The 41,084-nt window shown below is 70.2% G+C and carries 45 protein-coding genes and 1 pseudogene; 21 read left to right on the top strand and 25 right to left on the bottom strand.

Features of this window, described 5'->3' with window-relative positions:
• Positions 1 to 135 precede the first annotated feature (135 nt).
• Positions 136 to 576: a DUF1489 domain-containing protein gene (locus OXS49_RS18100; protein ID WP_267425967.1), complete on the bottom strand. Its 441-nt coding sequence runs from the start codon at positions 574 to 576 to the stop codon at positions 136 to 138.
• A 125-nt stretch (positions 577 to 701) separates the two neighbouring features.
• Complete coding sequence (locus OXS49_RS18095) at positions 702 to 1,721, bottom strand: hypothetical protein (protein ID WP_267425965.1); 1,020 nt, start codon at positions 1,719 to 1,721, stop codon at positions 702 to 704.
• Positions 1,722 to 1,854: 133 nt separating this feature from the next.
• Between OXS49_RS18095 and OXS49_RS18090 the strand changes: the two genes are divergently transcribed.
• The 5 genes from OXS49_RS18090 (at position 1,855) to OXS49_RS18070 (ending at position 6,940) form a co-directional block, all read left to right on the top strand.
• A complete protein-coding gene (locus OXS49_RS18090; protein WP_267425969.1) occupies positions 1,855 to 3,030 on the top strand; it encodes an MFS transporter in 1,176 nt (391 codons plus the stop codon).
• A gap of 96 nt (positions 3,031 to 3,126) precedes the next feature.
• Complete coding sequence (locus OXS49_RS18085) at positions 3,127 to 4,233, top strand: MlaE family lipid ABC transporter permease subunit (RefSeq protein WP_267425968.1); 1,107 nt, start codon at positions 3,127 to 3,129, stop codon at positions 4,231 to 4,233.
• A gap of 25 nt (positions 4,234 to 4,258) precedes the next feature.
• Positions 4,259 to 5,059: an ABC transporter ATP-binding protein gene (locus OXS49_RS18080; RefSeq protein ID WP_267425964.1), complete on the top strand. Its 801-nt coding sequence runs from the start codon at positions 4,259 to 4,261 to the stop codon at positions 5,057 to 5,059.
• A gap of 95 nt (positions 5,060 to 5,154) precedes the next feature.
• The gene (locus OXS49_RS18075; RefSeq protein WP_244008365.1) at positions 5,155 to 6,237 is read left to right on the top strand and encodes an MlaD family protein; all 1,083 of its coding nucleotides are present in this window, start codon (positions 5,155 to 5,157) and stop codon (positions 6,235 to 6,237) included.
• A gap of 121 nt (positions 6,238 to 6,358) precedes the next feature.
• On the top strand, positions 6,359 to 6,940 hold the full coding sequence (locus OXS49_RS18070) for an ABC-type transport auxiliary lipoprotein family protein (protein WP_267425963.1): 582 nt from the start codon (positions 6,359 to 6,361) through the stop codon (positions 6,938 to 6,940).
• 7 nt (positions 6,941 to 6,947) lie between these two features.
• Here the strand turns inward: OXS49_RS18070 and OXS49_RS18065 are convergent, their stop codons facing one another.
• The 3 genes from OXS49_RS18065 to thiE form a co-directional block, all read right to left on the bottom strand.
• Positions 6,948 to 7,574: an XRE family transcriptional regulator gene (locus OXS49_RS18065; RefSeq protein WP_244008402.1), complete on the bottom strand. Its 627-nt coding sequence runs from the start codon at positions 7,572 to 7,574 to the stop codon at positions 6,948 to 6,950.
• 107 nt (positions 7,575 to 7,681) lie between these two features.
• Positions 7,682 to 8,497 (bottom strand): bifunctional hydroxymethylpyrimidine kinase/phosphomethylpyrimidine kinase, encoded by an 816-nt coding sequence (gene thiD / locus OXS49_RS18060; protein ID WP_267425961.1) that lies wholly within the window; start codon positions 8,495 to 8,497, stop codon positions 7,682 to 7,684.
• Positions 8,494 to 9,201 carry a thiamine phosphate synthase gene (gene thiE / locus OXS49_RS18055; RefSeq protein WP_244008368.1) on the bottom strand — a complete coding sequence of 236 codons (708 nt, stop codon included), beginning with the start codon at positions 9,199 to 9,201 and terminating at the stop codon, positions 8,494 to 8,496. Before thiE ends, thiD begins: the two co-directional genes overlap by 4 nt.
• 285 nt (positions 9,202 to 9,486) lie before the next feature.
• On the opposite strand from thiE, the gene OXS49_RS18050 reads away from it, so the two are divergent.
• On the top strand, positions 9,487 to 10,482 hold the full coding sequence (locus OXS49_RS18050; RefSeq protein WP_244008369.1) for a hypothetical protein: 996 nt from the start codon (positions 9,487 to 9,489) through the stop codon (positions 10,480 to 10,482).
• Positions 10,483 to 10,535: 53 nt separating this feature from the next.
• Here OXS49_RS18050 and OXS49_RS18045 read toward each other — a convergent pair whose 3' ends face one another.
• Entirely contained in the window at positions 10,536 to 10,814 is a 279-nt protein-coding gene (locus OXS49_RS18045) for a helix-turn-helix domain-containing protein (protein ID WP_244008370.1), read from the bottom strand.
• A 15-nt stretch (positions 10,815 to 10,829) separates the two neighbouring features.
• Entirely contained in the window at positions 10,830 to 11,057 is a 228-nt protein-coding gene (locus OXS49_RS18040; protein WP_267425960.1) for a BrnT family toxin, read from the bottom strand.
• A 158-nt stretch (positions 11,058 to 11,215) separates the two neighbouring features.
• On the opposite strand from OXS49_RS18040, the gene OXS49_RS18035 reads away from it, so the two are divergent.
• Entirely contained in the window at positions 11,216 to 11,776 is a 561-nt protein-coding gene (locus OXS49_RS18035) for a sugar O-acetyltransferase (RefSeq protein ID WP_267425959.1), read from the top strand.
• Between the two features lie 8 nt (positions 11,777 to 11,784).
• Here the strand turns inward: OXS49_RS18035 and panB are convergent, their stop codons facing one another.
• From panB to OXS49_RS18015, 4 genes are all read right to left on the bottom strand, one after another.
• The gene (panB, locus tag OXS49_RS18030) at positions 11,785 to 12,603 is read right to left on the bottom strand and encodes a 3-methyl-2-oxobutanoate hydroxymethyltransferase (RefSeq protein WP_244008372.1); all 819 of its coding nucleotides are present in this window, start codon (positions 12,601 to 12,603) and stop codon (positions 11,785 to 11,787) included.
• Between the two features lie 108 nt (positions 12,604 to 12,711).
• Positions 12,712 to 13,299, bottom strand: coding sequence for a rhodanese-like domain-containing protein (locus OXS49_RS18025; RefSeq protein ID WP_267425957.1), 588 nt, complete (start codon positions 13,297 to 13,299; stop codon positions 12,712 to 12,714).
• Between the two features lie 12 nt (positions 13,300 to 13,311).
• Positions 13,312 to 14,139 (bottom strand): quinoprotein dehydrogenase-associated SoxYZ-like carrier, encoded by an 828-nt coding sequence (locus OXS49_RS18020; RefSeq protein WP_244008374.1) that lies wholly within the window; start codon positions 14,137 to 14,139, stop codon positions 13,312 to 13,314.
• Positions 14,140 to 14,181: 42 nt separating this feature from the next.
• Positions 14,182 to 15,150 carry a quinoprotein relay system zinc metallohydrolase 2 gene (locus OXS49_RS18015; RefSeq protein WP_244008375.1) on the bottom strand — a complete coding sequence of 323 codons (969 nt, stop codon included), beginning with the start codon at positions 15,148 to 15,150 and terminating at the stop codon, positions 14,182 to 14,184.
• 127 nt (positions 15,151 to 15,277) lie between these two features.
• Between OXS49_RS18015 and OXS49_RS18010 the strand changes: the two genes are divergently transcribed.
• Positions 15,278 to 15,841, top strand: coding sequence for a TetR/AcrR family transcriptional regulator (locus tag OXS49_RS18010; RefSeq protein WP_244008376.1), 564 nt, complete (start codon positions 15,278 to 15,280; stop codon positions 15,839 to 15,841).
• A gap of 158 nt (positions 15,842 to 15,999) precedes the next feature.
• Here OXS49_RS18010 and OXS49_RS18005 read toward each other — a convergent pair whose 3' ends face one another.
• The 5 genes and pseudogenes from OXS49_RS18005 to OXS49_RS17985 form a co-directional block, all read right to left on the bottom strand.
• The gene (locus OXS49_RS18005) at positions 16,000 to 16,998 is read right to left on the bottom strand and encodes a helix-turn-helix domain-containing protein (RefSeq protein WP_267425956.1); all 999 of its coding nucleotides are present in this window, start codon (positions 16,996 to 16,998) and stop codon (positions 16,000 to 16,002) included.
• 396 nt (positions 16,999 to 17,394) lie between these two features.
• The gene (gene queC, locus OXS49_RS18000; RefSeq protein ID WP_244008378.1) at positions 17,395 to 18,114 is read right to left on the bottom strand and encodes a 7-cyano-7-deazaguanine synthase QueC; all 720 of its coding nucleotides are present in this window, start codon (positions 18,112 to 18,114) and stop codon (positions 17,395 to 17,397) included.
• Positions 18,104 to 18,460, bottom strand: coding sequence for a 6-carboxytetrahydropterin synthase QueD (gene queD / locus OXS49_RS17995; RefSeq protein ID WP_244008379.1), 357 nt, complete (start codon positions 18,458 to 18,460; stop codon positions 18,104 to 18,106). Before queD ends, queC begins: the two co-directional genes overlap by 11 nt.
• Before the next feature lie 134 nt (positions 18,461 to 18,594).
• Positions 18,595 to 18,717 (bottom strand): annotated as a pseudogene (locus tag OXS49_RS17990) (dihydrodipicolinate synthase family protein); the annotation flags it as partial.
• A gap of 72 nt (positions 18,718 to 18,789) precedes the next feature.
• Positions 18,790 to 19,479, bottom strand: coding sequence for a GntR family transcriptional regulator (locus OXS49_RS17985; protein WP_267425954.1), 690 nt, complete (start codon positions 19,477 to 19,479; stop codon positions 18,790 to 18,792).
• Positions 19,480 to 19,595: 116 nt separating this feature from the next.
• Here OXS49_RS17985 and OXS49_RS17980 point away from each other — a divergent pair, with 116 nt between their 5' ends.
• Positions 19,596 to 21,188, top strand: a complete 1,593-nt coding sequence (locus OXS49_RS17980) for an ABC transporter substrate-binding protein (RefSeq protein ID WP_267425952.1) — start codon at positions 19,596 to 19,598, stop codon at positions 21,186 to 21,188.
• Positions 21,189 to 21,366: 178 nt separating this feature from the next.
• On the opposite strand, the gene cobT is transcribed toward OXS49_RS17980, so the two are convergent.
• Complete coding sequence (gene cobT, locus OXS49_RS17975; RefSeq protein WP_267425951.1) at positions 21,367 to 22,398, bottom strand: nicotinate-nucleotide--dimethylbenzimidazole phosphoribosyltransferase; 1,032 nt, start codon at positions 22,396 to 22,398, stop codon at positions 21,367 to 21,369.
• A gap of 117 nt (positions 22,399 to 22,515) precedes the next feature.
• On the opposite strand from cobT, the gene cobS reads away from it, so the two are divergent.
• The 3 genes from cobS to OXS49_RS17960 are packed head-to-tail and all read left to right on the top strand — an operon-like array spanning position 22,516 to position 24,295.
• The gene (cobS, locus tag OXS49_RS17970; RefSeq protein ID WP_267425950.1) at positions 22,516 to 23,340 is read left to right on the top strand and encodes an adenosylcobinamide-GDP ribazoletransferase; all 825 of its coding nucleotides are present in this window, start codon (positions 22,516 to 22,518) and stop codon (positions 23,338 to 23,340) included.
• A gap of 53 nt (positions 23,341 to 23,393) precedes the next feature.
• Positions 23,394 to 23,606 carry a DUF1289 domain-containing protein gene (locus OXS49_RS17965; RefSeq protein ID WP_244008384.1) on the top strand — a complete coding sequence of 71 codons (213 nt, stop codon included), beginning with the start codon at positions 23,394 to 23,396 and terminating at the stop codon, positions 23,604 to 23,606.
• Positions 23,603 to 24,295 (top strand): TIGR02281 family clan AA aspartic protease, encoded by a 693-nt coding sequence (locus tag OXS49_RS17960; protein WP_267425949.1) that lies wholly within the window; start codon positions 23,603 to 23,605, stop codon positions 24,293 to 24,295. Before OXS49_RS17965 ends, OXS49_RS17960 begins: the two co-directional genes overlap by 4 nt.
• Before the next feature lie 10 nt (positions 24,296 to 24,305).
• On the opposite strand, the gene dusA is transcribed toward OXS49_RS17960, so the two are convergent.
• A complete protein-coding gene (gene dusA, locus OXS49_RS17955) occupies positions 24,306 to 25,325 on the bottom strand; it encodes a tRNA dihydrouridine(20/20a) synthase DusA (RefSeq protein WP_267425948.1) in 1,020 nt (339 codons plus the stop codon).
• Positions 25,326 to 25,448: 123 nt separating this feature from the next.
• Here dusA and OXS49_RS17950 point away from each other — a divergent pair, with 123 nt between their 5' ends.
• The gene (locus tag OXS49_RS17950; RefSeq protein ID WP_267425947.1) at positions 25,449 to 25,769 is read left to right on the top strand and encodes a hypothetical protein; all 321 of its coding nucleotides are present in this window, start codon (positions 25,449 to 25,451) and stop codon (positions 25,767 to 25,769) included.
• 140 nt (positions 25,770 to 25,909) lie between these two features.
• Here the strand turns inward: OXS49_RS17950 and OXS49_RS17945 are convergent, their stop codons facing one another.
• A complete protein-coding gene (locus tag OXS49_RS17945) occupies positions 25,910 to 26,785 on the bottom strand; it encodes an SDR family oxidoreductase (RefSeq protein WP_244008388.1) in 876 nt (291 codons plus the stop codon).
• 477 nt (positions 26,786 to 27,262) lie between these two features.
• Between OXS49_RS17945 and OXS49_RS17940 the strand changes: the two genes are divergently transcribed.
• A complete protein-coding gene (locus OXS49_RS17940) occupies positions 27,263 to 27,475 on the top strand; it encodes a hypothetical protein (protein ID WP_244008404.1) in 213 nt (70 codons plus the stop codon).
• Between the two features lie 153 nt (positions 27,476 to 27,628).
• Here the strand turns inward: OXS49_RS17940 and OXS49_RS17935 are convergent, their stop codons facing one another.
• Both OXS49_RS17935 and OXS49_RS17930 read right to left on the bottom strand, forming a co-directional pair.
• Positions 27,629 to 28,432 (bottom strand): porin family protein, encoded by an 804-nt coding sequence (locus OXS49_RS17935; protein ID WP_267425944.1) that lies wholly within the window; start codon positions 28,430 to 28,432, stop codon positions 27,629 to 27,631.
• A gap of 364 nt (positions 28,433 to 28,796) precedes the next feature.
• The gene (locus OXS49_RS17930) at positions 28,797 to 29,429 is read right to left on the bottom strand and encodes an urease accessory protein UreE (protein WP_267425943.1); all 633 of its coding nucleotides are present in this window, start codon (positions 29,427 to 29,429) and stop codon (positions 28,797 to 28,799) included.
• Positions 29,430 to 29,651: 222 nt separating this feature from the next.
• Here OXS49_RS17930 and OXS49_RS17925 point away from each other — a divergent pair, with 222 nt between their 5' ends.
• From OXS49_RS17925 to OXS49_RS17915, 3 genes are all read left to right on the top strand, one after another.
• Positions 29,652 to 29,921 (top strand): hypothetical protein, encoded by a 270-nt coding sequence (locus OXS49_RS17925; RefSeq protein WP_007560631.1) that lies wholly within the window; start codon positions 29,652 to 29,654, stop codon positions 29,919 to 29,921.
• 149 nt (positions 29,922 to 30,070) lie between these two features.
• Entirely contained in the window at positions 30,071 to 30,811 is a 741-nt protein-coding gene (locus OXS49_RS17920; RefSeq protein ID WP_267425942.1) for a TerB family tellurite resistance protein, read from the top strand.
• Between the two features lie 537 nt (positions 30,812 to 31,348).
• Positions 31,349 to 32,107 carry an N-acetylmuramoyl-L-alanine amidase gene (locus OXS49_RS17915; RefSeq protein WP_267425941.1) on the top strand — a complete coding sequence of 253 codons (759 nt, stop codon included), beginning with the start codon at positions 31,349 to 31,351 and terminating at the stop codon, positions 32,105 to 32,107.
• Between the two features lie 67 nt (positions 32,108 to 32,174).
• On the opposite strand, the gene OXS49_RS17910 is transcribed toward OXS49_RS17915, so the two are convergent.
• Together OXS49_RS17910 and OXS49_RS17905 are read right to left on the bottom strand one after the other, a co-directional pair.
• A complete protein-coding gene (locus tag OXS49_RS17910; RefSeq protein ID WP_267425939.1) occupies positions 32,175 to 33,203 on the bottom strand; it encodes a TerC family protein in 1,029 nt (342 codons plus the stop codon).
• 137 nt (positions 33,204 to 33,340) lie between these two features.
• Positions 33,341 to 34,300, bottom strand: coding sequence for a GlxA family transcriptional regulator (locus OXS49_RS17905; protein ID WP_267425938.1), 960 nt, complete (start codon positions 34,298 to 34,300; stop codon positions 33,341 to 33,343).
• 117 nt (positions 34,301 to 34,417) lie between these two features.
• On the opposite strand from OXS49_RS17905, the gene OXS49_RS17900 reads away from it, so the two are divergent.
• Complete coding sequence (locus tag OXS49_RS17900) at positions 34,418 to 35,095, top strand: HD domain-containing protein (RefSeq protein WP_244008395.1); 678 nt, start codon at positions 34,418 to 34,420, stop codon at positions 35,093 to 35,095.
• A gap of 20 nt (positions 35,096 to 35,115) precedes the next feature.
• Here OXS49_RS17900 and OXS49_RS17895 read toward each other — a convergent pair whose 3' ends face one another.
• Entirely contained in the window at positions 35,116 to 36,630 is a 1,515-nt protein-coding gene (locus OXS49_RS17895; protein WP_267425937.1) for an MDR family MFS transporter, read from the bottom strand.
• Between the two features lie 206 nt (positions 36,631 to 36,836).
• Between OXS49_RS17895 and OXS49_RS17890 the strand changes: the two genes are divergently transcribed.
• The gene (locus OXS49_RS17890) at positions 36,837 to 38,054 is read left to right on the top strand and encodes a TIGR03862 family flavoprotein (protein WP_267425935.1); all 1,218 of its coding nucleotides are present in this window, start codon (positions 36,837 to 36,839) and stop codon (positions 38,052 to 38,054) included.
• 10 nt (positions 38,055 to 38,064) lie between these two features.
• Here the strand turns inward: OXS49_RS17890 and OXS49_RS17885 are convergent, their stop codons facing one another.
• A complete protein-coding gene (locus OXS49_RS17885) occupies positions 38,065 to 38,865 on the bottom strand; it encodes a collagen-like protein (RefSeq protein WP_244008397.1) in 801 nt (266 codons plus the stop codon).
• A 232-nt stretch (positions 38,866 to 39,097) separates the two neighbouring features.
• Between OXS49_RS17885 and OXS49_RS17880 the strand changes: the two genes are divergently transcribed.
• A complete protein-coding gene (locus tag OXS49_RS17880; protein ID WP_267425934.1) occupies positions 39,098 to 39,877 on the top strand; it encodes an ImuA protein in 780 nt (259 codons plus the stop codon).
• The coding region (locus OXS49_RS17875; protein ID WP_267425933.1) for a DNA polymerase Y family protein at positions 39,804 to 41,084 on the top strand (1,281 nt) is incomplete at its 3' end. The genes OXS49_RS17880 and OXS49_RS17875, both read left to right, overlap by 74 nt.

Raw genomic sequence — 41,084 nt, 5'->3', positions numbered from 1 at the left:
ACTTGGCCGACACCTGGGTCCCCGCGGCGTCCCGCGTCCCTCGTGTTGTCTTTCTTGGGCTATGCCCCCGGCGCCAATGGCGGGTGGGGACGATGAGGCGTGTCAGGCACCCACACAGAACCCCGCCCCGCCCCGTCACAGCAGCCCGAGGCCGACCAGTTCCCGCCGCAGGGCCTCGGGCATTTCGGCGAGGTCGCCCGAGGCCGCCGCGCCGAGATCGGCCGGCGCGTCGCCGGCCGCGAGATAGCGCCAGCCCTGGAACGGGCGGTACGGCCGCGGGGCGACCGGAACGAGGCGCGGGTCGAACACCAGCCGGCAGCGCGGAATGCCGTCCTCGCCCGTGAGTGGTTCGATGGCGGTGATCGCCTGCCGGCAGGACAGGGTCCCGCGGATCACCCAGTAGATCGAGCCCTGGCCGGTGATCTCGCGGTGGCGCTTCGGCAGGGTCCGGGTGACGTGGACCGGCGCGGCAGGCCGCCCGTCCCGCTGCGCCTCGGCCCGGTAGCGCGCCTGCCGCGCCTCGAGGTCGGCGATCGAGGCGGGGCCGACGCAGAGCTTGATCAGGTGCAGGGCCACGGGCGGGCGGTCTCGGAGGTCTCGGCGGGGCGCCCCTGATAGGGCATGCGGCGCGGAAGGGGGATGCGGCTTCGCAGATTCGTGATCCGCCGACGGATGTCCGGGGCGATCCCGGGGCTGGTCGCTCAGGCGAACAGCGCCAGCCGCTCCTCCGGCGGCAGCGCATCGATCTCGGCGAGGCTCAGGACCGTTTCCGGTTCGCCCTGCTGGGCCTGACCCCCGTCCGGATCGGGGGGGGCGTCCGCGGCGAACCCGGACCAGTCGAACGCGTTCGCGTCGCCGGCCGGCTCGTCGTCCGAGGCGCTCTCGGCCACGGCGCTTTCGTCTTCCGGGCTCTCGGAGACCGCGTCCTCGGAGACAAACTCCTCGGGCTCGGGCTCGCCGGCGACCGGCAGGAACACCAGATCCTCGTGCAGCGGCAGGCTTCCCGGACGGGCCACCAGGGCGGCGGCCGTGACGGCCGGGACATCCATGCCGATATAGCGGTCGATGTCGCTCTGGCAGAGATCGGACGCGCCGATCTCCGGGGGGCCGGCTTCGGTCAGCGGCGGGACCGGCTCGGCCTCCTCGCCCCAGATCGCGATCATCGCCGACAGGCGATCTTCGAGGTAGCGCAAGGTGTAGACGATCCGGGCGGTGCGCTGCGCGGTGAGGTCCTGGAACGAGCAGGCGGTGTAGATCGCGGTCGCGTGATGGTCGAGGGCGTCGCAGGCCGCCGCGTCGGAGCCCGCCTCGCGCAGGGTCCAGGCCGCCTCCTGGATCGCCTCGGCGGAACCGAGAATGTCGGAGGTCGCCCGCTCGGTCTCGCGCACGATGCCGTCCAGCGCCAGCGACGCCTGGACCAAGTGCGTCTGCTCGTGGTTGGCGGCGCTGATCGCGGCGATCTCGGCCTTGGTCCGGCTGATCGTGTCGGCCATGTCGACGAGGTTGCCGCGCAGGTGTCCGAACGCCTCGTGGCCGCGATCCGCGGTGACGGTCCGCTCCAGGCGGGCGATCGCCCCAAGCAGCATCTCGGTCTCGGCGCCGCGGTTGCGGCGGGTGTGTTCGGCCAGGAACCAGCGCCCGCGCTCGGTGTCCGAGATGGTCGCTTCGATGGCCTCGTACTCGGCCAGCGCGTTCGGGCTCGGTGTTGCGGGACCGGACATGGGTTTCCCTGAACGCGGGCTCGGCGCACGCGGCAATGCGGAATTTGACAGGATCCGTTTAACGGGCGCTTACGGGGCGCCCGCCGCGGGCTTCGTCCGCACGCGCCCCGAAGCCCCCGCCCCGAGCCTCACCTTGCCCCGCCCGTCCGGCCCGGCGCGCCTGTCGCTGCTCTACGCCGTGGTCTTCACCGAGATCGGCATCGCGATGCCGTTCATGCCGCTCTGGCTCGACGCCCTGGGGCTCAATGCCGCGGTGATCGGGGTGCTGCTCGCTCTGCCGATCGCCACCCGGATCGCCGCGACCGCGCCGCTGATGAGCCTGCTCGACCGGGGGCTCGGGCCACGCCGGATGATCCTCGCCGGCAGCCTCGTGCTCAGCCTCACCTATGCGCTGATGCCGGGGGCCGCCGGGATCGGCTGGCCGCTGCTCGCCGTATTGATCGTGCTGAACGCGGTGGCGGGCTCACCCCTGGTGCCATGCATCGACTACCTGACCCTGGCGGCCGTGCGCCGGGACAGCCGCCTCGCCTATTCCCGGATCCGGATGGCGGGCTCCATCGCCTTCCTGCTCGCCAATCTCGCGGGCGGGTTCCTTCTCTCGGCGCTCGGCGGAAAGCTCGCGGTGCCGCTGCTGCTGACCGGCCTCGCGCTGGGGGCCGCTATGGTGGCTTGGCGCAGCCGCTCGGTGACGGGGTTGCCGCACTCCGAAGCCGGGGCCGGCCGGCCGAAGCTGCCTGCGAGCCTCTGGCTCTGCATCGGCGCGGCCGCGGCGATCCAGGCGAGCCACGGGGCGATCTACGGGTTCGGCAGCATCTACTGGACCAGCGCGGGCATCCCGGCCGCCTGGGTCGGGTCGCTCTGGGCGGTCGGCGTGCTCTCGGAGATCGTGCTGTTCGCCGCCATGCCCACCCTGTCGGCCGCGTGGCGCAGCCCGGTGCGGCTCCTGAGCCTCGGCGCTGCCGCCGCGATCCTGCGGGCGGTCGGCATGTTCCTGATCGGCGACCGTCTCGCCGCCCTCGTGCCGCTGCAATGCCTGCACGGGTTGACCTTCGGGGCGACGCAGCTCGGCGCCATGGCGGCGGTCTCGGCCTATGCCCCGGACGGGGCGCGGGGCCGGGCGCAGGGCACGCTCAGCGCGGTCAATGCCAGCATCGCCGTGGTCGCCACCCTGGTAAGCGGCTTCGCCTACCGGGCCGGCGGCCCCCTCGCCTTCCTGCTGATGGCGCCGCTCGCCGCTGCCGGCCTCGGGCTCGCCCTCGCGTCCCGCCATCCGGCAGGGGTGAGGACCGACACGAATCGTCAACCGTAATGTCGACATAACCGCCCGGCAGGGTGGCGCTGCGATCGAGGAGAGAGGGTCTTGCTGAGTCAGGGCACTGTTCCCGCCACCCCGGCGGGTGCATCGGTGCGGGGCCGGCCGGAGGACGGCCGGCTGCAGCTCGACGGCCGCTGGACCGCCGACCAGGCACCCGCCGTCGAGGCCGCGGCCGCGCGCATCGCGGCCTCCGGCCGGGCGGGCCCCGTAGCGCTCGACCTGTCCGGGATCGAGCGCCTCGACACGCTCGGCGCCTGGGTGCTGGAGCGCACCCGCGCGGAGATCGAGCAGGCGGGCGGCACCTTCGCCTATCTCGCTGTCCGGCCGGAGCACCGCACCCTGCTCGGCGAGGTCCGCCTGCGCGAGCCCGAGCCGCCGGCGCCGCGGCGGCATGGCCCGATCGTCGGCGCCCTTGACGCCACCGGCCGCCAGACCGTGCGCGGCGGGCAGGAATTCGTCACCGCCCTTGCCTTCCTGGGCGAGCTGATCGCCGCCTGCGGCCGCGTTGCCCTGCGGCCCGGGACCTTCCGGGGCAACGCCCTGATCAACCAGATCCAGCAGGTGGCGCTGAACGGCACGCCGATCATCGTGCTGATTTCGTTCCTGGTCGGCGGCATCGTCGCCCAGCAGGGGATCTTCCAGCTCCAGCGCTTCGGCGCCCAGACCTTCGTGGTCAACCTGATCGGCCTGCTGATCCTGCGCGAGATGGGCGTGCTGCTCACCTCGATCATGGTGGCCGGCCGCTCCGGCTCGGCGATCACCGCCGAGATCGGCTCCATGCGCATGCGCGAGGAGGTCGATGCTTTGCGCGTCATGGGCCTCGACCCCGTCGAGATCCTGATCGTGCCCCGGGTGCTCGCCCTGATGATCGGCCTGCCGATGCTGACGCTGATCGGCGACATCGCGGCGCTCGCCGGCGGCGGCATCACCGCTATGCTGTATGGCGGGCTGACCCTCGATCAGTTCCTCGCCCGGCTCCAGGCGGCGGTGGGCGTCCACCACGTGATGGTCGGCCTGATCAAGGCGCCGTTCATGGCGCTGATCATCGGGGTGCTCGCTACGATCGAGGGGTTCGCCGTGGAGGGCTCGGCGGAATCCCTCGGCCGCCACGTCACCGCATCGGTGGTGAAGTCCATCTTCATGGTCATCCTCTTGGATGGCCTGTTCGCGGTCTTCTTCGCCGCGATCGATTTTTGAGCCCCGCCCGGTGATCGCCCCAGCCATGAACGTGCACGCCGAAGCGGATCCCGCCCCGATCATCCGCGTGCGCGACGTCGTGGTCGGCTTCCGCGACCGCAACATCCTCAAAGGCCTGAGCCTCGACATCCGGGCCGGTGAGATCCTGGGATTCGTCGGGCCATCGGGCCAGGGCAAGTCGGTGCTGACCCGGACGATCCTCGGTCTCAATCCGAAGCGGGCGGGCACGATCGAGGTGTTCGGCCGTGACGTCGATGAATTGAGCTACGCCGAGCGGCGGCGCATGGAGCAGCGCTGGGGCGTGCTGTTCCAGCAGGGCGCGCTGTTCTCGGCCCTTACCGTCAAGCAGAACATCCAGGTGCCGATGCGCGAGCACCTGAACCTGTCCGAGCGCCTGCTCGACGAGTTCGCCCGGCTCAAGATCGAGATGGTCGGCCTGCAACCCGACGCCGCCGACAAGCTGCCCTCGGAACTGTCTGGCGGCATGATCAAGCGCGCGGCGCTCGCCCGCTCCCTGGCGCTCGATCCCGAGATCCTGTTCCTCGACGAGCCGACCTCGGGCCTCGACCCGATCGGCGCGGGCGAGTTCGACGACCTCGTCTCGACCTTGAAGGAGACGCTGGGGCTGACCGTCTTCATGGTCACCCACGACCTCGACAGCCTCTACACCGCCTGCGACCGCATCGCGGCGCTCGGTGACGGCCAGATCATCGCGGCCGGCACGATCGAGGAGATGCTGGCGAGCGACCATCCCTGGCTGCGCTCGTACTTCCACGGCAAGCGCGCCCGGACCATCGCGACGGGTGGCGCTGCGGCCCATGCCTAAGCGTCGTCCCGACCCAATCCCGCCCCGCTCCCGCCCGGGAGCCGGGGCCAGACGCCCGGCAGGATCCCCGCCGGGCAGACACACAGGCTGAGCGCATGGAAACCCGCGCGAACTACGCCCTGATCGGGGCCTTCACCATCGCCGTCATCCTGGCGGGGTTCGGCACCGTGCTGTGGCTCTCCGGCGGCTCGTCCCGGCAGGTCAGCCAGACGGTGCGGATCGTCTTCTCCGGCTCGGTCGGAGGCCTTTCGCGCGGATCGAGCGTGAACTTCAACGGCATCAAGGTCGGCGAGGTCACCGACATCCGCCTCGCCCCGCAGGATCCGCGCCGGGTGCTGGCCCAGATCAAGGTCGACCCCTCGACCCCGCTTCGGGCCGATACCCGCGCCCGGCTTGATTCGGCGATGCTGACGGGCGTCTCGGTGATCTCGCTCTCCGGCGGCAACGCCGACGCGCCGGTGCTGACCCCGATGGCCAATGGCGAGCCGCCGACTATCTTCGCCGATTCCTCAGACATGCAGGACATGATGGCGCTCGCCCGCCAGGTGGCGCAGCGGGCTGACGACATGCTGGCCCGCCTCGACCGGGTCGTCTCGGCCAACGAGGGAGCGATCAGCCGGTCGCTCGCCAACGTCGATACCTTCTCGAAGACGCTGGCCGATGCCGGTCCGAACATCTCGGCGCTGGTCAAGGCGGTGGACGGAGCGAAGCTCGGCCACGTGATCGACAATGCCGACCGCTTCTCCGCGGCCCTGTCCAAATCGAGCCCCGACATCGAGGGCGCCGTGCACGATGCCCGCTCGCTCGCCGCCAAGCTCAACGCCTCGGCCGACAAGATCGACGCGGTCCTCAACGGCGCCCAGGGCTTCCTCGGCTCGGCTTCCGGCCAGGAGGGCTCCAGCACCTTCGCCGAGATCCGCGCGGCGGCGATCTCGGTGCGCGACGCCGGCAAGGCCTTCCGGGTCATGTCGGAGAATCTCGACAAGCGCACGGCCAGCATCACGACCAATTTTGGCCGCCTGAGCGGCACCGGCCGCCGGGAGGTCGAGGCCCTGTCGGGGGACGGCCAGCGCACGCTCAGCACCCTCAACCGCACCGTGCGCAGCCTGGAGCGCGACCCGAGCCAGGTGATCTTCGGCGGCAAACCATCGTTGCCGGAATACAACGGCGGCCGGTGAAAACGCCGCCCGCCGGGTCGATGTGTCCCGGCGCACGGCACAGATACCAGCGCCGGGTAGTTTTAACGGCATAGCTTATACAACTCCGCCGTTCGTCGGCGGGGTTCCTCAGGTCATGTGTATGGTCCGCTCGTCCCATATCGCCGCTACTGCGCTGCTTGCCGCCCTGCTGTGTGGCTGCGGCGGCGGCGCGGCGCCGCTGACCTTCGATCTCGCGGCCCTGCCTGCGGCCGGGCGGCCGGTGGCGGCCGGCCGTTCGATCGCGGTGTCGGAGCCGGTGGGCATCCAGCCCTTTGAGGCGGACCGGATCATCGTGCGCGAGAGCGGTGGGTCACTCGCCTTCCTGGGCGGTGGGCAATGGGCCGATCGACTGCCGCGGCTGATCCAGTCTCGGATCATCCAGAGCCTCGAGAATTCCGGGCGGCTGCGCTCGGTGAGCCGGCCCGGCGACAAGATCGTGGCCGATTACCAGCTGGTCAGCGAGATCCGCGCCTTCGACGTCCAGTCGGTGACCGGTGAGGCGGTGGTCGACCTAGCGCTCAAGCTGGTGGCTGACGGCACCGGGAAGGTGACCGCCGCGCGGATCTTCGTGGCCCGGGTGCCGGTGGCCAAGATCGACGCCGGCAACGGCGCGCGCGCCCTGGATCAGGCGCTCACCACCGTGCTGGCCGACGTGGTGCGGTGGGTGAATACGGGGCGCTGAGCGCACCTCACTCCATCACGGCGGCCTTCAGGATCACCACCATTGTGGCCCGGGCCGGACCCTCGGTGCAGCGCACGAGGTGGGGGCGATCGCAGCGGTAGCGCAGGGTCTCGCCGGCCCGGGCCCGTTGCACGATGCCGCCGATCTCGACCTCGAACGCCCCTTCGCCGACCGACAGCGATTCTACCGAGCCGCGCTGGTGCGGGTCCGAGTCGAGGACGCCACCGGAATCGGCTGAGACCTCGTACCATTGCAGCCACTCGATCGTCTTCAGCCAGCCGATGATCGCCAGCCGCACCTTCCCATCCTCGGAGACCAGGATCGGCGTATCCGCCCGGGAGGTCTTCTCGATGAACGGCTCCTCGTCGCCCGTCGCCAGGACGCGCTCGATCGACACGTCGAGCGCCTGGGAGAGCCGCCAGATGGTCGCCAGCGTCGGGTTGGTCTCGTTGCGCTCGATCTGGCTGATGATCGACTTGGCCACACCCGACTGCTCGGCGAGTTCCGACAGCGAGAGGTTGTAAGCCTTGCGCAGCCGCTGGATGGTCTTGCCGAGTTGCCCGGAAAGCACCTGCGCGCCCGTCAGCAGGTCGCGCCCGCGCGCCCGGTCTGGCCGTTCCGCCTGATCCTGCATTGTCACCGGCCCGCCCGCGCCGTTCCATTATCCGAACGATCGTGCGCTTCTTCAAACGCAATCGTCGCCCGGTTGCAAGGCGATGGAGATCGCGCTGGCTCTTCGAGCTACGCCCAGAGGCCGTGAAAATGGTGGACCGGCCCGTGGCCCGTGCCGACCTGGAGCCGGTCCGCGGCGCCGAGGGCTGCCGTAAGATAGGTCTTGGCCTCCGCCACCGCGGCCGGCAGCGCAAGGCCGCGGGCCAGACCCGCAGCGATGGCCGACGAGAGGGTGCAGCCGGTACCGTGGGTGTTGGCGGTGGCGATCCGCGGCGCCACCAGGGTCTGAAGGGTGCCGTCCGCCGTGACCAGATGGTCGATGCTGTCGCGCCCCGTCCCGTGTCCGCCCTTGATCAGAACCGCCCGGGCGCCGAGCGCCAGGAGTCGCCGGGCCTGGGCAGCGGCGGTTGCCGGATCCTCGGCCACGGACTCGCCGAGCAGCACCGCGGCCTCCGGCAGGTTGGGGGTGATCAGGTCGGCCTGCGCCAGCAGCCGGTCCCGGAGAGTCGCCACGGCGTCGTCGGCGATCAGCCGGTCGCCGCTCGTGGCGACCATCACGGGGTCGAGGACGACAGGGATTGCCCCGGCATGCCGCGCGAGGCCCTCGGCCACGGCCACGATCACGTCGGTCCGTGACAGCATGCCGATCTTCACGGCGCGCACCGCGAGGTCGGAGAAGACGCTGTCGATCTGTCGAGCGACGAACTCCGCCGGCACGTCGTGGATGCCTTGAACGCCCCGCGTGTTCTGCGCAGTCAGCGCCGTGATCACGCTGGCCCCGTAGACGCCAAGCGCCGAGAAGGTCTTGAGGTCGGCCTGGATGCCGGCGCCCCCGCCTGAATCCGAGCCCGCGATAGTCACGGCGATTGGGGTGGGGTCGCTCATCGCGCCGCGCGCTCCGTCAGGGCGGTGTCGATCCGTGTGCGCAGGTCTTGGGCCCGCTGGCGCACCGGCTCCGCGCCGAACAGGGCGGTGATCACCGCGACCCCATCCGCCCCCGCGGCGACCACGGCGGCGGCGTTCTCCGGGCCGATCCCCGCGATGGCGCCAAGCGGCAGGCCCGCGCCCCGGGCGAGCCGAGCCCGGAAGGCGATGCTGGCGAAGCCGTCGAGGCCGACCGGTGGGTCGGGATTGTCCTTGCTGGTGGTGGCGAAAACGCCGCCGATGCAGGCGTAGTCCACGGGCAGCCGGTACAGTTCATCGGCCTGCGCCGTGGTCTTCACGGTGAGGCCAATGATCGCGCCCAGCCCCAGGAGCCGCCGGGCATCGGCCGGGTGGAGGTCGCTCTGGCCGAGATGCACGCCCTCCGCCCCCGCTGCGAGGGCGAGGTCGACGCGATCGTTAACGAGCACAGGCACCTGCCCACCCACCGCCTCGCGGATCGCCCGGATCCGCGCCAGGGCGGCGCGGGCATTGGGGATGTCCTTCTCACGGTACTGCAACAGCGTGCAGCCCCCCGCGACCGCCTCGGCACCGAGCCGCGCGAGACGGTTGCTGTCGCCGCCGAGTACGCCGACATCGAGGAGGCCGTAGAGCCGCAGGTCGACCGCCTTGCCCCCGGTCTGTGCAGCGTTCGCGCTGGCTGGCATCGGTCTCGCCTGGCCTCCGTCCCCGTCGGCTCGGGGCCGACCCCTTCAGAAGGGTTCTGTTTGGTCAGACGCGGCCGCCTTGGCAAGCGCGCCGTGAAGCGCCTTATTGGAAGCGTCCGCCATGGCCCTGCGCTCCTCGAGCGTCATGCGGCGGCGTTGACGCGCGGTGATCCTGTCCCCCTATAGGCGGGATCCGCCGGGACGCGCTCCGCCGATGCGAGCGCTGGTGTCCGCGGAAACGTTCGGCTTGAGAGCGCATTCGATAGGACGGGTGGTCGAGGGACAATGACGGTTGCCGCGGCGCAGACGGGTGCGCGCGGGGCGCAGGCCCTGCCGGAGCGTTCTTCCGTGGGCCTCGTTGCGGTGATCGTCGCCGCGACTGGGGGAGAGCCGCGCGCGCTGACGATCCGCGTGCCCGATCAGGCGCAGGGCCGCGGCGACGGCCTGCCAGCCGGACCGCTGGTCCCGGAGCACGCAACCCTGGAGCGCGGCCTGCGCGCCTGGGTGGAGCGGCAGACGCATCAGCGCCTCGGCTACGTGGAGCAGCTCTATACCTTCGGTGACCGCGACCGCTCGGGGGCCTCGGAGCAGTCGGGGGTGCATTCGCTGTCGGTGGCCTATCTAGCGCTCGTCCGTGAGGAGCGGCCGGCTGGCCTCGCCGAGGCCGCGTGGCAGAACTGGTACCGCTACCTGCCCTACGAGGATTTCCGTCAGGGGCGCCCGTACCAACTCGACGCGATCGAGGCGCGGCTCGCGGCCTGGGCGGCCGAGCCCGCGGATTGCGCCACCCGCACCCGCCGCTTCGACCGCCTGGGCCTGACCTTCGGCATGAACGGCGGCACCTGGAACGAGGAGCGCGTGCTGGAGCGCTACGAATTGCTGTTCGAGGCCAGGCTGATCCCGGAGGCCGGCGGCAATACCGGCCCGGCGCTTCCGAACGACCCGACCGGCGTGCCTATGGCGTTCGACCACCGGCGGGTTCTGGCTACCGCGATCGGGCGGCTGCGCGGCAAGATCAAGTACCGCCCGGTGGTGTTCGAGCTGATGCCGCCGGAATTCACTCTGCTCCAGCTTCAGCGCACCGTGGAGGCGCTCTCGGGCACGCAGCTGCACAAGCAGAATTTTCGCCGGCTCGTGGCGCAGCAGGGGCTGGTGGAAGAGACCGAGAGCGTCACCAGCGGCGCCGCCGGGCGGCCGGCGCGGCTGGTGCGGTTCCGGCGGGAGGTGCTGCTGGAGCGCCCAGCGCCGGGGTTGCGGCTGCCCTTGCGGCGGGTGGGGTGAGAGAGCCTCATACCTGTGGCCGCAGGCGGAGGCGCCCCGTAGATGCTTGTCCTTCAGCCGACCGCTTTCGCCACCATATCGGGATGCTGCTCGATCACCCGCACGTAGGCAATGGCGACATCCGGCGCGGCGGTCCGCGCCTGCTCCCAGTCGCGCAGCGTACCAATCGGAACCCGGAAGCGGCTGGCGAACTCGGACTGCGACAGGCCGAGCCCGGTCCGCGTCCTGCGGATCAGGCGTGCGCGCTGGCCGCGGGCCACCGCTTCGTCCGTCGCGTCGAAATCCTCGGCATCGGCCGGGTCAGCCGGCAGCGCGATAGACTCGTTCTTCACCCGTGTTGCTCCTTCTCACCGAGATGAAACGGGGCTGGTCCGCCCGCCAGACGAACACACCAGTGAACAGTTTCCCGCCACCAGCCCGACCGCCTTGAACCTTTCCTCTCCGTCGATCTCCCGAATGGAGGGGATGAGCAGATGATGGCCGTCCTCAAAGATCTGGTCACCAAACGCTAGGGACAGCTGGTGCTTCCTGCGATTGGTCGCATCCTGGGCGGGATCAAACCTGTCGGCCGTCATTGAGTGGGATCATACGGAATTTCCGTATGATCATCAGCCGTAGGTCCTACTAACGGCACTGCTATGGGCGCCGCATATTGCCGTGGCCTTCATCAGGCCGTGGCCATCATTCAAGCGGAGGATCGGCGGCCGCCGCCGGGCACCGCAGGAGAGCCCACATGACGACCAAGACCGAAAAGCAGAAAATGCTGTCCGGCGAGCCCTACCGACCGGGCGACCCGGAACTCGCCACTGACGCGCGGCGCGCCCGCGCCTGGATGGTCCGCTACAACGCCACCCTGGCGGCCTCCCCCGACGAGCGCCGCGTCCTCCTGCGCGAACTCCTCGGCTACGTCGGCGAGGGCGCGGTGATCCGCCCGCCGTTCTTCTGCGATTACGGGCAGCACATTTCGGTCGGCGACGGGGTGTTCCTCAACTTCAACTGCGTGATCCTGGACGTCGCCCCGGTCTCCATCGGCGATCTCACCCAGGTTGGCCCCGGTGTGCAGTTCCTCACCGCCGACCATCCGCGCGATCCGGAACTGAGGCGGGCGGGCCTAGAATCTGGCCGGCCCATCATGATTGGGGCGAATGTCTGGATCGGCGGTGGCGCACTGATCCTGCCTGGCGTCACGGTCGGCGACGATGCCATCATCGGCGCGGGCGCCGTCGTTACCCGTGATGTGCCGGCGGGCGTTACTGTCGTCGGCAATCCGGCGCGGCCGCTGCCGCCGGGCTGAGGGCGAGCCTACCCGTAGGTGTGGTCCGCCGCCGGGAAGCGCCCGGCCCGCACTTCCTCCGCGTAGGCCTTCACGGCCTCCTCGATGTGGCTCCGCAGGCTCCCGAACTGGCGCACGAATTTCGGTGTGCGCTCAGAGAGGCCGAGCATGTCCTCCAGCACGAGGATCTGACCGTCGCAGACAGCCGAGGCGCCGATGCCGATCGTGGCCGCCGACACCCGCGGCGAGGTCGCGATCGCCCGCGCCACCGGCTCGACGATGCCCTCCAGTACGATCGCGAAGGCGCCGGCCTCGGAGATCGCCCGGGCATCCTCCAGCAAGCGGCGCTCGTCGTCGGGCGCCCGGCCCTGGACCTTGAAGCCGCCCATCGTGTTCACGGCCTGCGGGGTCAAGCCGATATGGCCCATCACCGGCACGCCGCGCTGGACCAGGAACGCCACCGTCTCGGCGAAATGAGCGCCGCCCTCCAGCTTGATCGCGCCGGCGCCGCTCTCCTTGAGCACCCGGGCGGCGCTGAGGAAGGCCTGCTCCTTGCTCGCCTCGTAGGAGCCGAACGGCATGTCGACCACCACCAGCGCCTTCTCGGTGCCGCGGATCACCGCCTGCGCCTGAAGGATCATCATCTCCAGGGTGACGGGAATGGTCGATTCCATCCCGTGCATGACCATGCCGAGGGAATCGCCCACGAGGATGAAATCGCAATAGGGATCGACGATGCCGGCCGTGTGGGCGTGGTAGGCGGTGAGCGCGATGATTTTGCGCCCCTCGGCCTTGCGCTTGCCGATATCGATCGCCCGGAGCCGGCGGGACTGCACGACCTGCGACATGGTTCATATCCCTTTCGGCGGCGCGTCTCTCCCTCCCCCCCGCAGAGGGGAGAGGGCATGCGCGTCGATGAGGCACGAAAACCCTCTTACACCGGGAGCCGCCGCCGGTCAGCGCCCCGCCTGCGGCTCGGCCCCCGCCTTCCATGCCGGATCGACGTGCAGGCTCGCCGTCTCGTTCTTGTCCTGCCAGCCCTCGACGCCCTCGGGGAACCAGCGCACGCCTGTATATCCCTTCAGCACGAGGCGCTTGCCGGCGTTCCAGCTGCCCCAGCACTCGACATGGCAGAACACCACGACCGGCTTGGCCGTGTCGCCGCCAGTCAGCTCCGCGACCCGCCTATAAAACAACGCTTCCCGCTCGGGGGCCAGGGGCTCGGCACCCGCCTCCGGCATCCAGACCGCCCCGGGGATCGAGGGATGCACCGGCAGCCAGAGCCGTCCGGCTGGAAAGTTCGACGGTTTGCGGTCCGGGGCTGCCACATCGATCAGCACCGGCTTGTTTGGCCCCGCCATCAGAGTGGTGAGGCCATCAGCGTCGATCACGGTGGCGCCCTTCAGGGTCGGCGGCGTGTAGCCCTTCGGCGGCCCGGCATAAAGCCCGTCCGGCTCGGGCACGGCGACCGGAGATTCCGCCGGGGCGGCCGCGAGGCACAGGAGCGCCGCGCAGGACGCCGCGACCCGGACGATCAGGCGCATGTCCCGCATCGCTCAGTTCGTGGGGCTCGGCGGATTGAAGCTGTGCTGCCAGCGTCCGCCCTGGTTGTCGGAGGCCGCGACTTGGATCGGCTTCCCGTCCGGCTTGAACGCAAAGTTGATCACCGGATTGGACGAGATCGAGATGTCGCCCGTCAGGGTGAAGATCGTCTGGTCGCCGGCCGAGACGGTCAGCTTGTCGATGTAGCGCGCCGGCGTGTACTCGCGGGTCACTTGGTTCATCTGCATGCCGGAGAAGTTCGGGTGACGCACCATCAGCGTCGCCTCGACTGGCTTGCCGGGCTGGGTTTCGGCAAACTTCATGCGCATGTCGCCCATGCCCTTCATGGCCTCCTCGTCGCTCATGCCCATCGGGGCCGAACAACCGCCCGACGCCTTCACGAACTGCTTGGCCTCGTAGAGCTTGCCGTCGTGCGTCTCCACCACAGCGTGCATGTCGGTGTAATTGTTGACCCGCACGCGCAGCTTCAACTCGGCCGGATCGGCGGCCGGGCCGAACTCGAAGTGGGCCGCGTAGGGCGCCGGGTTGTCGTCGATGATCAGCGAGACCGCCTTGATCTGCCCGTCCTTGGGCATGGTCAGCGTGATCGGCACCAGGGCGGCGTCGAGCGCCCGGGCCGGCGCCTCGATCTTCACCAGACTGTCGGTCTGGGCGATCTGCCGGTCGCCGAAGATCGACTTGGCGATCTCCTGCCAGCGGGCCGTGCGCTCCTGCTCGGTGTCGGAGGCGCCCGCGGCCCACGCGACGGGGGTGAGCGCCGTCGTGGCCAGAGCGAGGCCGAGGGCGAAGCTTGAAACCGTCTTTCCGATTCTGAACGTCATGGCGTGCCTCCCGATGTGATCAGATATGGTGGTCGCGAAAACCTATTCCCACTCGAGTTCCTGGTAGGCCACGGTGACGTTGCGGCCGTTATAGGTGTCGAACAGGGCCCATTTGTCCCGCTGGTCCCGGGCGACGCTGTCCACCGCCTTGTCGATCGGCACATCTTTGGCGATCGCAGCGCGGGTGCCGTCGCGCAGCGCCGTCAGGTAGCCGGTGAGGTCGGCCAGCGCCGGGGCGAGGTCCACCGCCACCGGCCCGTGGCCCGGCACGGCGCGGGCGGGACCCATGGCCTTCAGGCGCTCGATCTCCGTGAGCCAGCCCTTCAGGCTGCCGTCGAGGGACGGGATCCGGTTCACGAACAGCAGGTCGGCGGGAAACAGCAGGCCGCTGCCGGAATCGATCATCGACAGGTCCGAGGTGGTGTGGGCCGGCCCGTGCGCCGTGAAGGTCAGGCGCCGGTCGCCGAGATCGACCTCCGCGGTGTCGGCGACGCTCATCGTCGGATAGACCACAGGCCCGGTGCGGTCCTCGCCGAGCAGGTCGATCAGGCGGCTGCGGTAGAACTCCCCCCGGGCGGAGAGCGCTTCGGTGAGCTTGGCGTGGCCGATGAACACGGGCTTGTCCGCCACGAAGGCCCCGGCCCCGAACACGTGATCCGGATGGACATGGGTCAGCACCACGTGGGTGACGGGTTTTGGGGTGCGCTTGGCGATCTCGGCGCGCAGCCACTGGCCATCCGCGAGGCTGCCGCCGGATTCCGTCACCAGCACGCCGGTCTTGCCGATCAGGAAGCCGATATTGGCGATGGCGTCGGCATTCTCGGGGCTGGCGTCGGCGATCAGGCCCTTGCGGACGAAGATGCCGGGGCCGACCTCCTCCAGCGTGAACGATTCGGCGGCGCGGCCCAGAGTCGGCAGGCAGCACAGGCACAGGCCGCCGAACAGGGTGCCCCGCCGCGACAGGGCACGGCCGCCCGCGAGCGCCCCCGGTTGGACGGCGGAAGCCGTCATGCCGCATCCTCCTGTTGTTCTTGTCTACCATTAGGTAGGTAGATTTCCGTTCCGTCAAGTGGCACAGAAGGAGCGGGACGGGTGCCGGCCGCACGTTCGTGTGATCCCTGCCCCGGACGAGGCCGTGATGAGAGACACCCGCGCCGAATTGCTGATCCAGGCCGAGGCCCTGGTCCGGGGACGTGGCTATGCCGGGTTCAGCTATGCCGACCTCGCGGAGGCGGTGGGCATCCGCAAGGCCAGCATCCACCACCATTTCCCCAGCAAGGTGGATCTCGGCGCCGCCCTGGTTGCGGCCTATGCGGCTCGCTACGCCGCCGCCCTGGCGGCGATCCGCGCCGATGCGCCGGACGGGCCGGGCCGGATCGAGGCCTATGGCCGGCTCTATCTCGGCGGCGTCGAGCAGGGGCTCGGCTGCCTGTGCGCGGCGCTGGCGATCGAGGGTGAAGCGCTGCCCGAGCGCCTGCGCCGAGACATCGCGGCCTTCTTCGCGGGCCACCTCGTGTGGCTGGAGGAAATATTACGCGCGGGTCAGGCGGACGGCACCGTCCGCGCGGGCACGGATCCGGCGGCGCTGGCCCGCTTCGTCATCGCCACCTTAGAGGGAGCGCTCCTGATGGAACGCCTGTTCGCGAGCCCCGATGCGTTTCGGGGGACGCTGGCGGTGCTGGTCGACGGGCTCAGGGCATGACGCTGTAGGCGATAGCCCCCCTCCCGGCCAACGCACGGGGCCGAACGTTTTCGGTTTACCGATGACGGTGATTGGGGGGGCGGGGTGCGATGGCCCGCTCATCACCCGCTCCGGCCAGTCGGCGGGAGATGTTGGCCGGCCGTTCGCAGACAGGCGGCTTAGGGAACACGGTGCGAAGCGACAGCAGCCCTGTATTCGCGACCGTTTAGGATTGCGGCATACCGGTATTCGCGCGGGCTCATGCCGTGGTGGTGCTTGAAGCGACGCGCGAAGTGGGACTGGCTGATGAAGCCGCATCCGTATGCGAGCGTGCCGATCGGCAGGTGAACGCAGGCCGGATCGGCCAAGCGCGTGGCGGCGACGGCCAAGCGGCGTTCCCAGATCCAGTCGGAAATGTGCTGGCCGCGTTCGTGGAACAGCTCCTGCAACCGGCGCAGCGAAACGCCCACCGCGGCGGCGAGGTGTGGGGGGTCCAGGGCGGTGTCCTGAAGATTGGCCTCGACAAAGGCTTTGGCGCGCTGGACCACGACGCTGCCGTGAATCGGCCGGGGTACGTTCTGCGCCATCCGCTCGGCGAGACTGGCCACGATCAGATCGACGCCGATCGCCGCCATGCGCTCCGCCGCATCGGGTGTCAGCTGGCGACGCACGCGGATCAGCTCGTGGATGAAGCACGTGGTCAATTGGGTGGACGCGAGATCCGCGCTGAGGGACAGTCCCGTATAGAGGCGTGTCGAGCCGAGCACGCGCTCCAGACGTTCACGGGGCAGCTCGAGAAACAGGGCCTGGCTATCCTCATGGGTCGTCAGCACGGAGGGCCGATGGTCGAGCACGACCATATCCCCGGGGCGCTGCACCGCCTCGCGACCGTCCTGAACACTGGTCGACATGCCCGCCACCTTGAACAGCACCACGATCATGCCGGCCCTGTCGTGGCGCCGGGCTGCCGTGGGCGTCGTCTCACACCGCAGCGCGCTCTGCGTCAGGCGCGAGATATGGAGGGGGCCGACTTCGGCGATGTCGAGCTTGCCTCGGAAGGGGCCATCCGCATCGAGACGTTCGACTTCGATGGGGACGAGCCGCTCGCCCAGGAGTTCGCGCCACAGTTTGAAGCCGGTGCTCGGATGGAGACCTTCCGTCGAAAACAGGGATTGCATGGGCGCGGCGTGCAGCGATCGGTTGATGAGGTTCTTATTGAGAGATTTACCGATTTATCGCCTCTAAGTATGGTATTATACATAGAGTCGGTTGAGTATACGATACCAGTTATATTGATGACGGCCAAACGCTGTCGCCGATGGCGGCCTGTGTATCGAATAACCATCTGTCGGAATGCCGACGCAAAGCTTTATTGAAATGTATAAAAATCGACCGATCAACGGGTTGGGGCTTTGGAGCAAGCCGTTGATACTCCGTTTGGCGTCGCCGTTGGAGCGGGTTGAAAGCCCTTCTGGCCGATCTCTCTCAAGGAGTGCAGGTGCCGGCGGACGTCGATGCGAGAAGCTTGCCGCGCCCGCGCGATACCAGTGAGCAGCGACGATCGAGCGAGGCCGCTAATCTGCCTTCGCGCTGAACCGCGCATACCCATCCGCCCGCAGGCGGCAGGCCGGGCAGGTGCCGCAGCCGTAGCCCCAGGGGTGCCGCTGCCCGCGCTCGCCGAGGTAGCAGGTGTGGCTTTCCTCGACGATCAGGTCGACCAGCGCGCGTCCGCCGAGCGTCTCGGCGAGGCCCCAGGTTTGCGCCTTGTCGAGCCACATCAGTGGCGTGTGCAGCACGAACCGGCGCTCCATGCCGAGGTTCAGCGCCACCTGCAAGGCCTTGATCGTGTCGTCCCGGCAATCGGGATAGCCGGAATAGTCGGTCTCGCACATGCCGCCGACCACGTGGCGCAGGCCCCGCCGGTAGGCGAGCGCCGCCGCGAAGGTCAGGAACACGATGTTGCGCCCCGGCACGAAGGTGTTGGGCAGGCCCGAGGCCTCGTAGCCGATCGCGGCTTCCCGGGTGAGCGCCGTCTCGGACACCTGCCCGAGGGCCTCAAGGGCGAGGGTGTGGTCTTCGCCGAGCCGCGGCGCCCAGGCCGGGTTGATCCGCGTCGTGCCGGCCCGCAGGGCCGCGCGCCGGTCGAGCTCGACCCGGTGGCGCTGACCGTAATCGAAGCCCAGGGTCTCGACATGGTCGAACCGGTCGAGCGCCCAGGCGAGGCAGGTGGCCGAATCCTGGCCGCCCGAGAACAGCACCAGCGCTGAGCGATCGCCCGGGATATCAGTCGCCATCGTACTCGGCCCACGACATCGGGGTTTCAGCCACCCGCACGCGGGCGAGCCCCGGCAGATCCGGCCGCAGCCGATGCCAGATCCAGGCCGCGATGTTCTCGGCGGTCGGGTTTTCCAGCCCTTCGATCTCGTTGAGGCAATGGTGGTCGAGGCGGGCGAGCAGGGGGGCGAAGATGCTTTCAATGTCGTAGAAGTCGATCACCCAGCCGGTGTGCAGATCGACGGGGCCGGCCACCGTCAATTCGACCCGGTAGGAATGCCCGTGCATCCGGTGGCAGCGGTGGGTCTCGGGCACGTTCGGCAGCCGGTGGGCCGCCTCGAAGGTGAAGGCCTGGGTGATCTTCATGGGCAGGGTTCGCGGGCTGAGGACGATCGCGCACCCGCCATAACGCCGACGGGCCGTTCCACGCAAAGGCGGTTGGCGCTGGCCCGTGTTGCAGAACCCGCGCCCGTCGAACGGGGCGGGCTGCTGGATCGAACGGTCAGAAGCGGTCGGTCGCTCATCGAGGCGCAAGAGACGACCGTCGACATCGCTGCCGCCGCGCCTTCCCCCTTCCGGGCCAGGGCCTCGAAATCGAGCGACCGATCCGGTCCAAGAAGGATTCAGCGTCGTGGCAGGGGCACGCCGGGCGGCGGGGCCCTTCGCGGCGGGGACCGCCGATTCGGCTATAGATTTTATACAATCACCTGCGGCATAGCGGGCGTTCTGGTTTCGCCGGAGGGCTCGCCGAGAAAGGCCAGCAACGCGGTGGCGACGTGGCCGATATGGTCGATCAGCAGGGCGCAGGCGGCCGAGACATGACCGTTCCGGCAGAGCCGGACCATTTCACGGTGCTCCCGGTCTGCCCGCTCCAGCTCCGCCGCATCGGTCGAGAGCTGCAGGCGGGTGTAGCGGTCGCATTCCGACAGCAGGGAGCCGACGAGGCCGAGCGCACGGGGGCGGTTCGCCCGGCTGTACAGCAGGAGGTGCAACTCCGTGTTGAGCGTCCCCCAACGCGCCGTGGCCCCGTCGCTCAAGGCCGCAGCGTAATCCTCCAAGAGCTTATCCGCCCGATCGAAATCCGCCTCGGTCAACAGCGGCGCGGACAGAGTGAGGAGGCGCGGCTCAAGAGCCGCGCGCAGTTCCAGAGCTTCAGCTGCGTCCGCGGACGAGAGTGGCGCGACCGTCGCGCCTCGATGCGGGTGGATCCGCACCAGACCCTCGGCTTCGAGCTGGAACAGCGCCTCGCGGACAGGGATCCGGCTGGCGCCGAACTCCGCGGCCAACCCGTCCTGGCGCAATTGCGACCCGGCCGGATAGCGCCCGTCGAGGATGCGCCGCCGAATCTCGGACCCGATCGAACCCGCCATGGTCCGGTTCTTCATCGTCTGGCTCCCATCAGGCTCGGGGCTCCATGGGACCCTTGACGGCGGGTCCAACACTTGAAATTGTATAAAATATTGCGGGCATGGGCGCCCGATGACAAGAGGGGTCGACCGCGATGACGCTTCACCGCCGCCAGCTTCTGGCGGGCACCGCCTCGGCGCTCGCCGCCGGTCTCGGCCGCCCGTCCCGCGCCCGGGCCCAGTCCGGTGGCGGCGTGCTGCGCTTCATCCCCTCGACGCCCCTGCCCTCCCTCGATCCGATCGTCGCCACGAGCTACGTCATCCGCAACCACGGCTACCTCGTCTACGATACGTTGTTCGCCACAGACGAGAACTTCCGGATCCAGCCCCAGATGGTCAGTGCGTGGCAGACCGCGCCCGACGGCCTGCGCTGGACCTTCCGTCTCCGGGACGGCCTCAGCTTCCACGACGGGTCTCCCGTCGAGGCGAAGGACTGCATCGCCTCCATCGCGCGCTGGTCCAAGCGGGATGCCTTCGGGCAGACCCTGGCGGGCTTCGTGGAGGGGTACGGCCAGGAGGACGCGCGGACCTTCACCATCAACCTGAAGAAACCCTTCCCCCTGCTCCCGGCAGCTTTGGGCAAGCTGTCGTCCAACGTGCCGTTCATCATGCCGGAGCGCATCGCCCTGCAGGATGCCTCCAAGCCGATCGCCGACGCCATGGGCTCCGGGCCCTGGCGCTTCGAGGCGCGGGAATGGATCCCGGGCCAGAACGCGATCTACACCCGCCACGCCGGTTACCGGCCTCGGGAGGAGGCACCCTCCTGGGCGGCCGGCGGCAAGATCGCGAAGGTCAATCGGATCGAGTGGCTCGCCATCACGGAAGCCTCGGCGGCGGTCGGCGCGATGCTCCAGGGGGCAGTCGACTGGTATGAGCAGCCGGCGATCGACCTGATCCCGATCCTCAAGGGCAAGCCGGGGATCGAGATCCGCAACGTCCCGCTCGGGCTGATCCTGCTGATGCGGTTCAACCACACGCAGCCGCCGTTCAACAATCCCGAGATCCGCCGGGCCGTGATGATGGCCATGCAGCAGGACGACTACATGCAGGCGGTGGTCGGCGACCCGGACTATTACCGGGAGGCCAAGACCTTCTTCACCCCGGGTTCGCCGATGTCGACCGGGGCCGGCGGGGTGGCCGCCATGCAGGCGGACGTCGCCCAGGCCAAGGCGATGCTGGCCAAGGCCGGCTATAAGGGCGAGACGGTCGTGCTGCTGGCCCCGGCCGACCAGCCGATCGCCTACAACCAGTCGCTGGTGACCCAGGACCTGCTCAAGCAACTCGGGATGAACGTCGATCTGGTCTCGACCGACTGGGGCAGCTTCATCGCCCGCCGCGGCAACCGCGGCCCGGTCGATGCCGGGGGCTGGTCGGTCTTCCACACGCTCTGGTCGGGCGCCGACGTGCTGAACCCGGCGCTCCACCCGCTGATCCGGGCCAACGGCCAGGCCGCCTGGTTCGGCTGGCCGGACGATCCGACCCTGGAGAGCCTGCGCAGCGACTGGATCGCCACCGGCGACGAGGCACGCCAGAAGGCGCTGACCGCGCAGATCGAGGAGCGGGCCTTCGCGGTCGTGCCCTACGCCCCGGCCGGTCTCGTGCAGCAGCCGATGGCCATCAGCACGAAGCTCAAGGGCATGGTCATGGCGCCCGTGCAGTTCTTCTGGAACATCGAGAAGACCGCCTGATCGGGGATTCCAAAGGGACGTGTCCCTTTGGTTGGGTTTCGGGGTGAAACCCCGACGAACAGGTGATGCCCCCCGGACGGGGGGCATCACCTCTTTTGCAGGGCTCTGCCCTGCACCCGCCAAAGGACTCGTCCTTTGGAATCCCGGACTTTCCCGGACTCGGCGACGCCCCGGTGGATCAAGTGGTGGGCGCCGCCTGCTTTCCGGACACCCCCGCCTGCGCGAAGGTCGCCATGCCGGTGTGGCAGGCGAGCGCGCCCTTGAGCAGGCCCATCGCCATGCCAGCACCGGACGCCTCCCCGAGCCGCATGCCGAGCGCCAGAAGCGGCACGAGGCCCAGCCGCTCCAGCACCTCCGCGTGGACGCCCTCCGCGGAGACGTGGCCGGCCAGACAATGGTCGAGGGCGCTTGCGTCGGCGGCGTGCAGCACGGCCGCCGCAGCGGTGGCCACGTAGCCGTCGATCACCACCGGGATCCGCTGTAGCCGGGCCGCCAGGATCGCCCCCGCCATGGCGGCGATCTCCCGGCCGCCGAGCCGCGCCAGCACCTGGAGCGGGTCGTCGAGATGGCCGGCATGGTGCGCGAGCGCTGCCTCGACAGCCGCGACCTTGCGGCTGAGGCCGTCGTGATCCACGCCCGTGCCGTGCCCGACCCAATGGGCGGGATCGCCGCCGAACAGGGCGGCGTAGAGGGCCGCCGCCACGGTGGTGTTGCCGATGCCCATCTCGCCGATGCCGAGGCAATCGGTGCCGGCGGCCACCGCCTCCATGCCGAACGCCATGGTGGCGACCGTTGCGCGCTCGTCGAGGGCCGGTCCTTCGGTGATGTCGCCGGTCGGCATGTCGAGGGCGAGGTCGAACACCTTGAAGCCGAGCCCGTAGGCCGCGCAGATCTGGTTGATGGCCGCACCCCCGGCGGCGAAATTGTCGAGCATCTGGCGGTTGACCGCGTCCGGGAAGGCCGAAACCCCCCGGCGGGTCACCCCGTGGCTGCCGGCGAAGACGCAGACCAGCGGCCGGTCGAAGCTCGGCGGCGCCTTACCCTGCCACGCTGCCAGCCACGCCACGAGGTGTTCCAACCGACCGAGGGAGCCCGCGGGCTTGGTCAAAGTCGCGTCCCGGGCGGCCACCGCGTCCTGCGCTTCCCGGTCTGGGCCAGGCATGGCCTTGAGCAGGTTGCGGATGTCGTCGAACGGGCCTGGATCGGGCATGGGCCGATGATTTCCTGTGGGTGCCCGCGGACGGGGGGACGGAGCCGGTTCCAGCCGCGTATACTGGACCTGCGCGCGCCAGACGAGCGAGGCGGCGGGCGGATGCGGGAGACCGCGATGGACAGGCAGACCGGCGGTGAGGCCGACTGGCCCGGGCGCGGCGCCCTCTACGACCTCGCCGGATGCCTGCGCTTCTACTCGCGTTTGCCGGTGCCGCAACTGTCCGGCGAGCCGGATCCGCATCGCAGCCCCGACTTCACCACCCTGCCCCGGATGCTGCCGCTCGCCGGCCTCGTCCTCGCTCTGCCGGCCGCGGTCGTTCTGGCGGGTGCCTGGTGGATCGGGCTCGGGCCGTTCCTGGCCGCCACCCTTGCGGTGGCGACCCTGGTGGTGGCGACCGGCGCGCTGCACGAGGACGGGCTCGCCGATGTCGCCGACGGCTTCGGCGGCGGCGCCACCCTGGAGCGCCGTCTGGAGATCATGCGCGACAGCCGGATCGGCGCCTATGGCGGGGCGGCCCTGGTCCTGTCACTCGCCCTGCGCATCGGCGCCCTGGCGACGCTGCTCGATCGCACCGGCTATGCCGCCGCCACCGCCCTGATCCTGGCCGCTGCCCTGTCGCGGGTCGCCGCCCTGGCGCCGATGGTGCTGCTGGCGCCGGCGCGTCCGGGCGGTCTCTCCGCTTCGGTCGGACGCCCGAGCCGGGCGAGCCTCGCCACCGCCCTCGGCCTCGGTCTGGCGCTGGCGCTGGCCGCTTGTCTCCTCGGCCTGCCGTTCGGCGGGGTGGCGCTGATGATGATGTGCGCTGGCCTCACGGTTTTGAGCTTGACGGCCCTGGCGCGCAAAAAAATCGGCGGCCAGACCGGAGACGTGATCGGCGCCTGCCAGCAGGTCGCCGAGATCGCCGCGCTGGTCGCCCTGGTCGCTGCAGTGGCGAATTAGCGCGCGCGGGGAAGGTCATCACCCGGCCACGATCCGCCCGCCAAGGTTTTTCGATGCCGCCCGCGCCAAAACCCTCCTCGCCCTGCACCCAGGTCTGCGTGCTCGACGCCGCGACCGGCCTCTGCTGCGGCTGTGGCCGAACCCGCGCCGAGATCGCCGCCTGGGGCGGGATGTCGGAGGTCCAGCGCCGCACCGTCATGGCCGGGCTGGAGGCCCGGATGCGCGCGGCTGACCTGATCCCGCCGGAGGGGGCACTGCCGTCATGATCTATCTCGGGCTCGGCGCGATCGCGCTGATCCTCGTCGCCCTGGTTCTCAGCGACGGTAGCGACAGCGTCGGCGGCTTGATCGGGCCCGATCAACTCGCCAGCCTCGCCTGGACGGGGATGATCCTGATCCTGGTGGTGGCCGGGTTCTGGCGGCAGTTCACGGCCCAACTCGGCGCGAACCTGCGGGCGCTGCTCGCCTGGGCGCTCATCGGCCTCGCCCTCGTGATCGGTTACAGCGAGCGCGACCGGATCCAGGGCATCAGTTCCCGGGTGCTCGGCGCAGTGCGGCCCGGAACCGCGACCACACGCGCCGACGGCACCGTCACGATCGTCCGGCGGGCCGACGGCGACTTCCGGGTCGAAGCGGAGGTCAACGGCCGCCCGCAGCCGTTCCTGTTCGACACGGGCGCAAGCAGCGTCGTCCTGACCGCCGAGAACGCCGCCGCGCTCGGCCTCACGCCCGCGGCCTCCCAGTTCACGGCCCGCGTCTCCACCGCCAACGGCCTCACCTATGCGGCGCCCGTTCAGCTCGACTCCCTCGGCGTCGGCACGATCACCGAGCGGCGGGTGAATGCCATGGTGGCCAAGCCCGGCGCACTGTCGGCCAATCTCCTCGGCCAGACCTTCCTGACGCGCCTCTCGGGCTACGAGGTCCGCGGCGACCGCTTGATCCTGAGCCCGCCGTAAGGCCCGTCGCTCAGGCGGCCCGCGCCTCGGGCGCCGCCCGGGATACGAGTGCGACGGCCTCCCGTAGGGTGGCGAGACCGGCGTCGGGCCGCATGCCGTGGGTCGAGAGGTGACGCCGGTAGGCCCGGGCGCCGGGCCGTCCATTGAACAGCCCCAACATGTGCCGGGTCACCGCGTGCAGGCGCTCGCCCTGAGCGAGGATTCCGGCCACGTAGGGCTCGAAGGCTTCGATCGCCGCGAAGGCATCGGCTGCCGGCGCGGGCACGCCGAACACGTCTGGATCGACGCCGAGCAGCAGCGCCGGCTCGGAATAGGCGGCGCGCCCGACCATGACGCCGTCGACCTCCGCGAGGCGCGCCTGCACGGCGTCCAGATCGCGCAGGCCGCCGTTGACCGCGATCGGCAGGCGGGGAAGCCGCTGCTTCAGCCGCGTCGCCCGGCCGTAATCGAGGGGCGGCACATCTCGGTTCTCCTTGGGCGAGAGACCCTGGAGCCAAGCCTTGCGGGCGTGGACGATCAGCCCGTCGACGCCCGCCGCGACCACGGCGTCGGCTAGGGTGTCGAGGGCTGTCTCGGGATCCTGATCGTCGACTCCGATCCGGCACTTCACAGTCACCGGTACGGCGACCGCCGCTTTCATGGCGGCGACGCAGTCGCCCACCAGGGCCGGCTCGCGCATCAGGCAGGCGCCGAAGCGGCCCTCTTGCACCCGGTCCGAGGGGCATCCGACGTTGAGGTTCACCTCGTCATAGCCGAACTCCGCGGCGATCCGCGCCGCCTGCGCCAGCTCCGCCGGGGCCGATCCGCCGAGCTGAACGGCAACCGGATGCTCCACCGCCGAGAAGCCGAGCAGGCGCTCACGCGGCCCGTGCAGAACGGCGCCGGTGGTCACCATCTCGGTGTAGAGCCGCGCGCGGGCCGAGAGCGTCCGATGGAACGCGCGGCAATGGCGATCCGTCCAATCCATCATCGGGGCGACGGAGAAGCGCCATCCATTGAGAGTTCTGGGTTCTTCCGGTCCGCCAATCACTTGCCGTCGCTCTCGTGCTGTATCTCGTCGGGGCTCGACGTACCTCATCGGGCCTCGGATTGATCGGAGTACAGCAATGCTGTAGCCGCTCGCCCCCGTGCTGTACCACCGCGCGCGCGCGCGATGGGAACCATCGTCGAGCGTGTGAGGCAGAACGGGACGACGGGCTATCACGCCCAGATCGTCATCAAAAGGGACGGCGTCGTTCACCGCGAGGCCCGGATCTTTGACCAGCGTGCCACGGTTGCGGCCTGGATCAAGAAGCCCGAGGCGGAACTCGACGCGCGTGGCGCCCTCGCCCAGGCGAAGGTCGAGGATCCGACCTTGGGGCGCGATCCGTCAACGGTCGTCGCTGCCGATGCAGCGGATCATTGCTTTCGCGCTCTAACGCCACCATCGAGGCGGCGCGAGCGGGCGAAGCGGGCCGCGATCTCGCCGTGGTAGTCGCCGAGTTGAACGGCTGGCCGGACAGACCGCCAAGGCCACCGAGAGGCCGCGGCGGGTCACACGAGACCCGCCGCTCTCTGGAAAACCAAAGTCTCAAAAGGGCTGTGTGCCCTGTGGGATCCCGCCGGCCGGCGGTGTCACAGAACCGGCATCGCCCCCGCCACAGTGACGAGCGCCCCCGAGGTGTAGCTGCTCTCGTCCGAGGCCAGCATCACGTAGGCCGAGGCGAGCTCGGCCGGCTGACCGGGGCGGCCGAACGGCACTTGGCTGCCGAACGACGTCACCGCATCCTGGCTCATCCCGGACGGGATGAACGGGGTCCAGATCGGCCCCGGCAGCACGCCGTTCACGCGCACGCCCTTCTCGGCCAGCAGCTGCGCGAGGCTCAGCACCATGTTGCTCAGAGCACCCTTGGTGGCGCTGTAGGCCATGAGCGTCGGCATCGGGTGCTTCGAGTTGACCGAGGAGGTGAAGATCACCGAGGCGCCGGGCTTCATGTGGGGGAGTGCCGCCTTGGTCACGTAGAACGGCCCGAACACGTTCGTGCGGAAATGATCCTCGAAGATCGTATCCTCGATGCTGTCGAGATCCTGGTTCGGCTGCTGGAACGCGCCGTTGTTGACCAGCACGTCCAGGCGTCCGAATGTCTCTACCGTGCGGGCGACGATCTGGCGCCCGTAGGCGGGGTCCTTAAGATCGCCGGGCAGCAGCAGCGCACGCCGGCCCGCCTTCTCGATCCACTGGCTCACCGCCTCCGCATCCGCCTGCTCCTCCGGCAGGTAGGAGATCGCGACATCCGCCCCCTCCCGGGCGAACGCGATCGCGACCGCACGGCCGATGCCGCTGTCGCCGCCGGTGATCAGCGCCACACGGCCGGTGAGCTTGCCCGAACCTTTGTAGCTCTGCTCCCCGTGATCGGGCTCAGGCTCCATGCGGCCGGTCTTGCCGGGGAAGCTCTGCGGCTGCGCCGGGAAGGGCGGGCGGGGATATTTTTGTCGTGGGTCCGTGGTCACGTATCGTCTCCGGTTGAATGCCGGTCCAACCGGATGGCGACAGGGGGTGTTCCGAACCGCGTCGCCGCGCCCGATCCGCCGATGTCGCGGTGGGTGTGCAGGGCGTGCATGCCGACACAGGTCAGCAACAGGCGCCCCCCAGTCTCGGCACCGAGGAGGCGCCACGATGATTGAGTTCCAGCCCGAGGATCGTGCGGCCCGCCTGATCGACCGTGTCCTGCTCGGGGCCGCGATGCTCTCGCTCACCTTCGGTCTGGCCACCGGACTCTGGGGGTTGCTGCAATGAGCCCGCTGCGGCGTCCGGTTGCGGATCGCGACCGGTGATGCGGATCGGCCGCCCGGGGCGGCGCGGATCCGACGGGATCGCGGGCATGCTGATCGGCGCGGGGCTCGTGCTGCTCGCGCTGGCGCTCCTGTTTGTCGGTTTCCCGTGACCGGCCGCTTCGGACCGTGGCCCGGCGATGGCGATCGGCCGTGATGCTGAACCGCGCCCTGCTCGTGGCCGCGCTGCTCGCGGTCGCGGCCTTTCTGATCTACCTGGCCAACCTCGCCCGCGACGCGCTGTCGCCGAACGAGACCTACGCGGCCAGCATCGGACTGACGCTCGACCAGTGCGTCTCGGTGCAGGATGGCCTCGCGCCGGAGGAGGCGCGCGACTACTGCCGGCGACCCGTGCCGAAGCGCCTCTGAACCGGGGCCGCCGGCCCGGATCCACGCATGCGAAACGTCCCGGGCGCGGAGTCTCGGGACGTTCGATCGGATCGGCGCTGGGCGGCCCCGGTGCGGGCTACTCGAGGATCGCGGTACGAAGCCGGCTCGATCTCCGCTCCGACGCGACGCAGCTCAGCTGCCGAACTTGTAGTTCAACCCAACGCGACCGAGCACGCCCTCGTTCTGGAAGCGCGTGACGTAGGCGCCCTGGCCGCGCCCGATCGCCGGCAGCAGAACCGTGCTGTTGCCGAGGTTGTAGTACAGCGCCTCGGCCTTCACGGTGATGGCGTTGGCGTGGACGACATTCACGAAGGAGTCGCTCGGCAGAGCGTACTCGATGCCGCCGCCGGCCGCATAACCGGTATCGATGCGCGAACGGTTGCCGAAGAAGGTCGGCTCGCCCGCAGGCGTCTGGAAGGCGGCCCGGTCCTTGACGGACGCGTAGGCGAAGCCGCCGGTTCCGTAGACCAGGACGCGATCGAAGGCGTAGCCGACGCGGCCGCGCACGGTACCCAGGAAGTCGCCCGCCTGCCGATAGGTGCTGATGCCGCCGAACTGGCCGACGACGCGGCGGGTGCGGTTCAGGTCCGTATAGCTTGCGTCGGTCTCGACGCCGACCACGAAGCCCGAGCCGGGGGTGAACTGATAATTATAGCCGAGCTGCCCACCGCCGGTGAAACCGTCCTGCGGCAGCGGGAGGGCGGCCGGACGGTTCCCGATGCGGACGCCATCGTTACCCGGGAAGACGCCCGCCGTCCGCACCGTATCCTGGGTCGTCGTGATGTAGCCGGCGTTGACGCCGAAATACGTGCCCGTCCACGTGAAGATCGGCACGGGGATCGGCGCCGGCGGGAGCGCGCGGCGGGGCAGATCGGCAGCCGAGGCCGCAGCCGTCAAGGTTGCGAAGGCTGCCGCGGAGACAATGAGCTTGTTCATAGGAACCGTTCCAGGATGAAGACCCTGAGGCGGATGTAACAATGGCCCATCCTGGGCGCTGTGATTGAACTGCAACAGTTCATTTCATAGCATATTCATTAAATATCTGTGCGATATTTGGATATGTAACTATTTTTACTGGGTCAAATTCAGTTATTCATGCATCGGACCGCGATTTTTGTGTCCTGTAAAATCGACATCGATTTAGAAAAACGACCTCGGCATGCGGGTGGGATTTGCTGCTTACGCGGCGCCTCGTCCGTCCCGCGGAGCAATGGCGGGGCACGATCGGGCGCCGTCCCCGGCCGCTGGCTTCGCCGCGACGGCCCCGCGCCGCCGCCTCGTCCGCGCTGGTGGCCTGTCTCTAATGGTCGTGTCCGCAGCCCGGGCCATGAACGTGGCCGTGGTCATGCGTGTGACCGCGATCATGCGTGTGACCGTGATGGTCGTGGTCATGCGCATGGTCGTGGGTTTCGTGGGCGTGGCCGTGATGATCATGGTCCTGGTGGTCGTGGCCATGATCGTGCCCGTGATGGTCGTGCCCGTGATCGTGCCCGCAGGTGCTGTGATCGTGGGCCGTGCGCTCAGGTCGGAAGGGCCGCGAGACCGGGCTGGCGAGGCAACCCTGGCCCCGCACCAACTCGGCCGCGGCGGCGGTCGCCGGGACATAGAGCGCGTCCGCGGCGATCTCGGCGGGCACGTGGCTGCTGCCGAGCTGCCAAGCGAGGCGCATCAGCCGGGCCGGATTCTCGGCGCGCACCTCGAACAGATCCTGCGCGGCGGCCCGCACCGCCACGAGGCGACCGTCGTCGAGGCGCAGCGCATCGCCGTCGTCGAGGTCCGCGGCCTTCGTGAGCGCCACCGTGAAATCGAGCCCGCCCTCGGCGACCAGGGTCTCGGGCAGCGCGGACCGGCCTGCATGGTCGAGGCTCACGGTGTCGGCGACGCGGTCGGCGCGCACCGCGGCCCGGCGGACGATCGTGGTGGCTGTGGGCATGGGACCCTCCGACATGGTGCCGCGGCCCCCGGTCAGGGGGCCGTCTGAGGCGTGAGGCATAGGGCGAGACGGGAACCGGGCGCAACTCCGGTCGCGCGCCGATGGAACCTTAGCCGTAGGGTCGCGATTGCATTGCTGCTAAGCTCGGGGCGATCCGCCACGATCACGGCCATTGGCCGGACCGGCTGCACAGACCGGACGCACAAGGGAGTTCTGGGGACCATGAAGAAGCTCACTGCCGCCGCCCTCGCCACCATCGCCGCCCTGTCGCTCGGCGCCTGCAACACCCCCGAGGACCGGGCGCTCGGCGGCGCCGGCCTCGGTGCGCTCACCGGCGCGGCGATCGGCGCAGCCGCGACGGGTCGCGCGGGCGGCGCGCTCGCCGGCGCGGCGATCGGCGGTGCCGGTGGCGCCATCGTGGGCGCCTCGACCGCGCCGCGCTGCCCCTACGGCACTTATCGCGACGCCTACGGCAACATCTACTGCCGCTGAGCCAAAGCGGGGCCGGGCTATGGCCCGGCCCTTCCGTACGGCTTGAGGAGCGTTTATTCCGGCGCTGAGCCGGGGCGTCCCGGTGCCGGACCTACGCCGCCTCCGATGACCGCACCGCGTCCACGATTCGCCCCTGAACCGGGTCGCCTATGACGTCGGCGGCCGCATCTCAGGGCGTGTGGGGCAAGATCGGCGGCGCAGGCCTAGGCCTCGCGATCGGTGGTCCCCTCGGGGCGCTGGTCGGGGGAGTCGCGGGCCATTTTCTGCTGGACCGCGTCGGCGCGCCCTTCGGACGGACCCCGCGCGACGTGGTGTTCACCACCGGCCTCGTGGCTTTGGCCGCGAAGATGGCCAAGTCCGACGGCGTTGTGCTGCCCTCCGAGGTCGAGGCCTTCGGCCGGGTCGTGCAGGTGGAGCCCGCCGCGCGTGCGGGCGTCGAGCGCCTGTTCGATCTGGCGAAGAAGACCACGAACGGCTTCGAGGCCTATGCGCGCCAGCTCGCCACGACCTTCGGCGACGAGCCGGCCCTTCTCGAGGACGTGCTCGACGGCCTGTTCCAGATCGCGGGCGCCGACGGGGCGCTCCACGAGGCGGAGGAGCGCTACCTCCGCGCCGTCTCCAGCATCTTCGGCTTCGACGAGGCCGCGTTCCGGCGCATCGCCGCCCGGCACGTGCGGTTGCCGGACGATCCCTACGCCGTCCTCGGCCTCGACCGGGACGCCGACGATGCCGGCCTGAAAGCCCGCCACCGGGCGCTCGTGGCCGAGCATCATCCGGACCGGGCGCTGGCCCGCGGCCTGCCCACGGAGGCGGTGGCGATCGCCACGCGGCGGCTTGCGGCAATCAACGCCGCGTACGATCGGATCGTGGAGGAGCGAGGCCTGCGGTGAGCGTCCGCCGTCTTCAAGCTTTTGGATCCGCGCAACTGCCCTTCAACGCGATGATGGGTTCGCGGACGGGCTTCTGACCGGGTGCAACGACGGTGTTGCGATCTGGCGCGATGAACCAAAGCACGTGTAGCGCATCGATCCGCCGCGTCTTGACGAACCGCAGATGATTTATACCGACACATTCTGCTCAGTGGCAAGAGGGCGTCGAGGCCAGAAAGGCTGGTCGATTGTCCCATGACAATCCGTATGTGGTCGGCTCTCAGCAAAGTCCCGATTGGCTGGATGGCTTTACTTGCGACGTGCTGGAGCAGAACGTGGATCGTCCGGAGCCGGGCGAGGGCCAGTTCCCCACAGAGACCGGCCGGGCCCGCTTGCGCCGGCTGGGAGTCCCTTCAAGAGCCGTGGGGTCTACAGGGTGGACGCGCCGGGGTCGGATCCGCTGAACATGCTGCATGCTGGTCCGGGGCGCCGTCCGGATCGCCATCAAGGGTCGGACGGTCCGGTGCCTCCCGGCGTGAACCGTGGCACAAGCGCGCCATGACGCTGACCCCAGACAGCCCCCTCGCCCGCCGCGTCGCCCCTTCGCCGAACCATGGCGAGCGCCGGGGCAGCCGTCCCGACATGCTGATCCTGCACTACACCGGCATGGAGAGCGGAGCCGCTGCCCTGGCACGGTTGCGCGACCCGCTGAGCGAGGTCTCGGCCCATTACCTCGTGTTCGAGGATGGCGGCATCGTCCAGCTGGTGCCGGAGGCGCGCCGAGCGTGGCATGCGGGTGCGGGCACGTGGAAGGGTGAGACCGACATCAACTCCTGTTCCGTCGGTATCGAGATCGTCCATCCCGGCCATGCTGGTGGGCTACCGCCCTACCCGGAGGCGCAGGTCGCAGCCGTGATCGCATTGGCGCAGGACATCCTCGGCCGATGGCCGATCCCGCCGGAGCGGGTGCTCGCCCATTCCGACGTGGCACCCGAGCGCAAGGAGGATCCGGGCGAGACCTTCCCCTGGGACCGGCTCGCGGCGGCAGGAATCGGCCACCACGTGCCACCTGCCACCCTCCGGGACGGCCGCTTTTTCGCCCAGGGCGATGCCGGCCAACCCGTCGAGGCTCTGCAGGCGATGTTCGCCCTCTACGGCTACGATCTGCCGGTCACCGGCCTGTTCGACGCACGCACCCGGGCCGTGGTCACTGCGTTCCAGCGCCATTTCCGGCAGGCGCGGGTGGACGGCGTGGCCGACGCCTCGACCATCACGACCCTGCGCGATCTCATCGCGGCCTTGCCGACGCGGGGCTGATGGTCGCCGGGATACCTGGGCTCTGCCCTGGACCCGCGAAAGGACCCGGTCCTTTCGAAACCTGATGTCAGGCCCGGTGCGCGTTCGCCTCTCGGGGTGCCGGGCCCGTCACCGCCTTCGGCGCGTCGGTCCGGGTCCGCCACAGGCTGTAGGCGACGCCGGCCGCCAGGAAGGTGAGCGTCACCACTAGCGAGACCCACGGCTGGACCGTGATGAGCCCGAACGTGTCGGCAACCACGATCTTGGTGCCGATGAAGATCAGGATGAAGGCCAGCGCCGTCTTGAGATAGGCGAAGCGGTCCACCATCGCGGCGAGCGCGAAGTAGAGGGCGCGCAGGCCTAAGATCGCGAAGATGTTGGAGGTGTAAACCACGAAGGTGTCGGTGGTGATCGCGAAGATCGCCGGCACGCTGTCGACCGCGAAGATCACGTCGGCGCCGTTGACCAGCACCAGGGCCAGCGCCAGCGGCGTGAACCACACGGCGACCTTGCCGGTCTTGGGATCGGTCATGCGGATCGCGAAGCGCTGGCCGTGCAGGGCCGGCGTGACCCGGAAGGTCTTCTTGAACCAGCGCACCACGGCGCTGTTCTGGAAGTCGCCCTCATCCTCAGCCCCCGAGAACAGGATCTTCAGGCCGGCATAGATCAGGAAGGCGGCGAACAGCGAGAGCACCCAGTGCACCTGATGCACCAGGGCGGCGCCGAGCCCGATCATCAGGCCCCGCAACAGCACCGCCGCCAGGATGCCCCAGAGCAGGACCCGGTGCTGGGCGGCGCGGGGAATGCCGAGTGCCGCAAGGATCATCGCGATGACGAAGACGTTGTCCATCGACAGCGACTTCTCGACCACGAGGCCGGTGACGTATTCCTCGCCGGCCTGGGGCCCGAGATACCACCAGATCCAGCCGCCGAAGGCGAGGCCGAGGGCGAGGTAGAAGCCGGTGAGCAGGAGGCTCTCCCGGACGCCGATCTCGTGCTCCTTGTCCCGGTGCAGGAGACCGAGATCGAAGGCGAGCAGGCACGCGATCAGGACGTGGAACCCCAGCCACATCCACAACGGCTTGCCCAGCCATTCGACGGTGAGAACGTCCATCATACGCGGGACCTGATGCTGATTCCGAAAGGAAAGCATCGGCTCCGACATCACGGGCGCTGAACAGCGCCCGCCAGAGGGGCCCGCAGCCGATGGGTTCGAGTTAAGCGGTGATCCGGGCGAATCAAGGGCAACGCGCCTTAGCCACGGGCCTGCCGCCGCCGATACTCCGCGGGTGTCGTGCCGACCCGCCGCTGGAAAGCGCGTCGGAAGGTGTCGGCGTCTTTGAACCCGCAGGCCCCCGCGACCTGCTTCAGGGCGATTCCGTCCGTCTCCAGGAGGCGGCGGCCGGCCTCGATCCGCACGGTCTCGACATAGGCGGCCGGGGTCAGGCCGGTCTCGGCCCGGAACAGGCGCGCGAAGTGGCGTGGGCTCATCCCGGCCCGCCCGGCGAGCTGATCGACGCCGTGATCTCCCGCCGGGTGGGCGGCGACCCAGCGCTGCACCTCCTGGAGGGCCGAGCGGCCGGAAGGGGCGCTGACGCCGCGGCGGCTGAACTGCATTTGGCCCCCGCCGCGCTTGAAGAACATCACGAGCTGGGCCGCCACGAGACGGGCGATCTCGGGCCCCTCGTCCTCCTCCACGAGCGCCAGCGCGAGGTCGAGCCCGGCCGTGACGCCGGCCGCGGTCCGGAGCTTCCCGTCGAACAGGCAGATCGCGTCGGGCTCGACCCGTGCCTGAGGGTAGCGCGCGGCCAGCTTGTCCGCGACGGCCCAGTGCGTCGTGACCCGGCGGCCGTCGAGGAGGCCGGCCTGCCCGAGGAGGAAGGCCCCGCTGCAGACCGAGCCGTAGCGTCGGCACCGCGCCGCCGTTCGACTGAGCCACGCGAGGAGATCGAGCCCAAATGCCGCATCATGGATCCGCGGCGCGCCGGCGACGAGGAGCGTGTCGAAGGCCACATCTGCGGGGGCGACCAGATCCGGCAGCAGGCGCCGGCCCGACGAGGTCGTGATCGGTCCGGCTTCCGTCCCGACGAGCGCGAGGCCGTAGGCCGCGCGACCGCTCTGCACGTTCGCCTCGGCGAAGACATCGAGCGGCCCGGCCACGTCGAGGAGCTGGACATCGGGCAGGGCGAGCAGCGCGATCGATCGGGGCGACATGGGGACTCCGTGGCCGACGGTGCCAGCATCTTGGCAGAGATCGTCGTCTCAAGGCGATTGATGCCAAGCCGGCTGCCTCGTAGCTCGAAGCGGTCCTCAGCGCAAAGGAGCCCATCCATGAGTTTCCGGTCCGAAGCCGCCCTCCCCGACAGCACGCTGGCCCGTGCGATCACCGAATTTGTCCGCGACAGCGAGACCGAGCTGCTCTTCAACCATTCGAGCCGGGTCTATCAGTTCGGTGCCCTCGCCGGGATCAAGCGCGGCCTGACCTTCGACCGAGAGTTGCTCTACGCGGGCGCTATGTTCCACGATCTCGGCCTGATGCCGGATCACAGCAGTGCCACGGAGCGCTTCGAGGTGGACGGCGCCAATGCCGCTCGCGATTTCCTCAAGGCCCACGGGGTGCCGGAAGCGGACGTCACTACGGTCTGGACCGCCATCGCGCTCCACACCACACCCGGCATCCCGGTCCACATGCATCCGGTGGTTGCGCTGGTGACGGCCGGTGTCGAGATGGATGTGCTGGGCCTGACCTACGGGCAGTATTCCGATGCCGAGCGCGAGATGGTCGTCTCGGCTTATCCCCGCACGCCGGACTTCAAGGAGGACATCATCCAGGCTTTCTACGACGGCATCCGGCACAAGCCGGACACCACCTTCGGCAACGTGAAGGCCGACGTGATCGCCGACAAGGACCCGAGCTTCCGCAGGGGCAACTTCTGCAGCGTGATCCGGGCTTCACGCTGGCCCGGCGGCGCGCATGAGCTCGGCTGCGGCTGCGGCCAGCACGCTTGAGGCGTATCCGCGTGTGACGCTCAGGTCGACGTCTCCGGCGCGCCGCTCATCTTGGGCGTTCCCTGCCCACCAAGCGGGCGCTCCTCCATGAGCGCCAGGAACCCGAACGCCGCCAGCAGGCCCAGGCAGGCAGCCACGAACACGTACCGGAAGGTCAGGGCGAGCTGCGCCGGGTCGGCGCCGCGGATCAGGCTCTCCATGTCATGGCCCCCGGCCCCGCCCGTGGCGCCGCCGAGCACGATCGTGCCGAACGCCGCCACGATCAGCGCACCGCCCAGCGACCGGAAGAAATTCATCGCCGCGGTGGCGATGCCGAGCTGATGGCGGGCCACGGCGTTCTGGATCGCGATGGTCGACAGCGGCAGGATCGTCCCGATCCCCATGGAGAGCAGCGCGAACAGCACCTCCATCAGCCAGAAGGGTAGCGCCCGCCCCTGCCACGCGATGACGGCGCAGCAGGCGAGGCTGACGCTCATCATGGCAAGCGGCAGGCGCTTGTAGTGCCGGAAATAGATCATCGACCGGCCCGACAGGGTCGCGCCCGTCACGGTACCGACCATCAGCGGCACCAGCGCGACGCCGGACTCGCTCGCCGAGAGGCCGATCACCCCTTCAAGGAAGATCGGCACGTAGATGGTCAGCCCGATGAAGGTGCCCATGGCGAAGCAGGCCGACAGTGTCGCGCTGTAGACCACTTGGTTGCGCAGCACCTCGGTGGGGATCAGCGGCTCTGCCGCCGTGGCGAGCCGGGCTGCGAAGCCGCCGCAGAGCACCAGGGCCAGGGCGAGGAGGCCCAGCACCGGCGCCGAGCCCCAGGGATAGCGCACGCCGCCCCAGCTCAGGGCGAGCAACAGGGTGATCGAGCCCGCGACCATCAGAGCGGCCCCGGGCCAGTCGAGCCGATGCCGGCGGTCGTGGCGCGGCAGCCGCTTCAGGTTGGCGTTGGTCAGCACGAAAGCGAGGACGCCGATTGGCAGATTGATCCAGAAGATCAGCGACCAGTGCAGGTGCTGGGCGAAGAACCCCCCGAGCAGCGGCCCCGCCACCGAAGCCGTCACGAACACCCCCGCGATGATAACCTGATAGCGCGCCCGTTCCTTGGGCGACATGATGTCGGCCAGGATGATCTGGGCGAGCGCGATCAGCCCGCCGCCGCCGATGCCCTGGAGGCCCCGGGCCAGCGCCAGCGTCACCATCGTGGGGGCCAGCGCGCAGGCGAGCGATCCGATCACGAAGGTCGCGATGGCGATCAGCAGCATGATCCGCCGGCCGTGGATGTCGGAGAGTTTGCCGTAGAGCGGCGTCACCGCCGTGGAGGCCAGCAGGTAGGCGGTGACGATCCAGGGGAGATTGGCCGCGTCGCCCAAAGCCAGCCCGATGGTCGGCATCGCGGTCGCCACGATGGTCTGGTCCAGGGCGGCGAGCAGCATCGCGGTCATCAGGCCGTAGACGATCGCGCGGATCTCGCCGGAGCCGAGCTGGGCCTGTGGGGCGGGGATGCTCGGGGTCCCGGTGATGGCGACGGGGCTGGCCACGTGTCTGAGCCTCTGCGGTTCGGGGTAGCTCGGCCGAGCCTGGCGCGTCGATCGCGGCAGCTTCGAGGACGGAGGAGAATTTTTTTCTGCAGGTCCGGGTCCCGACGCGGCTCGAGCTCAGTCTGCCCAACCCGGCCCGCCCAACCCGACCTGCCCAACTCGACCTGCCCTTGACAGGACGGGGCCGCCTGCCGCTCTCCCGAAGGATGCCGCAGGACAGGGACGAAATCGCCATCGTGGGCGGCGGGCCTGCCGGGCTCGCAGCGGCCGAGGTGCTGGGCGAGGCCGGCCGCGCCGTCACGGTCTACGAGCGGATGCCCTCAGTCGCCCGCAAGCTGCTGATCGCCGGGCGGGGCGGCCTCAACATCACCCACAGCGAGGCGCGGGCGGACTTCCTCGGCCGCTACCATCCGCAAGGGTATCTCGACGCCGCCATCGCGGCTTTCCCGCCCGAGGCCCTGCGGGACTGGTGCGCGGACCTCGGCGAGCCGACCTTCGTCGGATCGAGCGGGCGCGTCTTCCCGCAGAGCTTCAAGGCCTCGCCCCTGCTGCGGGGCTGGCTCGCGCGGCTCGACCGCCTCGGCGTCCGGATCCGGACCCGGCACCGGCTCACGGCCCTGGGCGCGGCGCTGACGATCGAGGCCCCGGACGGCCCCCTCGAAATCCGGCCCCGGGCAACACTTCTGGCGCTCGGCGGGGCGAGCTGGCCGCGGCTCGGCTCGGACGGGCGCTGGGTGCCGCTCCTCGAGGGGCTCGGCGTGGCGGTGTCGCCGCTGCGCCCGGCCAATGTCGGCTTCGCGGTGGCGTGGTCCGACCTGTTCCGGCAGCGCTTCGTCGGCGCGCCGCTGAAGCGGGTGGCGCTCGCCTGCGACGGCGCCACGGCGCGCGGCGAGGCCGTGGTCACGCAAACTGGTCTCGAGGGCGGGGCGGTCTACGCCCTGTCCCGCATCCTACGCGAGGCGATCGCCGCCCGAGGGAGTGCCGAACTCGTCCTCGACCTGCGCCCCGACCTGACCCGGGACGCCCTCGCCCGCCGCCTGTCCGGTGCCCGGCCCGGCGATACGGTCGCGACCCGGCTGCGCAAGGCTGCCGGGCTTCCGCCCGTGGCGGCGGGCCTTCTGCGCGAGGCGGCCGGCGCCGCCCTCCCGGCCGATCCTGGGACGCTCGCCGGGCTGATCAAGGCGGCGCCGTTGGCTCTCACCGCCCCGGCGCCGATCGAGCGGGCGATCTCGACGGCGGGCGGGGTCCGGCTCGACGCAATCGACGGGCGATCGATGCTGCGCGCCCGTTCGGGCCTGTTCCTGGCCGGCGAGATGCTGGACTGGGAGGCGCCGACCGGTGGCTACCTGCTCCAGGGCTCCATCGCGGGCGGCCGGGCGACGGCCGCCGGGATGCTCGACTGGCTGGCCGAGACCGGCGGCTGATGTCGGTGACCTACGGCCGCGTGCAGAAGCCCACGATTCCCGTGGCCTCCGCCGGGCAGGCGGCGCCCTCCCCGTCATAGGTCGGCGTGCCGGCCTTGAGGCAATGGGCGGTAACCAGCGTCTCCCCGGTCTCGCAGGTCACGGTGCAGCCGCCCGCGCAGTCGGACTTGCGCACCGGCCGCAGGACGGCGCTGGCGCCGGCCTCACCCCGCGCTCCTGTGCCGCCTGGCGTTCCAGACTGACCCCTCGGCCCCGGAGCGCCCTGGAGCCCGGAAATCCCTGTCTCGCCCGGTTCGCCCTTCGGGCCGGGTGCGCCCTGCGGCCCAGCCGGACCCTGGGGACCGGCTTCGCCCCGGGGCCCCCCCTCGCCCTGGGGACCTTGATCGCCCTTAGGGCCCGTTTCACCGGGCGGCCCTGCGGCGCCCTGGGGGCCGGGCGGGCCCGGCTGTCCCTCGGGGGCGCAGTTCGCCACCACCGCCTCGCGTTCGTCCGGTTCGGATTTGAGCGTCACCACGCAGGTCGCGGGCCGGTAGGGCACCCGGAAGACGAACCGGCCCCGTCGGTCGGCCTGTATCGAAATGTCGTCGTCCAGCACCACGATGGCGCCGGGCTTGCGCACCGAGCCCGAGACCCGCAGGTCGCCGGCCTCGATGCGGGCGTCGTAGACCATGATCGGCTGGCTCGGCGTTTGTGGAGGACGGGCCGGACGTCGCGGAGCAGAGACGCCCCGGCCCCCCGGATCCGCCGGCTGTTGGGCCAAAGCCGCCCCCGACAGGGCGAGCAGGAGCGTGAGGGCGAGGCTTGAACGCATGCGCGGTCCGTATCGGCCGCGTCAGGCACGCGGCAGCCGCCTTGTGGGCTCGCCCTGCGATTGCGGTCAACCGGGGCCGTTGAAACCGGTGGGAGCGGCTGACTCCACAGGTGTCCACACCTGTCCACAGGCCAAGCTGCTGCCTTGATGCGAGATTCAGGAGTCCCGCCGAAATCGTTTGTGCATGTTCTTGTTATGTTCTTATCGTCCAGCATGACTGGAGCCGACGGAGATGGGGCTGGACCCTGCGGACGAGACCGACCGGGACCCCGCACGCGGGTTACGCCAGGCACGGCTGGCCGCCCTGCGGGTACGGCTCGCGCCGCAAGACGGTGGCCGGGATCCGCGCCCGGTCCTGCCGCTCGGCCTGCCCGCCCTCGATGCTCACCTGCCCGGCGGCGGCCTCGTGCTCGGGCCGCCCCACGAGATCGCGCCGGCGACGCCCGCGGACACGATCGCGGCCCTCGGCTTCGCCCTGGCGCTCTGTGCCCGTCACCTCGCCGGGCAGCCCGGCGCGACGCTGATCGTGGCCGCACCGGGCCAGCCGCTGCCCTACGGCCATGGCCTCGCCGGCCTCGGCCTCGATCCCACCCGCCTGCTGCTGCTGGAGGCCGGCAGCGATGCGGAGGTGTTTCGCGCGCTGGAAGCGGCCCTGCACGCCCGTGCGCTCACGGCTCTCATCGGCCTGCTGCGGGACGGGATGCCGCTGAAGCCGGGCCGGCGCCTGCAACTCGCCGCGGAAGGCCCGGACCCGCCGCTCCTGCTGATCCTGCGGCCCGCGGAGGCCGGGATGCCCAACGGAGCCGCTACCCGCTGGCGGATCGCCCCCGCGCCCGCATCCCGGGACCGGTTCGGCACCCTCGACAGGCCGCGCTGGCGGGCGCGGCTCGAACGCTGCCGCAACGGGCGGGGCGGCGACTGGCTTCTGGAGTGGGACCATGCCGCGCATCGTCTGCATCTGCTTGAGCCACTGGCCGGTGACGCGGCTGCGGCGGGCCGGTCTCGCGCCTGAGGGCGGCCCGCAGGCGGTGGCGGCCGAGGGGCCGGGCGGCCTGCGGCTCGTGGCCCTCGACCCGGAGGCCCTCGCCCTCGGTTTGCGGCCCGGCGAGCCCCTCGGCCGGGTCCGGGCGCGGATCGGCGTGCCGCTCCAAGTCTATCCCGCCGACCGGGATGCCGACCGGGACGCCCTGCTGCGCCTCTGCCGATGGGCTTACCGCTACGCGCCCCTCGTGGCGCCGTTCGGGCCGGCCGAGGCTTCGGACGGGCTCTACATCGACGTTGCCGGGGCGAGCCACCTGTGCGGCGGCGAGGCGAGCCTCGTCGCCGACCTCGCCGGACGCCTCGCGCGGTCGAAGATCCCGGCGCGGATCGCGCTGGGCGACACCCCCGGCGGCGCCTTCGCGCTGGCCCGACACGGCGCGACCGACCGGATCGTCGTGCCGCCGGGCGGGGCCGCCGAGGCGCTGCGATCCCTGCCCGTGGAAGGCCTGCGCCTCGATCCCGGCACGGTCTCGGGCCTCAGGCGGCTCGGCCTCCGCCGGATTGGTGAACTCGACGCCCTGCCCCGAGGTTCGCTCGCCCGGCGCTTCGGGGCGGCGCTGCTGCTGCGGCTCGATCAGGCCCTGGCGCGCCGGCCCGAGCCGCTGACACCCCTGACGGAGGCGGCCGACTACGCCGCCGCCCGCGGCTTCCTCGACCCGATCGGCCGGCAATCGGACATCGTCCGGACCGCCCGGGACCTGATGGCGGAACTCGCGCCCCGGCTGGAGCGGGACGGGCGCGGCGCCTGCGCGATGCGTCTTGCTCTCCATCGGGTCGACGGCGCGGTCCGCGATCTCGATCTCGGCCTGTCCCGCCCCGAGCGCGACCCCGAGCGGGTCGCGGCCCTGGTCTCCCTGCGTCTCGACCGGCTGGGGGCCGCCCTCGATGCGGGCTTCGGCTTCGAGACGGTGACGCTGACCGTGACGGTGACGGGGGCCATGCCGGCCCGCCAGACGGATCTCGGCGCGGCTGCCCCGGGCGACGGGGTCGGATTCCTGGCCGACGCTCTGGCGCAGCGGCTCGGGCGGGCGCTGCTGCGGCTCGAACCGCGGGCGAGCCATCTGCCGGAGCGGGGGGAGCGGGGTGTTCTTTGGAGGGCCGGAGAGGGGCACGGATCGGTGCCGAGTTTGGACCTCGACCGGACACAGGCGCCTCCTCCCTCCCCCCTCTGCGGGGGA

The sequence above is a fragment of the Methylobacterium sp. GC_Met_2 genome, from assembly GCF_026540795.1.
GTDB lineage: Bacteria > Pseudomonadota > Alphaproteobacteria > Rhizobiales > Beijerinckiaceae > Methylobacterium.
Note: the sequence above shows the minus strand (reverse complement) of the source record. Positions and strands in the feature narration are given on the sequence as shown.

Coding starts and splice junctions, on each gene's coding strand:
- OXS49_RS18095 (WP_267425965.1), bottom strand. CDS start 1,721: ATGTCCGGTCCCGCAACACCGAGCCCGAACGCGCTGGCCGAGTACGAG.
- OXS49_RS18080 (WP_267425964.1), top strand. CDS start 4,259: ATGAACGTGCACGCCGAAGCGGATCCCGCCCCGATCATCCGCGTGCGC.
- OXS49_RS18075 (WP_244008365.1), top strand. CDS start 5,155: ATGGAAACCCGCGCGAACTACGCCCTGATCGGGGCCTTCACCATCGCC.
- OXS49_RS18070 (WP_267425963.1), top strand. CDS start 6,359: ATGGTCCGCTCGTCCCATATCGCCGCTACTGCGCTGCTTGCCGCCCTG.
- OXS49_RS18065 (WP_244008402.1), bottom strand. CDS start 7,574: ATGCAGGATCAGGCGGAACGGCCAGACCGGGCGCGCGGGCGCGACCTG.
- thiD (WP_267425961.1), bottom strand. CDS start 8,497: ATGAGCGACCCCACCCCAATCGCCGTGACTATCGCGGGCTCGGATTCA.
- thiE (WP_244008368.1), bottom strand. CDS start 9,201: ATGCCAGCCAGCGCGAACGCTGCACAGACCGGGGGCAAGGCGGTCGAC.
- OXS49_RS18050 (WP_244008369.1), top strand. CDS start 9,487: ATGACGGTTGCCGCGGCGCAGACGGGTGCGCGCGGGGCGCAGGCCCTG.
- OXS49_RS18040 (WP_267425960.1), bottom strand. CDS start 11,057: ATGACGGCCGACAGGTTTGATCCCGCCCAGGATGCGACCAATCGCAGG.
- OXS49_RS18035 (WP_267425959.1), top strand. CDS start 11,216: ATGACGACCAAGACCGAAAAGCAGAAAATGCTGTCCGGCGAGCCCTAC.
- panB (WP_244008372.1), bottom strand. CDS start 12,603: ATGTCGCAGGTCGTGCAGTCCCGCCGGCTCCGGGCGATCGATATCGGC.
- OXS49_RS18025 (WP_267425957.1), bottom strand. CDS start 13,299: ATGCGCCTGATCGTCCGGGTCGCGGCGTCCTGCGCGGCGCTCCTGTGC.
- OXS49_RS18020 (WP_244008374.1), bottom strand. CDS start 14,139: ATGACGTTCAGAATCGGAAAGACGGTTTCAAGCTTCGCCCTCGGCCTC.
- OXS49_RS18015 (WP_244008375.1), bottom strand. CDS start 15,150: ATGACGGCTTCCGCCGTCCAACCGGGGGCGCTCGCGGGCGGCCGTGCC.
- OXS49_RS18010 (WP_244008376.1), top strand. CDS start 15,278: ATGAGAGACACCCGCGCCGAATTGCTGATCCAGGCCGAGGCCCTGGTC.
- OXS49_RS18005 (WP_267425956.1), bottom strand. CDS start 16,998: ATGCAATCCCTGTTTTCGACGGAAGGTCTCCATCCGAGCACCGGCTTC.
- queC (WP_244008378.1), bottom strand. CDS start 18,114: ATGGCGACTGATATCCCGGGCGATCGCTCAGCGCTGGTGCTGTTCTCG.
- queD (WP_244008379.1), bottom strand. CDS start 18,460: ATGAAGATCACCCAGGCCTTCACCTTCGAGGCGGCCCACCGGCTGCCG.
- OXS49_RS17985 (WP_267425954.1), bottom strand. CDS start 19,479: ATGAAGAACCGGACCATGGCGGGTTCGATCGGGTCCGAGATTCGGCGG.
- OXS49_RS17980 (WP_267425952.1), top strand. CDS start 19,596: ATGACGCTTCACCGCCGCCAGCTTCTGGCGGGCACCGCCTCGGCGCTC.
- cobT (WP_267425951.1), bottom strand. CDS start 22,398: ATGCCCGATCCAGGCCCGTTCGACGACATCCGCAACCTGCTCAAGGCC.
- cobS (WP_267425950.1), top strand. CDS start 22,516: ATGGACAGGCAGACCGGCGGTGAGGCCGACTGGCCCGGGCGCGGCGCC.
- OXS49_RS17965 (WP_244008384.1), top strand. CDS start 23,394: ATGCCGCCCGCGCCAAAACCCTCCTCGCCCTGCACCCAGGTCTGCGTG.
- OXS49_RS17960 (WP_267425949.1), top strand. CDS start 23,603: ATGATCTATCTCGGGCTCGGCGCGATCGCGCTGATCCTCGTCGCCCTG.
- OXS49_RS17950 (WP_267425947.1), top strand. CDS start 25,449: ATGGGAACCATCGTCGAGCGTGTGAGGCAGAACGGGACGACGGGCTAT.
- OXS49_RS17940 (WP_244008404.1), top strand. CDS start 27,263: ATGCTGAACCGCGCCCTGCTCGTGGCCGCGCTGCTCGCGGTCGCGGCC.
- OXS49_RS17935 (WP_267425944.1), bottom strand. CDS start 28,432: ATGAACAAGCTCATTGTCTCCGCGGCAGCCTTCGCAACCTTGACGGCT.
- OXS49_RS17930 (WP_267425943.1), bottom strand. CDS start 29,429: ATGCCCACAGCCACCACGATCGTCCGCCGGGCCGCGGTGCGCGCCGAC.
- OXS49_RS17925 (WP_007560631.1), top strand. CDS start 29,652: ATGAAGAAGCTCACTGCCGCCGCCCTCGCCACCATCGCCGCCCTGTCG.
- OXS49_RS17920 (WP_267425942.1), top strand. CDS start 30,071: ATGACGTCGGCGGCCGCATCTCAGGGCGTGTGGGGCAAGATCGGCGGC.
- OXS49_RS17915 (WP_267425941.1), top strand. CDS start 31,349: ATGACGCTGACCCCAGACAGCCCCCTCGCCCGCCGCGTCGCCCCTTCG.
- OXS49_RS17910 (WP_267425939.1), bottom strand. CDS start 33,203: ATGATGGACGTTCTCACCGTCGAATGGCTGGGCAAGCCGTTGTGGATG.
- OXS49_RS17905 (WP_267425938.1), bottom strand. CDS start 34,300: ATGTCGCCCCGATCGATCGCGCTGCTCGCCCTGCCCGATGTCCAGCTC.
- OXS49_RS17900 (WP_244008395.1), top strand. CDS start 34,418: ATGAGTTTCCGGTCCGAAGCCGCCCTCCCCGACAGCACGCTGGCCCGT.
- OXS49_RS17890 (WP_267425935.1), top strand. CDS start 36,837: ATGCCGCAGGACAGGGACGAAATCGCCATCGTGGGCGGCGGGCCTGCC.
- OXS49_RS17885 (WP_244008397.1), bottom strand. CDS start 38,865: ATGCGTTCAAGCCTCGCCCTCACGCTCCTGCTCGCCCTGTCGGGGGCG.
- OXS49_RS17880 (WP_267425934.1), top strand. CDS start 39,098: ATGGGGCTGGACCCTGCGGACGAGACCGACCGGGACCCCGCACGCGGG.